We start from the raw sequence: 57,671 nt of genomic DNA, 5'->3' as shown, positions 1-57,671 counted from the left end.
TAAAACAAGCCATGCAATACAAAAGAGTACTACTAAAATTATCTGGAGAAGCATTAATGGGAAATCGCCAATATGGTATAGATCCAGAGCGATTAGCCGAATATGCTGAAGAAGTGAAATCGGTAATAGATCAGGGAATAGAAGTAGCGATTGTTATTGGCGGCGGAAATATTTTTAGAGGTGTTGCAGGTGCAAGTAAAGGAATGGATCGTGTACAGGGAGACCACATGGGGATGCTTGCTACGGTTATTAATGGATTAGCTTTGCAAAGTGCACTTGAAGATGCAGAGATCGAAACAAGATTGCAATCTGCCATAAAAATTAACGAAGTAGCCGAGCCTTTTATTAGAAGAAAAGCAATTAGACATCTTGAAAAAGGTCGTGTGGTAATTTTTGGTGGTGGAACAGGAAATCCATATTTTACAACAGATTCTGCTGCAGTTCTTAGAGCAATAGAAATTAAAGCAGATGTAATTTTGAAGGGAACTCGTGTGGACGGAATTTACACCGCAGATCCTGAGAAAGATAAAAAAGCAACTAAATTTGACTTTATTTCTTTTGATGATGTTATTAGAAAAGGCCTAAAAGTAATGGATACCACAGCCTTCACTCTTAGCCAGGAAAACGAGTTACCAATTATTGTTTTCGACATGAATACCCCGGGTAATTTAATAAAAGTAGTTACAGGAGAAAATGTAGGAACAAAAGTGAATTTATAAAAGCATACAGTTAAAAATATAGACAATATACCATGGAAGAGGAAATTGAATTAATTATAGATTCTGCTGAAGAAGGGATGCAAAAAGCTATTGCCCATCTTAGAAAACAATTACTAAACATTAGAGCGGGTAAAGCCAGCCCAAGTATGCTAGGAAGTGTTATGGTAGAATACTACGGTTCTCAAACACCTTTAAATCAGGTTGCAAACGTAAACGCGCCTGATGCCCGAACAATTTCTATACAACCATTCGAGAAAGGAACAATTCCTAATATTGAAAAAGGAATTTTACTTGCAAATCTTGGTTTCAATCCAATGAATAATGGGGAAAGCGTAATTATTAGCGTTCCACCGCTTACAGAGGAAAGAAGAAAGCAACTGGTAAAACAGGCAAAAGCTGAAGCTGAAGACGCTAAAATTGGCGTTAGAAATGACAGAAAAACTGCAAATAACGATTTAAAAAAAGCTGAAGTTTCTGAAGATTTACAAAAGAATGCAGAAGCAGAAGTACAGGAACTTACAGATAAATACATTGCCAAGATTGAAGAAATATTAGAGGCAAAAGAAAAAGAAATTATGACCATATAATTCGGGAATTTATTTCTTTATTTACAGTCAAATTAAGTTTGCTTTTTACTGTTTGTAGCGAAACTTAATTTGACTTTTTTTTGATGTCATTTTATAATCCGGGGATACTATATGCGATTAGTTTATACCATTCTTTTTGTCTTTTCCGGTATTTTTGTTAGCGCACAACAAATCCCGGGCAAAGTAATCAATGCGATTACCGGGGAGCCATTAGCTTATGCAAAGATCATTTTACCAGATGGCAGTCAAAAACTTTCTAATCTAGACGGAAGCTTTCAAATAAATGCCCAAAATAAAGAAGACCTAAAAATCACCATTTCTTATCTTGGATTTTATACCAGAGATTTTGAAATTTCAACTAAAAAGAAATTTACGGTTTTTCAGCTTTATCCAGATTACGAGAAACTAAACACGGTTTACCTTTCTTCTTCAAAAAATCCTGCAAATCGCGTTATTCAAAAAGCAATAGCAAATAGAGCTATTAACGATCCAAAGAAAGCTTTAAATGGTTTTGAATATACTTCTTATTCTAAATTTATCATTGACAACGACGAAAACCCTATTGAGCTAACTACAGATACTACTAATACTGAAATTGCTACGATAGTAAATGTTGCCCGTGCTTATCTTTCAGAAAAAGTAACTAAATATTCTTATAACAAAAAACAGGGTGAAAAAGAAGAAGTTTTAGGACTAGAAACCGCTGGATTCGAAGAACCGATCTACGAGGTAATTAGCCTGGATATTTATCCTACTTCATTTTACGAAAATAAATACCCTATTTTTCAAACAGAATATGCTGGCCCACTAGCAGAAAATGCCTTTAAAAATTACGAATATCGTATTCTAGATACCATAAATAGTGATCGCCCGGCTTATCTAATCTATTTTAAACCGAAAAGAGAAAAGCGCATTGCCAGCCTTGAAGGTGTGATCTATTTAGATACCCTAAACTTCGGAATTCAAAAAACCGAAGCTCGCCTTATTGGTCAAATTGATCTTGAAATTAAAGAAGATTATCAATTTGAAAATTCAAAAAATGTGTGGCTACTAAAGAAAAGAGATATTAAAATAAAACCAGGTAGTGGTGGCAAAGATATCTCAGTTTTTGGAGGAAGTATCTCTTTAGGCACTATACAGCGCAGACTTTCAATATCAAGTATCTTCAATAAGGACACCATTCAGCAGAATCTATATTTAGATGCCACTACGGTTAATTATGATTATAATCTTGATAGCGTCCCAAAAGTAAAGAACACTTCAGCAAAAATTAAAGTTAACCCAAATGCGAACGATAGGGATAGTAACTTTTGGATTGACAACCGCAAAGAACCATTCACCAGCAAAGACGAAGCTACAGCGAATTATGTTGATAGCATCATCAACACGAAAAATATTGCACGAAAAATAGAGGTAAAAAAAACAATGGCTAATGGCTATTATCCTTTAGGAGTATGGGATCTACAACTCAATAAGCTATTCAAATTCAATAATTATGAAGGAATTCGATTAGGTTTTGGAGGAAAAACCAATGATCATTTTTCTAAGCGATTTAGTGTAGGCGGTTATTATGTCTATGGTTTTAAAGACAAGAAATCAAAATACAATATCGATGCAAACATTTACTTAAACCGCCCAACACAAACAAGTTTAATTCTTGGCTATACTAATGATATGGCAGAAGTTGCAAGTTTTAATTATTTAAAAGCTCCTCCAAAATTTTATTTGCTTGAGCCCAGGTTTGTAAATATTAATTTCTTCTATTATTATCGCGAATATTATGCAGGTTTAGAACATCGCATAAATCCGCAATTATCTTCTGAAATACGCTTTAGCAAAACCGAAGTTTTGGGAGCAAAAGATTATGTTTTTGCATACGAGGGCGAAAATTATCCTGAGTATAATATTAGTACAATTGGAGTTTCTCTAACCTGGGAACCTTTTAGTGAATATTTAAAAACACCGGAAAAATCTATATTGATAGAAGGGCACTCCCCAAGATTTACATTCCAGTTTGACAAAGGACTGTCTGGTGTTGCCGATGGCGATTTTGATTTTATAAGAACTGGTTTAAAATTCGAATATGAATTAAAACGTCTTAATCTTTCGAAAACTGAAGTAATCGTAGAAGGAAATTATGCCACAGGTGCGTTGCCACTTACGCATACATTCCATGCCTTTCCCAACTCTTCGCGACAGGAAGCTATTTTAAAAAGATTTTCGATAGCAGGAAAGACTAGCTTCGAAACCATGTATTACAACGAGTTCTATAGCGATCGGCTAGCAATGCTCCATCTAAGACATACCTTACCTCCTATTAAATTCTCCAATTTCTTTAAGCCCGAAATTGTTTTAATTAGCCGGCATGCCATTGGAGACATCGATAATATGGATCGCCACCAAAATATCACTTTCAATTCTTTGGAACATGGATACTCTGAGGCAGGACTAGAGGTTAATAATATCATTTCAGGTTTTGGTCTATCCACAGCGTATCGTTATGGCGCTTATAATCTCCCCGGATTTAATCGAAATTTTGCTTTTAAATTCACTTTAAACATCAAGTTTTAAATTATCTGAGTTTAATTCTCAAAATTCTGATTATTAGGTTCTCTTTTGTTAACTTTGCGCGCGCTTAAAAATTACGCATGTCTAAGATCTTCACTTTTGGCTTTTGGAACGCTGTAGCCCGGTTAATTTTACGTAACAGAATTATTATTATCCTGCTTATTGTTGGTATAACCGCTTTTTTTGCTTCGGAATGGAAGTATATGCGATTCTCGTTTACCGAAGCTAACCTATTACCCGACGATCATGAAGTAAACCAGGAATACAATGATTTCCTGGATAAATTTGGAGAAGAAGGGAATCTAATTGTTATGGGAATTAAGGATTCTACCTTATTTCAGGAAAAAAACTTTCAGGCCTGGAAAGATCTTAACGACAGTCTCCAAAAATTCCCGGAAGTAGATTACGCAATTTCTATCGGAAATCTTAAGAAACTTAAGAAATTCGAAGATCCCAAGCGTTTTGAAATGGTTCCTTTCATTGAAGAGGAATCACCAGACAGCTTAGAACTTGCAAACTACGAAAACGAGCTTTTCTCTAGAATGCCGTTTTATGAGAATCTTGTTTACAGTTCTCACTCTAACACCATCCAAAGTGCTCTTTATCTCAATAAAGAGATTGTAAATTCAAAAGCCAGAAAAGATTTTGTAGTCGACCAACTGGTTCCTATGATTAAACAGTTTAAAAAAGACACTGGGATGGATGTGCATGTCTCTGGCATGCCGTATATAAGAACACTTAATTCACAAAACATTGTAGACGAAATTGGGCTTTTTATCGGTGCTGCTTTAGGCGTTACCTCTTTAATTTTCTTTTTCTTTTTTCGATCACTGAGAGCAACATTTATATCTATGCTTACTGTATGTATAGGTGTAATGTGGGCTTTTGGAACGATTGGTTTAATGCGCTATGAAATCACAGTATTAACGGCGCTTATACCTCCACTTATTATTGTAATTGGTATACCCAACTGTATTTTCTTAATTAATAAATATCAGCAGGAAATCCAGAAACATGGTAATCAGGCCAAATCGCTACAGCGTGTAATTGCTAAAGTGGGGAATGCTACATTAATGACCAATATCACTACCGCTTCAGGTTTTGCAACGTTTATTCTAACCGAAAGTAAATTACTGAAGGAATTTGGTATCGTGGCCTCCATCAATATTATAGCCATTTTTATCCTTTCATTACTTATCATTCCGGTGGTTTACAGTTATATGAAAATTCCGAAGTCTAAACATCTAAAACATTTAAACAGACAATGGATTGGCGGTTTTGTAAACTGGATGGAAAAGATGGTAAGAAACCATAGAATTGCGGTTTATTTTACTTCCGTAGCGCTATTGGCAACCAGCATTATAGGCATTTACAATATCAAAATTTCCGGAAGTTTATTGGAAGACATGCCGCAGGAAGCTTCTTTCTTTAAAGATGTGAAGTTTTTTGAACAGGAATTCGACGGAATTATGCCTTTGGAAATTCTAATTGATACCAAGCGACCAAAAGGAGTTTTAAAATCTTCCAGTTTAAAAAGGATCGAAGAACTGGAAAATCTAATTGTTGAAGAACCACAGCTTTCCAAGCCACTTTCTATTACGCGATTGGTAAAATATAGCAAGCAGGCGTATTATAACGGAAATCCAAAATATTACCAACTTCCTACCTCACAAGAGCAAAACTTCATCATTCCTTACACCAAAGGAATGGAAGGTAACGATAATCTGGTAAATACTTACGTAGATAGCACCGGGCAATATGCAAGAATCACTACTTTTATGAAGGATATTGGCACCGACGAGATGGAAAGAATCGAAACCAGTCTTTGGCCAAAAATTCATAAAATATTTCCTGAAGAACGCTACGAAGTTAGCATGACCGGGAAAGCACTTGTTTTCCAAAAAGGAACAACCTATTTGGTCAAAAACCTTGTAGTTTCCTTATCTCTGGCCATTGTGTTAATCGCTTTGCTAATGGCCTGGATGTTTAGAAGTTTTAGGATGATTTTAATCTCGCTTGTCCCAAATTTACTTCCGCTTCTAATAACAGCGGGAATGATGGGATATTTAGGTGTTCCCATAAAGCCATCAACCATTTTAGTGTTTAGTATTGCTTTTGGTATTTCTGTAGATGATACCATTCACTTTTTGGCAAAATACCGGCAGGAACTTAAAGCTAATAATTGGAAGATTAAGCGTTCGGTTTATGCTGCCCTTAGAGAAACCGGTGTAAGTATGTTCTATACTTCAATTGTGTTATTCTTCGGCTTCTCGGTTTTTATGATTAGTAGTTTTGGCGGGACCGTAGCTTTAGGTGGATTAGTATCAGCAACATTACTTTTTGCGATGCTGTCTAATCTTTTACTACTACCCTCGCTATTGCTATCTTTAGAACGAAGTATCGCGAATAAAGAAACGCTTAAAGAGCCTGCAATGCGAATAATTGCGACCGAGGAAGATGAAGAAGAAATCTCTAAAGACGACGAAGAACACAATAGCAATAAAATCGAAAAATAAATTACCATAGCGGCGAATCAAAACCTGATTTTACGAAAAACACCAATTTTGAAGTTCGCCAGCAGTATTTAATCTCGATTATCGAGCAAAGCTTAGCGGCTTAAAGGGAAATTTTTATCTTTGTTTCTTTTCTAAATCTAAAATAAATGATACAGGCTAAAGTTGCTGAAATACTAGAAAGTAACCAGTTTTTACAGGAGTTTAAAATTAGCGGATGGGTGCGTTCGTTTAGAAGTAATCGTTTTGTTGCTTTAAACGATGGTTCTACCATTAATAATTTACAATGTGTTATAGATTTTGAAAAATTTGATCCTGAAATTTTAAAAAGAATTACCGTTGGCGCAGCAATTAGCGTCACAGGAATTTTAAAAGAAAGTGAAGGTAAACAACAACGCGTTGAAGTTGAAGCTAAAGAAGTAAAAATTTTAGGCGATGCCAACCCAGAGGAGGTAAAACTTACTATTCTTTCTCCTAAGCGCCATAGTTTAGAAAAGTTACGTGAACAAGCGCATTTAAGAGTCCGCACAAATACATTTGGCGCAATTATGCGTGTTCGATCAAAATTATCGTTTGCTGTGCACAGTTATTTTCAGCAAAATAATTTTTATTATGTAAACACCCCAATTATTACCGGTAGTGATGCCGAGGGTGCTGGCGAGATGTTTAAAGTAACAAACTTCGACCTTAAAAATCCCCCGAAAAACGAAGATGGCAGTATAGATTATAAAAAAGATTTCTTCGGAAAAGAGACTAATCTTACGGTTTCTGGGCAGTTAGAAGGAGAAACTTTCGCATTAGGTTTAGGTCAAATTTATACTTTCGGCCCTACTTTTAGAGCTGAAAACTCTAATACTTCAAGGCATCTGGCTGAATTCTGGATGATTGAACCTGAAATTGCTTTCTGTGATCTTGATCAAAACATGGATCTTGCTGAAGATTTCATCAAATACGTGGTAAAATATGTTCTTGAAAATTGTAAAGATGATCTTGCATTTTTAGAAGAGCGTTTAGCGAATGAAGATAAATCTAAACCAGCTGCAGAACGTAGCGATATGGGCTTAATCGAAAAACTAAATTTTGTTTTAGAAAACAATTTTAAGCGCGTTAGTTATACGGAAGCGATCGAAATTCTTAAAAATTCGAAACCAAATAAAAAGAAAAAATTCAAATATATTATCGAAGAATGGGGTGCAGATCTACAAAGTGAACACGAACGTTTTCTTGTAGAAAAACACTTTAAATGCCCTGTAATTTTATTTGATTATCCCGCCAAAATTAAAGCATTCTACATGCGCTTAAATGAAGATGGGAAAACTGTGCGTGCAATGGATATTCTATTCCCAGGCATTGGAGAAATCGTAGGCGGGTCTCAAAGAGAAGAGCGTTTAGATGTTCTTCAGGAGAAAATGGAAGAATTAGGAATCGAGGAAGAAGAACTTTGGTGGTATTTAGACACTCGTAGATTTGGTACTTGTGTACATAGTGGGTTTGGACTTGGTTTTGAACGTTTAGTACAATTTGTAACAGGAATGGGTAATATTAGAGATGTAATCCCTTTCCCAAGAACTCCGCAGAATGCAGAATTTTAGATTATAGATCCTTATAAAATTTCAAACCTCACAGCATGATTCAACTGTGAGGTTTTTTATTTAAATTGCATTTCAATCCTTCTTCAGTATGACACTTTATCTAGAAACTATTACTGAAAAAATTAAAGCTCTCAATATTCTCGAAATTGCAGGAATCTTAGCCTCTTTTTATGTGATCATAAAATTCTTTATTTTCACTTTCAATGCAGCACTTGCTGGTTGGAATAATCCTATTTAATTTATTTTTTTTGAAAATTAAAGAAACGCATATTGTTCCTAAATTATCTGAAACTATTAGATTACAAGAATACGCTGCTACTATTTTTGCATCTTTAACCACTCGTAGCGCAATAAAAAAAGCCATTAAAAAACAACTAATTTTAGTCGACAGCAAAATTGGCCAAACGGGAGATTGGGTTTTAGAAGGGCAAAAAATTGAACTACTCCAAGCCGAAATTCAACAAAAATCGTTCAATTTAAAACTGGAAGTACTTTTTGAAGATGAATATATAGCGGTAATTAACAAACCTACTGGCTATCCTACTAGCGGAAATTACTTCAAAACTATTCAAAATGCACTTACATATAATTTATCGCCTTCTAAAGTTATCGATCGGTTAGACGTTCCGCAGCCAGCACATCGTTTGGATAATCCCACCAGCGGAATCTTGCTTTGCGCCAAAACCAATAAAGCACTTATCGAGTTAAACAGGCAATTTCAGAAAAAAGAAATTCAGAAAACGTACACTGCGATCGTAGAAGGTGCTTTTCCAGATGATCAGCAGATTTTTGAAGATAAAATTGAAGAAAGACAGGCGAAAACTTCAGTAAAGCTTTTAAAAAAATTAAGCTATAAAAACAGCAATCTCAGCCTTGTTGCAGCAACACCTATTACAGGCAGGACGCATCAAATAAGAATTCATCTTGCTAAAAATGGATTCCCGATTTTAGGTGAAAAACAGTATGGTTTTCCTGAAATTTCTACTTCTAAAGGTCTTTTTTTAGCGTCTACTGCCGTAGTATTCAAACATCCGATCCATTCAGAAATCCAGGAGTTTAAGATCAAATTCCCGAAGAAATTCTATAGATTTATAGAAAAGCGCTAGCATCCTTAACAAAAATTTACCACAATCATCTACTGTGCCAAAGTACAATCAGCGAACATTTCCGTATTTTTGTGTAGAAGGTATTCTGGAATGTTCAGAATAGCGAATCAAAAATTTAGATTAGAAGTTATCTTTTGGTAAGATGCATTCTTAATCTCGATTATCGAATAAAGCAAACAACTTTATATGCTAAAACAGCAATTAAATTTTAAGTTATCACAAAAGCTATCGCCGCAACAAATCCAGTTGATGAAGCTTATCCAACTGCCTACACAGGCTTTTGAACAGCGCATTAAACAAGAGATTGAAGAAAATCCTGCGCTAGAAACGGGAAAAGACGAGCAGCGCGAAGAATACGAGTATGGTGATGAGTATGAAAACAGAGATTCTGAAGCTGAGTTTGATGATAAAAATGAGATTAATGCTGAAGATATTAATGTAGATGAATATCTAAGTGATGATGAAATCCCAAATTATCGCTTACAAGCCAATAATTATAGCGCAGACGATGAGGATAAACAAGTTCCTTATGCAGCAGGAATTTCTTTTACCCAACATTTAAGAAATCAGCTAAACACCTTAAGGTTTAACGACAACGAATACGAGATTGCCGAATTTCTAGTTGGAAGTATTGATGAGAGTGGTTATATAAGAAGAAACATCCAGGATACTGTAGATGATCTTGCATTTACTCAAAATGTGTATACTGACGAGGAGACCGTTGAAAAAGTGCTTAAAAAAGTACAGGATTTAGATCCCGCGGGCGTTGGTGCACGTTCCCTTCAGGAATGTTTGCTTATCCAGTTAAAAAGGAAAGAAGCAACCCGAGCAGTTAAAACGGCAACTGAAATTATCGATTTATCTTTCGATCACTTCAGCAAAAGACATTACACAAAATTGCTTTCTAAGCATGATATTTCTGAAGACGATTTAAGAGATGCTATTGAAGTAATAAGTCACCTTAACCCTAAACCTGGTGGAGCTTATTCTGGTAACACCAGAATGGTAGAACATGTGATACCTGATTTCACAATTAAAATTGCAGATGGCGAATTAGAGCTTAGCCTAAACGGAAGAAACGCTCCAGAAATGCACGTTTCTCGTGATTACAGTAATATGCTGAAAGGCTACAAAGAGAGCAAAAAGAAAACCAAAGAGCAGAAAGATGCGGTAATGTTTATAAAACAAAAACTGGACGCTGCTAAATGGTTTATTGAAGCCATTAAACAAAGGCAACAAACTTTGATGGTAACTATGAGCGCTATTATGCATTACCAAAAAGAATATTTTTTGAGCGGCGATGAGCGTAATCTTAGACCGATGATTCTAAAAGATATTGCAGATGAAATCGAAATGGATGTCTCTACCGTTTCTCGTGTGGCAAACAGCAAATATGTTGATACCCCGTATGGTACAAAATTGATCAAAGAATTCTTTTCTGAATCAATGAAAAACGATCAGGGGGAAGATGTGTCTACAAGAGAAATTAAAAAGATCCTAGAAATGTCTATTGAAGAGGAAGATAAGAAAAAACCACTGACAGATGAAAAGCTTGCGAAAGTGCTTAAAGATAAAGGCTACCCGATAGCCAGAAGAACTGTGGCAAAATATAGAGAACAATTGGATATTCCTGTAGCACGTTTACGTAAAGAAATTTAATGAAAGTACTTTTAAAGCTTGCTTCCTATTTGTTTCATCCCATTTGGATGCCATTTGCGGGCAGTTTACTATATTTCTCATTAACTCCCCGATTTTTTCCTGAAGAGGTAATTAGAGCTAAATTATTAGCCATAGCGATTATAACAGTCTTTATCCCGATAGTATTTTTTTTTCTTCTGAAAAACCTAGGTAAGGTAACGAATATGGCTTTGAGTGAAGTTGAAGAACGCAAATGGCCGCTTTTCTTTTTTAGCATTCTCTGCTTAATGGTGCTTAACCAAATTTTAGATCGCTATAATTATCCAGAGGTTTACTTCTATTTTGTAGGAATTTTAGGAGCAACTGCTATCGCTTATGTATGTACGTTATTCAGAATAAAAATTAGCCTACACATGATGGGATTAGCCGGTTTTACAGGCTTTTTAATAGCGTTTAGCCGTTACTTTCACATCAATTTAATTTTGGCCACATCTGGACTTTTAATAGCTCTTGGCTTAACGGCTAGTTCTAGACTCTATTTAAAAGCTCATACTAATACAGAACTGGTCTTGGGATGTTTAGCAGGTATTTTACCGCAAATGTTGCTCTTTTATTACTGGCTATAGAATATAAAACATTAAACCTACTCGTAAAGTAGAAATACTCACATCTTCCCCCTCTACTGTAGCGCCATCAAAAAACGGATTTAAACCGTAATAGATCTGAAAATTAAACGTACTATAACCAAAGGTAAAACTTGCACCTAGCCTAAATCTTTCCAATTCTGGCACATCGCTTTGTTTCACAGTATTTCCTGTTTGCTTTAAAATAGACCGAAAATGATATATATATCCTAATTTAAGACCAGTATAAATACGCCAAAATTTGTAGGAATCGAAAGTAGATGTTCGCCACCTAAACTGAATTGGCGCTTCAATTAAAAAAGTATTAAAACGATTGGAATCATAATCAATCCCATCTTGATTTAAATTTCGAAAAACACTATTACCATCTTGATCTTCACCAATAAATAGATTTTGACCAAAACTATCAAAGGCCAAACCAAGGCCAATTCCAATACCAATATTTCGATTTTCATTTAAAGGGATATCACGTATAAAACCGCCACTCAAGCCTGCCGAGAATCCGTTTTGATCCAAAAATTCTGGCTGATCTGTGATAAAATTAAAACTTAGACCGAAATAAAATTGATCTTCCCTATAGCTACTATCAATAACTGTAGGAATACTATCGGCAAAAGCAGGATTAGTTTGCTGTGCACGCGCAGCTAAACCCCAAAAAAGGAAAATTAAAAATTTATATTTCATGAAATCGATATACCTACAATCCAAAGTAAATATAAAAAAACATCCCATCCTGAAATAAGGATGGGATGTTTTTAATACTATTTAAAACTAGACAGCCAGATTAATTCTGAGCTTGGGTTGCATCACCCTGTATAGTTGTATAGTTAATTTTAAGCGCTTCAGCTTTTCTAAGTTCTTGTTTAATATCAGACACGAGTCCCATATTAGTCTCTTTATCAACTTTTAAAGCTGTAGTTAAATATGGTATTAATTCTTCTCTTTTCTGATCTCTTTCAGAATAAATAAAAGATTGTACTTCACTAACATCTGCAAACTTATCGTTTAACTGAATCCTAGCTTCTGTACCATATTTTTGCTGATATCTCTGGCTTGGCTTACCGGCATAGATATACATTACCAAATCTTTTTTATCAAGCTTTTCAACTTGATCTGCAGTAGGCAATGAATTCTTAACCATTAGCGTAGTCTCACGCATCGTTGTCGCTACCATAAAGAAAAACAGTAACATAAATACAATATCGGGTAACGACGCTGTACTGATCGCAGGTAAATCACCAGACTTTTTCTTTTTAAATTTAGACATAATAAATGGTCAAATTAAATTTAGTTTTAAAAAGGCTGTTAACCTTTAGGCTCTGCTTCAGAAAGCTTTTGAGGAATCAAATCTTTAATAGATTCGATCTTCTCCTTTAAAGACTCCTTTCTACCTTCACCTGTCTTTGGATCATTATACTCTGCCTCCAAATTAACAAATGTAGTTCCGTACAAACGTTTAGCTTCTCTATCTCTTAATTCATTATAAGCAGCCACCAATTCGTTCTGAACGGCGATATAAGTACCATATTCTGTACCCCTGTTATTTTGTAAAGAGATAATAGCTTTTTGTGGGTTTACAGAGGATTCTGCACTTCCTGCACCCTGGCAAAAACTACAAGCTTCACTTCCTGATCCTCCTCCGTTATCTAAGAAATTAAAAGCAGCTTGACGCAGATCTTTCAATTCCATCTCTTCGTCTTCCACCAAAAGATCATTATTACTGTTCAATACAACAGTAAAAATATTTCTTTGTTTAATCTTTGGTGGCTCCGGTTGATTTTCGTCCTGCCATGGCGGTAACTTCCTACTAATACCCTTATCGGTCTCGATGGTTGTAGTTACCAAGAAGAAGATAAGAAGTAAGAAAGCAATATCTGCCATAGATCCCGCATTTACTTCGGGTGATGATCTTCTAGCCATAGGTTCTTAACTTATTAGTTTTTTCACTCCTGAAAATACCATAGATAAAATTGCTAATGCAGCCAAAATGTAAAAAGCTACTAAACCAGCTCCTGCCCAATGATCTGTGGACGCACTTACATACTCACCTGTACTTGTAGTATGCTCGTAACCGCTAGTAGAGAAATATGCAATTAAAATAACTACTGCAAATGCTACAATTCCTATAATGGTATTTTTAATATTGCCTTTAAATAAACCGGCAATCACAAATATCACAACTAATGCTATAACAACTCCTAGAACAAGATATGAAATCCACATCATTGGCTCTAAAACGCTATTTTGAACATCAACTGATGCCTCTATTGCTTCGTCACCGGCTGCAATAACCCTACCTAAAAAGATAAGCCCAAGCACGCCAATAACTAACGCAACATATTTTAAAATTTTATGTAATGTCATAACTTTTATAGTCAGATCTAATTAAACTCTCTTTTTGTTTTTGTAATCTACAAGCATATCGATTAACAAGATAGAAGCATCTTCCATATCGTTTACGATACTATCGATCTTAGCGATGATATAGTTATAGAAAATCTGAAGGATAATCGCAACAATAAGTCCAAATACCGTAGTAAGAAGTGCTACTTTAATACCTCCAGCAACAAGAGATGGTTGCATATCACCAGCAGCCTCAATTCTATCGAATGCCTGGATCATACCAATTACCGTACCCATAAACCCAAGCATAGGAGCAAGAGCGATAAATAAAGATACCCAAGATACGTTTTTCTCTAATTGACCCATTTGAACACCACCGTAAGCTACTACTGCTTTCTCTGCAGATTCGATGCTTTCATTAGCGCGATCAAGCCCTTGATAGTAAATAGAAGCAACAGGTCCTCTTGTGTTTCTACATACTTCTTTAGCAGCTTCAATACCTCCGCTGTTTAATGCTTCTTCTACATTACGAGCTAATTTTTTAGTATTAGTACTGGCAAGGTTTAAATAGATAATTCTCTCAATGGCAATTGCCAGACCAAGAATAAGACAAAGAAGAACGATACCCATAAATCCAGCACCACCTTCAATAAAACGTTTTTTTAATTCCTGATGAAAACCTAGAGATTCTTCTTCGTCTGCATCAGCCGTTGCCGCAGCTTCATCGTCCTGTTGAACGAAAGTCGCTAACGTACCTGGCAATGTGTTCACCATGTTTGCCGCCTTAAGATTACCGGCACCTAACACCATAATCGCAGCGATTACCAAAATAGAAAATAATCTTTTCATTACTGTTTGTCTTAATTTAATTAGTTAAAGGGTTAAAGATATAAAAATAATTTTTCAATAAAAACACCAGCAGAGAGGAAGGGATTCGAACCCTCGATACGCTTTTGGCGTATACACACTTTCCAGGCGTGCGCCTTCGACCACTCGGCCACCTCTCTATATTCATGTTTTAAATGGTGCGCCAAATAACAAAAAAATTTGTTCACCATCAAGTATGATTCGTTAATTTTACGACATTTCACCTCTCAATGAGGTTTCGTATATAGTTTTAAAGACTTTCTGTGTTAAATTTTTATCTAGTAAGTACATTAATTTAGCAATTGCAGCTTCGGTAGTGATGTCTTTACCCGAAACCACACCTATTTTCTTCATTGCGACACTAGTTTCGTAATTTCCCATCGCAACACTCCCTCCAGCACACTGTGTAACGTTAACTACTTTAAGACCATTGCTTATTTTTTCTTCAAGCAAATCTAAAAACCAGGTTTGTGTTGGCGCATTGCCACTGCCGTAAGTTTCTAAAACGACACCTTTCAGATTTGGATAACTAAAAATATGATTTACTATTTCCTTAGTAATACCGGGAAACATTTTTAAAACAAGTACATCGGTATTAAAATTAACATGCAATTTTAGCTGTTGCTTTCTGCTTTGTTTCCAAAGTATTTTAGAGTTTACTGCTAAATGTACTCCAGATTCAGCTAATGGCGGATAATTTAACGAAGCAAATGCCTGAAAATGCTCTGCATTAATTTTTGTTGTTCTATTGGCTCTGTACAATTTATATTCAAAATAGAGCCCAACCTCTGTCACAACAGGACATCCATTTTTTTGCAAACCTGCAATCTGTATACTGGTAATCAAATTCTCTTTAGCATCTGTTCTTAAATCACCTATTGGTAATTGAGACCCTGTAAAAATCACCGGCTTATTTAAATTCTCAAGCATAAAACTTATCGCGGAAGCCGTATAAGACATCGTATCACTACCATGTAATATTACAAAACCGTCATAACTTTCGTAGCTATCATAGATAATTTTTGCAATTTTTCTCCATTCCTCAGGATTCATATCTGAAGAATCTATAGGATGCTCAAAACTTAAAGTATCTATTTCATTTTCAAGAATATTCAATTCAGGAATATTCTGCAAAAGATCATTAAAATTAAAAGGTTTAAGAGCACCGGTACTATAATCCTTGATCATACCAATGGTCCCACCAGTATATACTAAAAGAATTCTAGCCCTTGTTGCCATCCACCGCTTCTTTGTTAATTACAGGATTGGCATACATCAAAAGATAACTGTTAAGTTCCAGAGAATTTTTAAAATCTACTCTACGTTTTAAACGTCTCTCGAATCTTCTTTTATCCTTCTCTGAATATTTTGAGGTATAAAGTTCTGTATTATTTAATAAATCCTGAGCAATGTAATTTGACGGCCATAGCGCATAATTTTTATGGATTTGATTGTCCACTCTATTCGCTATTTCTCCTAACTGCTCATTAACAGAGTCAAAATCATTTTCTATTTGATCAAACAAGGCCGGTTCCATTATATCTCCGGCGTTAATATGAATTCTACCTTTAATTCCTAAAATACCCTGAATGATCGATTTAAAATCTTCATCTGGCGCTTTTACATATTTTTCTTTCATTCTTTTAGAAAGAATCTCGGGCATTTTCAAAACATCAGTAGGATCAAACTCATACGATATAGAGATTGGTACAATTTTAATTTTCCCAAAATATTCAGTTAAACTTAAATCGCCTTTTGCCATTCCTAGCATCTTAAGCACACCCTGCTGCGTATAATCGCTCCCGTCTTTAGTCCTACCTTCACGCTGTGCCATCCAGACCGATCTTTGATCTTCAAGCAGCATCTTTCTTATGAAAGTAGATAATTCCAGAGAACTTTTAAACATTTCACGAGGACTCAATTTTCGGCGTACCAAAAAGTTTCTGTTCAATTTGGATAAAGCCATCAAAAAGGTTTTCTGCACCAAGTTATCGCCAATAGCAGAAGCCGTCATTACCAAATCATGATTATAAAGAGTATAATTTAGTAAAGAAGTATCTAAAATTATATCGCGATGCGTAGAAAGAAAAAGATAAGACTCTCCAGGCTTCAATTTTTCAAACCCGCTATCGGTAACTCCATCCGTACTTTTTTCAATGATTTTTCCTACCGAATGATAGATAATTTTAGTTTGAAAATCCCGGATACTTTTACAGCTAAACACAATATCCTTAATTTCCTCGGAAGATTTCTCCGGAAATGTAAAATGAAGAAGCGCCTTCATCATTGGATGTTTAATGTAATACTGAAGGGCCTCCTGGACCTCCTTTTCATTATAAAATCTTATATCTTCAAAGTCTCGCACGTGTCTGGCTTATTAAGCAAATGAACAAAAAATTAACTAATTTCAGTTTAAATACCGAATATATCTTTTGAATTCTCTGTGGTGATTTTAGCAATTTCTTCTAAAGGCTTCTCATAAATTTCCGCTAATTTTTCAGCAACATTCAAAATGTAAGCAGATTCATTTCTTTTTCCGCGGAAAGGAGTTGGAGCAAGATATGGCGCATCGGTTTCTAAAACTATATTACTTAAAGGTATAGCGTTCAAAAATTTATCAATCTTACCATTCTTAAAGGTTACAACCCCTCCAATTCCTAATTTCAGATTATATGAAATTGCCCTTTTTGCCTGTTGTTCGGTTCCCGTAAAACAATGAAAAATACCAAAAAGATCTTCTCCTTTTTCTTCTTCCAAAATTTCAAAAACCTCATCAAAAGCTTCTCTACAATGAATAACGATTGGTAATTTATACTTCTTCGCTAATCTAATTTGAAATCTAAAAGCTTCCTGCTGAATGGCAAGCGTGCTTTTATCCCAATACAAATCGATACCAATCTCACCCACTGCTATAAAATCTCTTTGCTGAAATTGATCTTCGATAAATTGAAGCTCTTCTTTAAAATTCTCTTGAACATGAGTGGGATGCAACCCCATCATTAAATGAACATGCTCGGGGAAAGACTTTTCCAAATCATACATTCTATCTGCGTAAGTAGAATCGATTGCTGGGATAAAAAAACGCTCAACTTTAGCATCTATTGCTCGCTGTATCATTGCCTCACGATCTTCATCAAAAGATTCGCTATATAAATGTGTATGTGTATCTGTAATAATCATGTTTGCAAAAATAATTTATTTTGAAAACCTATCTTTGTTCAAAACTAAAAAGAATGGCGAGTATTAAGAAAATCCTGAAAGAAAAAGGATATGAAAGCATAAAATTTAAGTTCACCAAAACCAATCATCTAGAAATCGTTGCTAAAATTAATAAGATTGAAGGAAATTTTATTTTAGACACAGGAGCATCGAGTACCTGTGTTGGCATAGACAGTATAGAGCATTTTGATCTTTTACCAGAAGACAGTGATGTTAAAGCGGCGGGTGCGGGCGCATCAAATATGCTTACTCAGATTTCGCAAAAAAACAAAATTGAAATTAAAGGTTGGAAGAAGAAAAAAATAGATCTTGTTCTTTTCGATCTTCGCCATGTAAACGAGGCTTTATTACAACATGATGCTGAAAAAGTACACGGGATTATTGGCGCTGACATTCTAAAAAAAGGCAAAGCGATTATAGATTATAAATCTAAAACGCTGTTTTTAAAATAGGGGTTTTCTCCCCTTTTAGGGTTCCTTAATTAAATATAAATTTGAGCAACCAATGTTAGATTTATGTTTTACGCTAAGAAAAAATATTTAAAACCTCATCCAGCATCATACATTCTTGTCGTTGCAGTAATAGGTATTTTAATTATGAATATTCTTAGCCTGGTTTATTATCATTAAAAAGATTTACCTAACCAACTAAAACTTAAAAAGGGAAGCTTTCGCTTCCCTTTTTTATTTGAACATGGATCGTAATTCTTAAAGCTCTAAAGCTCTTTTTACATCATTATCCATTAATAGTTCTTCTGGATTTTCAATTGCCTCTTTAACTGCTACTAAGAAACCAACAGATTCTTTACCATCTACAATACGATGATCATATGATAGCGCCACGTACATCATAGGTCTAATTTCCACATGGCCATCGATAGCGACAGGACGATCTACAATATTATGCATTCCTAAGATACCACTTTGTGGTGGGTTGATAATTGGTGTAGACATCATCGAACCAAAAACACCACCGTTAGTAATAGTAAAAGTACCTCCAGTCATTTCATCAACTGTAATTTTACCATCACGAGCTTTTAGTGCAAGTCTCTTAACTTCTTCCTCAACTCCTCTAAAGCTTAAATTTTCTGCGTTTCTCACTACCGGAACCATCAATCCTTTTGGACCTGAAACGGCAATACTAACGTCTTTATAATCATATTTTACCTGAAAATCTCCGTCTATCATAGAGTTTACATCAGGATACATATCTAAAGCACGAACAACAGCAAGAGTAAAGAAAGACATAAATCCTAAACTTACACCGTGCTTATCTTTAAATTCTTCTTTATACTTTTTTCTTAGCGCATAGATTGAAGACATATCTACTTCGTTAAAAGTAGTAAGCATAGCAGTTTCACTTTTAGCAGCTACTAAACGCTCTGCAACCTTACGTCTAAGCATAGACATTTTCTTACGAGATTCTCCACGTTTTCCTGTACCGGGAGTTCCCATAGAAGCTTTTGCCTGTACAGCATCGTCTTTTGTAATTCTACCATCTCTACCGCTACCATCTACAGATTTAGGGTCTATTCCTTTTTCATCTAAGATCTTTTTAGCTGCCGGTGATGGACTACCAGAAGCATGGCTATCTTGCTTCTGAGAAGGCGTTGAAGATTTTGATGGCTTTTCAGTTTTTGCTGGAGCCTTATCGCTATCTTCTTTAGATTCTTTTTCTTCCTGCTCTTCTTTTACCTCTTCTTCTGCACTTTCATCTTTGCTGTCATCATCTCCTCCACCTGGTTTATCAGCTTCAGTATCAATTAAGCAAACTACTTCACCAACACCAACGGTATCGCCTTCTTCTGCTTTTAGCGTTATAATCCCGCTAGCTTCAGCAGGTAATTCCAGGGTAGCTTTGTCACTATCGACTTCAGCTATTGCCTGATCTTTTTCAACGTAGTCCCCATCTTCTACCAACCATTCTGCGATTTCTACTTCGGTTATAGATTCACCGGGGGATGGAACTTTCATTTCTAAGGCCATGTTCTTCTTTTTTATTTTGCTTTCTGGATAAGCCAGAAAATTTATTCTAATTTAATTAATCTTCAGTTAGTGATTTATCAAACACACAATCAATAACGCGTTGATGTCTTTTCTTAAAGCGAACTGCACTACCAGCTGCCGGAGAACCGTAAAATTTACGGCTGCAACATCTAAATTTTTTCGCTTCGTCTATATGCATTAACATATGACCGTACGCTCCCATGTTTTTTGGCTCTTCTTGTGCCCAAACAACATCATCTGCGTTTTTATATTTGCTCATGACTTCTCTCATCTTCTCTACCGGAAGTGGAAATAACTGCTCTATTCTTACTAAAGCAACATCATCACGCTCGTTTTCTTCTTTATACTCTAAAAGATCGTAATAAAATTTACCGGTACAAAATACTAAAGTTTTCACTTTGTCTGCCTTAGCTTCTGGATCGTCAATAAGCATTTTAAAGGATCCTTCAGCAAACTCTTCTTTAGTTGAATTTACTCTGGAATGTCTCAACAAACTCTTTGGAGTGAAAATGATTAATGGTTTTCTAAAACCAAATTTCATTTGTCGTCTTAACAAGTGAAACATATTCGCCGGAGTTGTAACATCGGCAACAAACATATTATCCTTTGCACATAGCTGAAGAAAACGTTCCATTCTTGCTGAAGAGTGTTCTGCTCCTTGGCCTTCATAACCATGAGGAAGAAACATTACCAATCCGTTTTGCAATTTCCATTTGTCTTCTGCAGCAGAGATATACTGATCGATCATGATCTGAGCTCCATTCACAAAATCTCCAAACTGAGCTTCCCAAATCGTTAGCGTCTTTGGACTGGCCATGGCATATCCATAATCAAATCCTACAACACCATATTCAGATAAAGGCGAATTATAAATAAAGAAGTCTCCTTCTCTACCTTCTATATTATTATGAAGAATAATTTCTTCTTCGCTATCTTCAACTTTTAATACAGCATGACGATGCGAGAATGTACCACGCTCGCTATCCTGACCACTAATTCTTACATTAAATCCTTCAGCCATTAAGGTTCCATACGCCAGATGCTCTCCCATAGACCAATCTAACTTATTATCCTCAAAGTACATTTTCTCCCTTAAATTGATAATTTTATTAACCTTTTTAAGGAATTTCTTACCTTCAGGAAGCTTAGATATAGCCTTTGCCACTCTATCCAGTTCATCCATTTTTACAGTCGTATCGATATCCTCAATCATCCGATCTTCCTGTACATTTTCATAGCCATCCCACTCATCTTCCATAAATGGAGTAATTCTGGTGGTATCTTCTTTTCGTGAATCTTCTAAATCTTCTTCAAGCTTCGTTTTGTAATCGTTCTCTAGCTTTTCTATATAAGATTCGTCAATTACACCGTCTTTTATAAGTTTTTCAGCATAAATATCTCTTGCGTTTTTATGCTTCGCTATTGCTTTATAAAGTTTAGGTTGTGTAAATCTTGGCTCGTCCCCTTCGTTATGTCCATATTTTCTATATCCTAATAAATCTATGAACACATCTCGTTTGAACTGCATTCTAAAATCGAGTGCAAAAAGTACAGCATGTACTACAGCTTCAGCATCGTCTGCATTTACGTGAAGTACCGGAGACAAGGTAACTTTAGCTACATCTGTACAATAAGTAGAAGATCTAGCATCTAAATAATTGGTTGTAAAACCTATCTGGTTATTCACAACTATATGGATAGTACCGGCATTCTCGTAACCTTCCAGCTTTGCCATTTGCACCACCTCGTAAACAACGCCTTGAGCAGCTACAGCTGCATCACCATGCACTAGGATTGGCAAGACTTTAGAAGGATCCCCGCTATAACGGCGATCTCTTTTTGACCTTGCTATACCCTCTACTACAGGACCAACAGTCTCTAAGTGAGAAGGGTTTGGAGCAATATTAATATTAATTTCTTTACCGCTACTTGTACTTCGGCAAGATGTCCAACCTAAATGATATTTTACGTCTCCGTCGAATATATCCTGTTCGTAATCTTTACCGTCAAATTCGCTAAAAATATCTTTAGCCGATTTACCAAAAATATTGGTAAGGGTATTTAATCGACCTCGGTGAGCCATTCCCATTACAAAATCTTTGACTCCTTTCTCTGCAGCGCCTTCGATTAATGCATCTAAAGCCGGAATCAAAGTTTCTCCACCTTCAAGAGAGAATCGCTTTTGACCAACATATTTTCTATGTAGAAAACCTTCAAAAGCGACAGCTTCATTCAGCTTTCTTAAAATCTGCTTTTTCCTGCCTGTTTCAAACTGAGGATGGTTTTCATTAACATTCAGTTTTTTCTGAATCCAATCGATTTCCTCAGGTTTTCTAATAAACATATACTCCACTCCAATGGAGTCGCAGTAAATATTTTCAAGATGCTTGATTATATCTTTCAATTTTTTAGGACCAATACCTAAAATATCACCTGCGTTAAAAGTAGTATCTAAATCACCTTTACTTAACCCAAAAGTTTCGATATCAAGTGTAGGCTCATATTTTCTTCTTTCCCTAACGGGATTTGTTTTTGTAAATAAATGCCCGCGTGTACGATAGCCGTCGATTAGTCGAATAACCTGAAATTCTTTTAAAACGTGATCTGGCATTTGGCCTTCCTCAAACGTTACCGGAGCCTCATCTAAAACATCTGATGAGACACCGTTTTGCTCCATTCCAAAATCAAAACCCTGAAAGAATGCCCTCCAACTGGGCTCTACACTATCTGGGTATTGTAAATATTGATCGTATAATTCGGCAAAATATGCGGTATGTGCGGCATTAAGAAATGAAAATCTATCCATAAGTGGAAACTAATGTTTCTATAAAGTGTAAAACATAGCAAAAGTACAATTTTTAAAAAAAACTGGTTATAGCATTTAATAGTTTTATTCTATTCATTAAAGGAATTTTAACAATGCCACTAATCAACCTGAACAGTATTTCGCTAATTCTATTACGAATATGATAATTTAAAATGAAAAAGAAATTAGAAAGGGATTAAAATTAAGGAAATTTCTGCCAAACTGGCTACAAAAATAACCTTTCAGCTTAAAAAGATGAAACAGAAACAATTCAGGAAAAAAAGAGCTGAATAGTATTTACTGCTTCAGTTTAAACTGTTCTACTCATTAGCATTTTCCCGAAATCACGTAAAGGCGTTTTCTTTTCTTCAGGAATAGCAATACCATCTAGAACATCGAAAGCCAAATTGGTGAATTTTTCGATCTCTTTTTTAGTAGATGCCGCTGCTCCACTACTTTTAAATATAGCTTTTACAGTTTCAATTTTACCAGAATTATCTTCCGGATTTATAGAATATAAGTATTCTAGTTGTTTTGCTTCATCTTTAGTGGATGCTTCTAAAGACTTCAGAAACAAAAATGTCTTCTTATTTTCTATAATATCGCCTCCCACTTGTTTACCAAAAGTTTTTGGATCACCAAATGCGTCTAAATAATCATCCTGAAGCTGGAAAGCAATACCTAATAATCTTCCAAATTGATATATGGCTTTTTTACAATCTTCATGAACGCCAGCTACGATAGCTCCCATTTGTAAAGAAGCGCCAACTAATACGGCTGTTTTGTATTCGATCATTTTTAGGTAATCATCGATACTCACGTCGTCTCTGGTTTCAAAATCGATATCATATTGCTGTCCTTCACATACTTCGATAGCGGTTTTTGTAAAAAGCTTTGCTAATTCTTTAAAAGTATCGCCTTCATAATTTTCGAAAAGTTGATAAGCATTAATCAACATGGCATCTCCAGAAAGTATCCCCGTGTTGATATCCCACTTTTCGTGGACGGTTTGCTTTCCTCTTCTTAAAGGAGCATCGTCCATAATGTCATCATGCACTAAAGAAAAATTATGAAAAATCTCGATCGCCAATGCAGCATCTAAAGCTTCTTTGTGATCTTTCTCAAAAATATCGGTGGCCATTAATACTAATACCGGGCGTAATCTTTTACCTCCTAAACCTAGGATATAAACCATTGGTTCATAAAGATTAGCAGGTTCTTTAATTTTCAATTTATTATTTAAATAGTCTAAAAAAACCTCGCGATACTCTGTAATAGCCAGCATTAAAATAAATTTTGCGCTAAAATACCATAATTGCAATAATTTCAAATTTAAAGGAAGAATTAAATATTTATAAAAACTCTGGAAACTTTATTTGTTTTAAAAGTTTCCGCAGACTACATTTGTCACAAATTTTTAAAATTGAAAGAATCCATTTTAAATATGGCGACAGAGATGTTTCTAGAATACGGCTTTAAAAGCGTCACTATGGACGATATTGCCGCTAAACTTGGCATTTCTAAAAAAACCATATACGCCAACTATTCCACCAAGACAAAACTGGTACATGATGTTGCCTTCAATATTTTATATAAAATTCAGGATAGAATAGCTGAAATAAAGAAAAAAGATATTAATGCTATAGAGGAACTTTTTGAAGTGAAAAAACAGGTTAGTATTTTTTTAAAAGATGAGAAATCATCGCCTCAGTTTCAATTACAAAAATATTATCCTGAAATTTTCGAAAATGTAGAAAACACTAAATGTGAGACTATAGAATGCAGTATTACAGAAAATGTTACCCGAGGAATAGATGAGGGACTTTTTAGAGAAGACGTGGATAAAAACTTTGTATGCAAAATATATCACTACGGACTCAAAAGTGTAAGAGACACTGCCATTTTCCCTCAAGAACAGTATAACAAAAGCGAAATATTTCAACTTTTTATAGAATACCACGTAAGAGGAATTGCCACCAAAAAAGGATTACAAATATTAGAAGATCTATTAAATAATAATGAGACAGAAACTAACTAAGAATTTATTTGCAATGTTTTTATTTATCAGCTTGGGGTTATTCGCCCAGACTGATAATGCACCACAATCCTATTCTTTTTCCTTAGAGGAAGCCATTCGATATGGATTAGATCACAATGTAGAAGCCGTTAATGCACAAAAAGATATTGCAATTTCCCTAAAGCAAAAATGGGAAATTATTGCCCAGGGGTTACCACAGATAAGTGCTGGTGCAGATTATCAAAATAATCTAAAACAACCTGTTTCTTTACTACCTGCCGAGATTGCAGGAGGAGAACCGGGGACGTTCTTACCTGTAGTTTTTGGGACTAAACAAAGTATGAATGCCACAGCAACCTGGAATCAGATAATCTTTGATGGCTCGTACATCGTAGGAATCCAATCTGCAAAAACATTGCTTCAGATTACCGAGAATGCCAAAACAAAAACCGATCAAGAGGTTAAAAAAGGAATTATAAATGCCTACGGCAACGTTCTTTTAGCTGAAGAAAATGTGGAAATTCTTAAAATGAATGTAGAAAGTGTACAAAGTACTTATGATGAAACCAAAGCAACTTTTGAAAATGGACTGGCAGAAGAGGAAGATGTAGAGCAACTTGAAATCACGCTGCTAACTTTAAAAAACAACCTGAATAGAAGTAAGCGAATGAAACAAATTGCTTACGAAATGCTCAATATCACCTTGGGACTTCCAGTTGAAGCTGATATCACACTTACCGAAGAGTTAGAAGCTTTAGCCATGCAGTATTTCGACTTGGCCATTTTAGAAAAAGAGATCCCGGTAGAAGAGAATATTGATTACAGAATTGCAAAAAACACCGCAGAATCTGCAGAAATTGAAGTGAAGCTGGAGCAAGCAAAAGCACTTCCTTCGTTAACAGGCTACGTTAACTACGGATATCAGGGATTTAGCCAAAAATTTACATTCTTAACTGATAATCAGGATTATTTCAGTCAGTCTGTTTTAGGAATAAGTTTAAATATTCCCATTTTTAGCAGCGGTATGCGATCTGCCCGAACGCAGCAACAAAAAATTGCTTTAGAGCAAGCTCTTATGGATTTAGAATACACTGAAAACGAGGTGAAGCAGCAAATAAATTCTGCTAAAACAGAATACGAATACAGTTTAGATAATTACCAGGTGCAAAAGAAGAATCTTGCCTTAGCTGAACGTATAGAAAATAAGAACAAAATTAAATTTGAAGAAGGAGTTGCCAGTAGTTTCGAGTTAAACGAAGCACAAAGACAACTTTACACCGCACAACAGGATTACTTACAATCTATGCTTAACGTAATTACAACTAAGGTTGAGTTAGAAAATTTATTAGATACAACTAAATATGAAGATCAAGAATAATTATCCCCGCCATATGAAAAAATTAGCAGCAATTTTTAGTGTTTCTCTTTTACTAGCCGCTTGCGGAAACGAAAATAAAAAATCTGTGGATCAACTAATTGAAGAAGGGAATCTCTCTGAAATTAGAGCTCGTAAATCTGAGCTTAGTAAAGAACAAAGCGCAATAACTTCAGATATTAATAAATTAGATGAAGAAATTAACAAACTCGATAAAAACAAAAGCCTTAATCTGGTTACGACGCAAAAAATAGTAGATAGTACTTTTGCGCATTATGCCGAGGTACAAGGTGATGTGGCTACAGATGAGAATATCATTATCTACCCAGAATACTCTGGAATTTTAGATAGAATCTATGTAGAGGAGGGTGATAAAGTAAATAAAGGACAGGTTTTAGCTAAAATCGACGATGGTGGATTATCCAGCCAGGTTGCTCAATCTGAAGCTCAGGCTACCCTTGCAAAGACAACTTACGAACGCCAAAAAAGACTTTGGGATCAAAATATCGGGTCTGAAATTCAGTATTTAGAAGCAAAAACAAATTATGAAGCATCTCAAAAAGCCGCAGAACAACTAAAATCTCAGCTGGCAAAAACTTCTGTAATAGCTCCATTTAGTGGTGTAGTAGACGAGATCATTAGCAATCAGGGCGAAGTTGTAAGCCCAGGGCAAAGCCAGCTTCTAAGAATCATTAACCTCAACAATATGTATGTCGAGGCAGCAGTTCCAGAAAATTATTTATCTAAAATTCAGAAAGGAACTTCAGTAAAAGTAATGATTAGCTCTGTAAACCAAAATTATGAAGGAAAAGTTACTGAAGTTGGAAATAACATAAATCCAAACAACAGAACATTCCGAGTTAAAATTGCCATTCCTAATCCTGATCGATTAATTAAACCGAACCAAATTGCTACAATTTTGCTTAATGATTATACCGCTGAAGACGCCATTACTATCCCAGAGAATACTGTTCAGAAAAATTCTTTAGGAGAAAGCGTTGTTTATACGCTTGAAAGCAAAACAGACAGCACCGGTGTTGCAAAGAAGAACATCATTAAAACAGGTTATGTCTACAACAACATGATTGAAGTTACAGAAGGCCTAGAAGCAGGTGCAACTTTAATTGTAGAAGGCAGCAAGAGTTTAAGAGACGGACAGGAAGTAAAAATTAGCAAAAACTAAAAAATGAACAATTTAGATAAAGAATTTAAGCTCTCCTCCTGGGCGATCGATAACAAAATGACGGTTTACGTTATTATTGCGATCATCATGCTAGGTGGTTTGCTTTCTTATTACGGAATGCCTCGTGAAGCTTTTCCCGAAATTATAGAAACTAAAATTTATGTAAGCTCAGTTAACCCGGGGAACTCTGCCGAAGATGTAGAAAAGTTTATAACCGAGCCGCTAGAAGAAGAGTTTAATGATGTTGCAGGAATAAAAGAAATCACCTCTACTACCCTTCAGGATTACTCGATTGTAATAGTTGAATTTGAAGAAGATATTAGTGTAGATGTTGCGAAAACTAAAGTTAAAGATAAAGTTGATTTGGTGAAAGCTGAAACTACCTGGCCAACCTTAGATAACGGCGCCAAGGTAGAGCCAAATGTTTTTGATCTTAACCTTTCTGAAGAGCAACCCATATTAAACATTAACCTAACGGGAGATTATCCAGTTCAGCAATTAAAAACTTACGCTGAATACCTTCAGGATAAAATAGAATTGCTTCCTCAAATTAAAGAGGCAAGCATTCGTGGTGCTGATGAAATGGAGGTTGAAATTGCCGTAGATATTTATAAAATGTCTGCTTCGCAAGTAAGTTTTGATGATATCATCAATGCTGTTAGCCTTGAAAATAAAACAATTTCTGCAGGAAATGTAATTACCAGCGGTATTCAGAAAAACATTAGAGTAGTTGGTGAAATTCAGGATCCAGCAGAACTTGAAAATGTAATCGTGAAACGTGAAGGCGGAAATATCTTTCTAAAAGATATCGCAGATATTAATTTCAAAGAAAAAGACGCAACTACGTACGCCAGAGAAAAAGGCACTCCTGTTGTGATGCTAGACATCAAAAAACGTGGAGGAAAAAACATGATTGAGGCGGTAGAAAGCATTAAAGAAATCATTAGTAAAGAACAAGAAGATTACTTACCAGAAAACCTTCACATTTCTTACTCTAACGACCAGTCTACAAAAACACAAACTCAGGTAGACGATTTGGTAAACAATATCATCTTTGGGGTAATATTGGTGGTTTTAGTACTCATGTTTTTCTTAGGATTTAGAAATGCCCTATTTGTAGGTTTAGCGATACCGCTTTCTATGTTCTTATCTTACATCGTATTATCTAGTTTAGGATATACATTAAATACCATGGTTCTTTTTGCTTTGGTAATGGGACTGGGTATGTTAGTAGATAATGGTATCGTAGTTGTCGAAAATGTGTATACATTGATGGATGAAGGTATGTCGCGCACCAAAGCAGCAAAACAAGGACTTGGTGAAATTGCGTGGCCTATTATTGCATCTACCGCAACTACTCTTGCCGCATTTTTCCCTCTAGGTTTATGGCCGGGTACTATTGGTAAATTTATGATGATCTTTCCTATAACATTATCTATAGTATTAGGATCCTCTTTATTTGTTGCCCTTATTATAAACTCGATGTTAACTTCTCAGTTTATGAAAACTGAAGAAGAAGAAATGACTAAAAAGAAACTAATTCGATTATCGGTAATCTTTGGAGCTTTAGGAATTCTTTTCTTATTAGGCGGGTTTTTATTAGATGCAGGAGCTTTCAGAGGAATAGGAAATATCCTACTGCTACTTGTAATTTTACTGTGGGTTTACAAATATCTACTTACCAGAGCTATTGCCTATTTTCAATTTACAGCCTTAAAGAAATTAGAGAATTCTTACGAGGCTACACTTAAATATGCTTTAAAAGGAAAGAGAGCTTATGCATTTTTCTTCGGAACTGTAATTATGCTTATCGCCTCGTTTATTTTGATTGGAGCAGTACAACCCAACGTATTATTTTTCCCGGAAAATGAGCCAAAGCAAATTATCACCTATATCGAATATCCAGAGGGAACCGATATTGAAAAAACAAACGAGCTAACCAAACAAGTTGAACAACGAATCTACGATGCCATCGAGAAGTACAATGATGATGGTTATAATTATATGGTAGAATCTGCGGTTTCGCAGGTGGGTGAAGGTGCTGGAAATCCGCAAACCGATGGAGGCCAACAAAACGAAATGCCTCATAAAGGAAAAATAACTTTATCGATGCGCGAATTTAATGAGCGTCGAGGTGTAAAAAGTAGTGATGTAATGGAAGAAATTCGCCAAGCCGTTCAGGGCTTCCCGGGCGCTTCTATTATTGTCGAAAAAGATGCTGCCGGACCTCCTGCGGGCTACCCAATTAATATAGAGCTTCGTGGCGAAGATTATGAAGAAATGCTTGCTGAAGCCGAGAATATGCGTTCTTACATACAAAATTTAAGTATTGAAGGAATTGAAGAACTTAAAATTGATGTAAATAAATCTAAAGCTGAATTACAGGTTAAGGTCGATCGAAGAAAAGCAGGACAACTTGGAGTTTCAACTGTAGCTGTAGGACAAACCTTGCGTCGTGCAATTTATGGTGAAGAGATTTCGACTTATAAAGAAGGTGATGATGATTACGAAGTAAATGTTCGTTTTGGAGATGAGTTTAGATACGATGAGAATGCATTGTTCAATCAACCCATAACATTCAAAAATCAAAACAACGGGGAAACCGTGCAGGTGCCAATTTCATCTTTAGTTGAAACCGATGCCACTTCTTCTTTTAGTGCCATAAAGAGAAAAGATTTAAAAAGAGTAATTACCGTTTACTCGAATGTTCTTGGAGATTACAATGCCAATGAAATTGTAGGACAGTTAAAAACTGAACTTCAGAATTATGAATTACCTGAAGAAATGAATTTTGCGTTTACAGGTGAACAAGAAGAACAGGACGATAATATGGCCTTCCTTTTGAAAGCACTTCTTATCGCTATTGGCGGAATTTTATTAATTCTCGTAGCTCAGTTTAACTCTTTATCCAAACCAATAATTATCGTAAGTGCCGTAATCCTAAGTTTAGTTGGAGTTTTCTTCGGATTAATCATTTTCCAAATGGACTTTGTAATTATTATGACCATGATGGGAATTATTTCCCTTGCGGGTATTGTAGTGAATAATGCTATTGTACTAATTGATTATACTCAGATTTTAATTGATAGAAAGAAAAACGAATTAGGACTTGAAGATAGTGATTTGCTTACCAGAGCGCAATATTTTGAAGTTATTGTTAGAGGTGGTCGATCAAGATTAAGACCAGTGCTTTTAACTGCAATCACCACTGTACTTGGTTTAATTCCGTTAGCTATCGGTTTTAATATAGACTTCTTTGGATTGATGATTGACTATGCGCCGGGAATCTACATTGGTGGAGATAACGTGATCTTTTGGGGACCATTAGCATGGACAGTTATATTCGGACTAGTGTTCGCAACATTCTTAACGCTAATTGTAGTACCAGTGATGTTTTATCTGGTTAATCGTGCTAAGGTTAAAACTAAAGATAAGAGAAATGAAAGAAAACAGAGAAAGCTAGCAAATAGCTAAATAAAAAAGCCCCGACAATGTCGGGGCTTTTTATTACATTAAGATTAAATTTAATCTTCGTTAATCGCTAATTTAGATTCAGAAGATATATCATCAACCGATACTATTCGGTTAGATTTATATTCTACCTGCTTAATCTTATCACCTTCCCAAAAAAGCCATGTACCAACTTTTTCACCGCTGTCATACTTTGCTGAGGCTGTCTTTTCACCGTTCTGGTCGTAAGAAATCCATTTCCCGTGGAGCTCTCCATTCTTGTACGTACCTTCCTGCCTAATATTTCCGTCTTCATAATAATAAGTTCCTTTAATTAAATCTCCCTGTTTTTCAAAAACAGGCTTTTTAATTCCACTCTGCGCAATCGCTGCTCCACCAATCATCATCAGGGCAGCAATCATTGTATTTTTTATCATCTTCATATCTTTAGGTATTAATCTTAGCTTTACAAATATAGAACAAAGTTTACATTAAAACAATAATTACGTAACATTAACTTAACATTAAAACTTTAATAAGCTATAAAACAACCACTTAAGAAAACTAAACTCATAACATTAGCATAACATCGTGATTAATTTTAGATAGTTTATTTACTCAAACCACTTTTACTTATTACTTTTGCCCCACTAAAAATTTATGAAATCAACTATGTACAGAAGTCATACTTGCGGTGAGCTTAATTCCTCTGCAATCGGGAATCAGATCACGCTTTCAGGATGGGTGCAAAAAATAAGAAATAAGGGCTTTATGATCTGGGTAGATCTTCGTGATCGCTACGGAATTACTCAGCTTATCTTTGATGAAGAAAGGTCTTCTGAAGAATTAATGCAAAAAGCTGCAACCTTGGGCCGTGAGTTTGTAATTCAGGTAAAAGGTGAAGTGATAGAACGAGAGTCTAAGAATCCTAATATTCCTACCGGGGAGATTGAAGTTTTAGTTAATGAGTTAAGCATTTTAAACACGTCATTAACTCCTCCATTCACTATAGATAATAAAACAGACGGAGGCGAAGATTTACGAATGAGGTATCGCTACTTAGACATTCGTAGAAATCCTGTAAAAGATAAATTAGTATTTCGTCACAAAGTAGGAATGCAAGTGAGAAATTATTTATCTAACCAGGGCTTTATCGAGGTAGAAACGCCTTACCTTATTAAATCTACACCAGAAGGGGCAAGAGATTTCGTGGTACCTAGTAGAATGAACGAAGGACAATTTTACGCCTTACCACAATCTCCACAAACCTTTAAGCAGTTGCTAATGGTTGGTGGCATGGATAAGTACTTCCAGATTGTAAAATGTTTTAGGGATGAAGATTTAAGAGCCGACAGACAACCAGAGTTTACTCAGATTGATTGTGAAATGGCTTTCGTCGAGCAAGAAGATATTTTATCGATTTTCGAAGGTTTAACTAAACATTTATTAAAAGAAGTAAATGGAGTAGAAGTAGATAAATTCCCACGAATGACTTATGAAGATGCCATGAAAAAGTATGGTAACGATAAGCCAGACATTCGCTTCGGAATGGAATTTGGGGAACTAAATGAGGTGACCAAACATAAAGATTTTAAAATCTTTAATGATGCTGAACTAGTAGTTGGCATCGCAGTACCGGGAGGCGCTAATTATAGCCGTAAAGAAATAGATAAATTAATAGATTGGGTAAAACGTCCGCAGGTTGGTGCTTTAGGAATGGTTTACGCAAAATATAACGAAGACGGTAGCTTTAAATCTTCAGTAGATAAATTTTACGATGAAGAAGATTTAGCAAAATGGGCAGAAAAGACCAATGCAAAACCAGGTGATTTAATTTGTGTTCTTTCCGGAGCAACTAATAAAGTAAGAGCCCAATTGAGTACTTTACGTATGGAAATGGCAGAGCGTTTAGGTTTAAGAAAAGCTGATGATTTTGCACCACTTTGGGTTATAGATTTTCCATTATTAGAATGGGATGAAGAAACGGAGCGTTACCACGCAATGCACCACCCGTTTACCTCACCAAAAATTGAGGACATTCCTTTATTGGAAACAGATCCAGGAAAAGTAAGAGCTAATGCTTACGATTTAGTATTAAATGGTAATGAAATTGGTGGTGGATCTATAAGAATCCATGATAAAGAAACACAATCTAAAATGTTTACACATTTAGGATTTACAAAGGAAGAAGCTAAAGAACAATTTGGCTTCCTTATGAATGCCTTTGAATACGGAGCACCACCGCACGGCGGAATCGCTTTTGGTTTTGATAGACTAACCGCCATACTTGGTGGCCAAGAAACTATTCGAGATTTTATTGCATTCCCTAAAAACAATGCAGGGCGCGATGTAATGATCGATGCACCATCCAAATTGGATGAAGAGCAATTAAAAGAATTAAGCTTAAAACTGAATATTGAATAAAAAAAATCCTGCTTTAAAGCAGGATTTTTTAGTCTTAAATTAAAATTGAGGTTTACGCGATGTTTTTAAAATCAGTGCCGGGATTACAGAAGTTTTTGCTGTGGAAGACCAAACATCTTTCCCAACAGCAGTTTATTTTAATCCTTAGTGCTATAATTGGTTTTGCGGCAGGTTTGGGTGCTGTTCTTATCAAAAACCTTACTCATTTTATTCAAAATTTACTCGAAGGTAATTTTATTGCTAATTATCATCACGCCTTCTATTTTATATTTCCGATTATAGGATTGGCCTTAACGGTCTTTATCATTAAAAAAATTCTGAGGAAGCCGGTAGGTCATGGTATACCATCAACACTATATGCTATCTCAAAAAGAAAGGGTTTAATGCGCTCTTTCCAAATGTACGGATCTATACTTACCGCTCCGCTTACCGTAGGCTTTGGTGGATCTGTAGGTTTAGAAGGACCAACAGTTGCTACGGGCGCCTCACTTGGATCTAATATTTCGCGCTTATTCAGAATGAACCAGAGTGCGAGAACATTATTAGTGGGATGTGCTGCTGCTGGTGCGATGTCATCAATATTTAAAGCCCCAATTGCTGCAATTATTTTTGCTATTGAAGTTTTTAGTTTGGATCTTACCTTAGTAAGTATGCTACCGCTTTTAACAGCCTCTGTTTCGGCAATTCTTACCTCGTACTTCTTTTTTGGATCAGACACCATATTACCTTTTGAGCTTCATGACAATTTCCATATTTCAGAAGTTCCTTTTTATATGATCTTGGGTTGTATTTGTGCGCTAGGATCAATGTATTTTACAATTATTTACTTCAGAATTCATTCTCTTTTTGGCAAAATTGAGAATAAATTTACCCGTCTTTTATTAGCAGGAGCGGGTTTAGGGATTATTATCTATTTTATACCCCCACTCTATGGCGAAGGTTACGGGGTGATCAATAATTTACTAGCAGAAAATTACATTCAGGCATTAGGCACCAACTTTTTAAATGATTTTCTGGATAATATCTGGGTTGTTATTTTGTTATTGGCCGGCCTGGTAATTTTTAAAATATTTGCAACATCACTTACTTTTGCGGCTGGTGGTGTTGGTGGTATTTTCGCACCTGTTCTTTTTATGGGAAGCGCCCTGGGACATTGTTTTGCCTTAGTTGTAAATCATCTAGGAATCATCGACAAACCAATTTCTACCAGTAGTTTTACGATGGTTGGAATGGCAGGATTAATGGCAGGTGTGCTGCATGCACCCCTAACAGCTATTTTCCTTATTGCTGAATTGACAGGAGGTTACGAGCTTTTTGTTCCTTTAATGATTACCGCATTGATCTCTTATATGATCACTAATACCGTTCAACCTCATTCGGTTTATACAATGGAATTAGCACAACGCGGCGAACTTTTAACTCATGATAAAGATCAAACGGTATTAACTTTGTTAGATATTAATCAGATTATCGAAAGAGATTTTGTTCCGTTAAATGTGACTATGACGTTGGGTGATGTTATCCATGAAGGTGTAATTAAATCTCCCCGAAATATCTTTCCTGTCTTAGATCAAGAAGAGAATTTTATGGGAATAATACTTTTGGACGACATAAGACCTATAATGTTTAAACAGCATTTGTATGATGAAATTACGGTAAATGATATTATGCAAAGAGCACCAGATACCATAGATCTGCAAAATGATAGCATGAAAACTATTATGAAAAAATTTCAGAATAGTGCCGCATGGAATTTACCTGTAGTTAAAGAAAATAAATATGTTGGCTTTATTTCTAAATCTAAAATGCTTACGGCATATCGCCAAAAGTTGATTGAAGTCACCGTGTAATAAAAAGAAAATAAATTATGAAAATCGTGATGAGAATATTAGGCATAGCCATCTTAATTGCTATTGGAATTGGCTTTTATTTCCGAATAGCTGAAGATGACATTGTAACCGGCGATAGAATAATAGGAATTGCCGTATTAGCAGCATCGTTTGTACTTATGCCGATATTTTTAGTGGTGAGATGGCGAGGAAAGAAGTTAGAAGACTATACACTTAGCCCTAAAAACATGAAAAAAATGCGAGAAAAAGGTATTGATTAAAACAAATATTTTAGTGATTTTTTTTAGAATCTTTGCATTTTATTAAACCAATCTCAATTTTAATATATTATGTTTGTACTTTACTAATTATTATTTTATTACAATGGAAGGTACAGTTAAATTTTTCAATGAGTCCAAAGGTTATGGATTCATTACCAACGACGACACAGGAAGAGACATCTTCGTTCACGTAACAGGGATCGACGGTGAAACTCTAAATGAAGGAGATAAAGTGGAGTACGTTGAGAAAGAAGGACGAAAAGGTCTGAACGCAGACGAAGTTCGTGTTATTGGATAGTGCATATAGATTAGATTATATATAGTATTCAAATGCCAAAGCCGCTCGATGAGCGGCTTTTTTTATTCCTATAAATCTCTCCACTATCTCTGAAATTCTCTTAAATAAACCCAAGAAAAATTATTGTTCTTGAAAGAACGACAGCGCATTTATTTCTTTTCCCAAGGTTACTCTAACAAGAGAAAAACCTTAAAATTTTAGATTGATAAAAAAACTTGTTTTTATTTGTACTTAATCTAAATAAGTATAAATTTGTCGGCAATTATTTTTGCTGATGAAACTAAAATTACTCCTCCTAATTCTTCTTTTACCAATTACTGCTCTTGCGCAATATCACGTAAGTGGTGTTGTCCAGGATTCAGACGGTAACCCAATCGCTGATACCGAAATTCTACTTAGTCGTGGCGCTTTTTCAAAATCAACTACATCTGATGCTTCAGGATTTTACAAAATTGAAGGTCTTAAAACAGGGACTTATGTTCTGGAAATTACTACCGGAGATTTTATTGATTTTGATCAAATAATGATTCAACGTTCCAATCTAAAACATAACATTAAACTCAAAAATGCCAAAGATTATGAATTGGGAGAGGTAGCGCTTAGAGGAGAGACCGTTAAATCCAAAATTGAGAATAAAGGATTTGCGGTTAATGTTATAGAAACTAAAGAAGCCAGCTTACGAAATATCCAAACTAACGAATTACTTAATCAAACAGTTGGTGTAAAACTTAGACAGAATGGCGGATTAGGTTCTCGTGTTGAATATACTTTAAACGGACTTTCAGGAAATTCTGTTCGAATTTTCATAGATGGAATACCTATCTCTATGTACGGTTCTTCTTTCAACTTAAATAGCATCCCCCCTTCTATGATAAAAAGAATAGAAGTTTACAAAGGTGTTGTTCCAGGCCACCTGGCTAATGATGCCATGGGTGGTGCTATTAATGTAATATTACACAAAGGAGCCAGCTCTAATCTTAATGCTTCTGTATCCTACGGTTCATTTAATACTTTTCAGTCTAACTTAAATGGTCTTTACCGCTTCGATAAAACAGGTTTAACCGTTAAAGCATCGGCTTTTCATAATTATTCTGATAATGACTATAAAATTTGGGGGAGACAGGTAAAGGATATCGGAATAAATGGCAAACAAACTCCGATAACTGCACGACGCTTTAATGATGCCTATGAATCTACAGGCGGAATTGCCCAGATTGGATTCACAAATGTTAAATGGGCCGATCAGTTTTTAATAGGTTTTACCGGCTCCAAAGATTACAAAGAAATCCAGCACGGAGCATTTATTACTGTTCACCCATACAACGGGAGATTTAAGGAATCTGAAGCTCAACTTGCTACTTTAACATACCAAAAAGAAAATTTATTCTTCTCTGGACTTGACGTAAGTATAAACGGTCTAATGGGTAAAAGAAACAGAACAGTAAATGATACCGTTGCACATGCCTATACCTGGAGTGGCGATAGATTACGGCGGAAGAATAACGAAGGTGAAATTATTGATCATATCTATCCTTGGAAATCACAGCAAGAGAAACAAGATGGAGGCCCCACATTATATAAAATTAACAGCAACGTAGCCTCTATTAGAACTGGATTATCTTATGCGATTAACACAAATCATAAACTTTTATTTAATCATGTTTTTAGTGGGATCGATAGGGAAGATGAGGACGAATTAAAACCACTTTTAGAAAATACCTTTAGGCAAACAAATGATCTTTATAAGAACATTTATTCTTTTAGCTACGAATTAAAAGCTTTAGATCAAAAATTGAAATTAAATATATTTAACAAGTATTATCACCAAAAGATAGCTAATACTCATCCAGAAATTCAGAAGAATACGGATGGAACCAATACAGTTGCAGATGTTATTTACGAAAATGATAAAACATATAACGGATTTGGAGCTGCAATTTCTTACGAGTTATTTCCTAAGGTAAATTTATTGACATCTGCGGAAAAAGCAATTCGCTTACCTAACGAAACAGAAGTATTTGGTAACGAAGGCGACAACGTTATTTCCAATCTCAGTATAGAACCAGAAATAAGTAATAATTACAATATTGGATTTCGATTTGGCTCCTTCCGGTTAAAGAAGAATAAATTAAGTATAGCTACAAATTTTTTTTCAAGAAATATTAAGGATTTAATTGGCTTTCCGGTAAATAGCGATACCGATGATAAAAATGAGGTAGTTCAATATTTAAATTTCAATGAAAAAAGCAATTCTCAGGGTATAGAAGTCGAAATTAATTACAGTTACAATAATAATCTAAGGTTTGATTTCAATTTAACTCATTTAAGGTTTAAAACAAAAAATAGACGGGGACAAACGGTAGATGTTCCTAACATCCCGCTATTTACTATGAACACAGCCTTACGCTACAACATTAAAAATGTGATACAAAAAAATAGTAATCTCAACTTATTTTACAACGCATATTTCACAGATGAATTTTCATACAGAGTCCCTCAAGGAAGAAACAATCTAGGCAAAGAAGACTTTATGGTCCCTACTCAATTTGCTCAGGACCTGGGCTTAACCTACAGTTTTCCCGGTAATAACTTTATAGTAAGTTTTGATATTAAAAATATTCTTAACGAAGCTGTTTATGACAATTTATCTGTACAGAAACCGGGTCGCGCGTTTTATCTAAAACTAAATTATTATATAAATAAATTCTAATATCTAATGATTATGAAACTTAACTTTTTGAGAAAAAGAAACTTATTTTTCTTAGTGGTAACACTAGGATTAACGGTATCTTGTAGCGATGATGATTCGACAGAATTAACTCCGGAGCCAACTCCCGAAGGAGATTCAAGATGGATTACTGTAGCAGCTGCCAGAATGGGAGAAAATCCCGGTGATGGTAACGGAGGTACTTTAATTTATTCTGTAAATAGCGAGAATGCAAAAGACCCTAGTGTTTCTATAGAACCTTTTGATAATGGATTTATAGTTCCATCAAATAGGACAGCTAGATTACAATCTTCTGAGGACGGTAACACCATTTTCAATATTAGCTATGCTGGAGAAACTGGCGGAAATTATACAAGATATAATGTAGAGGGAGGTCAGAACTTTGATCCGGCCGGCTCTGAGATTAGTATTGCTCCTTACGTTGGTACTGCTCCAAGATGGACCAAATTATCTGATGAAAAAACAGGAGCTGCAGTATATATCGCTACAGAAAATATTGTGGATGATAATGATACTGAAGATGATGTAACCGATGATGTTTATGTTCGTACCAATTCAAAGCTTTCTATTGTAACCATAGATTTAGAACAGTCAGAGGTTAAAATATTTAAAGAACATGATTTACCATTAAGCGAAGAATTAGAAGCTCAAGGTTATTACATTGGTAGAGTTGATATGCCTGTTTTAAATGCTGCCGGCAACAAACTATATATTGGTGTTAACATGCGAAAGTTAAATCCTGAAACCCTGGAAAGAGAGAATGATTTCGAAGCTTTAGGTTCAAAAACTATCGTTTTAGATTACCCTTCTTTAGAAAACCCAACAATGATTACATCTGAGGTAGGGCATGGAAGTACCAACGGATATCGTAGTATTAATGCATTTGAATACCAAGGAAGCATATATCAGGCTAACCAAGGAGATCCTGACGGTTCTCATATTTTAAAGATTGGTGCTGATAACAAATATGATGACTCTTATGTATTCAACTTAGACGAAGCATTAGGGATAAATGAAGCTTACATTCTTGCATGGAGACCAGCTGCTAATGGAAAAGCAATAGTAGCATACCGCCATGCAGGTTCAGTTGAGGGCGTTGCCGGTCAACAAGGATTTTTCGCTCTTGCAGATTTAAATACAGGAACAGCAGAAAAAATTACTGATATTCCTTACGATCCAGACTTCTATTTATTCCAATATCAGGGATTTGTTGTTGATGGAACTGAAATATACCTTACAGAAGCTCCTGTAGGACAAAACGGTAATATCTATGTTGTAGATACTGAAACTGGAGAAGTAACTAAGGGTGCTGAACTAGTAAATGTTGAAGGAAGTCATTTTATAGGAGTATTCTAAGACCTAATATCCATAAAAAAGCCGCTCATTGAGCGGCTTTTTTGTTTTTTATATTTACCTGAAACTATTACTTGCTAACTAATTGCGACTTGATTCCTCTAAACATCGCATTGGTCAACTCAGCGATATCAAAATTAGGACTCCAGTTCCAATCCTTTCTTGCTTCAGTATCATCTATACTTGAGGGCCAACTATCTGCTATATCTTGTCTAAAATCTGGCTCATAACTAATTTCAAATTCCGGAATATGCTTTTTGATTTCTTCCGCTAAAATTGCAGGAGTAAAACTCATAGCCGATAGATTATAAGAAGAACGCACCCTAATTGCTTTAGAAGGTGCATCCATAATATCAATTGTTGACTTTATCGCATCATCCATGTACATCATAGGCAAGGAGGTTTCCTTAGATAAGAAAGATGTATATTTTCCATTTTGTAGGGCTTCGTGAAAAATTTCTACCGCATAATCTGTGGTACCGCCACCGGGTAAGGTTTTATAACTAATTATTCCCGGATATCGAATACTGCGCACATCTACACCATACTTTTTATGATAATAACTACACCAGCGCTCCCCTGTTTGTTTACTTATTCCATAAACGGTAGTGGGTTCCATAATCGTTGTTTGTGGTGTCTGCTCTTTGGGAGTAGAATGTCCAAATACGGCGATACTGGAAGGCCAGAAAACTCTTTTAATCTTTTTATCTCTTGCCAGATTCAATACATGAAATAAAGAATCCATATTTAATTCCCATGCTTTCATAGGTACTTTTTCACCCGTAGCGCTAAGCATTGCCGCCATAAGATAAACGACCTCTATATTGTAACGATCAACTAACCCCTCAATTGCATCAAAATCCATTGCATTTGCAATTTCAAAAGGTCCGCTAGACATAAGCTCCTCACTTCCCTCGCGAATGTCGCTGGCAATTACTGCTGTATTTCCATGGAGTTCACGAAGTTTTAAAGTAAGCTCTGTTCCTATCTGGCCGCTAGCTCCAATAACTAAGATATTTGTGGGCATACACTTAATAATTTTCTGCAAATATACTTATTTATTGAGAATACATTTTACTAAAACGTTTTATCAAGCTAAAAAATTATGTTCTTTTTAAGAATAGAGAAAAATTATGGCTATAGCATTTTAATCATTTACATTTGTACTATTAAAAATTAATAATGAAGCCACTGATTTTCGGTATAATATTAATCTTTTTAGTCTCTTGCGCCCAAAATTCGGAAAAGCAAAAGCCTGAAGAAAATGTTCGGGAAAGCGCAGCTTTTACAGAAGAGTTCAATATTCCTGTTCAAAATACGGTACTAGACGCTAAAGCGAAAGAGGAAACTACGAAGTGGGTAGCTTACGTGGCCGCTTTAAGCGAAATTGAAAATCTGAAAAACACATCGGTAAACAAACTCATCGATAAATCTTCGGCAATAGCGCAGCTAATGGAAGAACTTCAACGCACTATTCCTAGTTCTTTAGAATCAAAACCTGTATTAGCCAGATTGCGCGTACTCTCGACAAAAGCCAACGTCTTGGAACAAAAATCACATTTACAAGAATTAAATCCTGAAGAGATTAAAGAAGTTGGCATAGAAATTCCTATGGAATTCCACAATCTTAATATTCAGTTGAACGAATTATTCATTGAAAATATTGAGGATTTTGAAGCCGAATTAGATCGATTGGTTGAAGAAAACAGAAAAAGACAAGCTGAAAAACGCGATAGCCTAAGAGCCATTCAGAATTAAAACTTGAGATTTATTGTATCTTCAGCAAAAATAAATTTCATGAAACACACATTACTTTTCTTCAGCTTTTGCTTTATATCACTATTAGCATCATCACAAACGATGCCCTATCAATCTAATAAAGAACAAGCTAAAAACGAAATTAGCCAGACTATCGACACTTGGCACGAAGCCGCTGCTGAAGCTAATTTTCAAAATTATTTTAACTTGCTTACAGAGGATGCCATTTTTATTGGTACCGATGCAACCGAGAATTGGAATAAAAACGAGTTCAAGGCATACTCAAAACCACATTTTGATAAAGGACGGGCATGGAGTTTTAAATCTGTAGAAAGGAATATTTATCTTGAAGATAAAAAAGGAATTGCGTGGTTCGATGAGCTTCTTGATACACACATGGGTATTTGCCGTGGATCTGGAGTGATGCGGTATGAAAATGGCAGCTGGAAAATTGCCCATTATGTGCTTTCTATAGAAATACCTAACGAAAATGTGCCCGAAATAGTGGATATAAAAAAGGATATTGATTCTAAGCTATTAGAAACCTTAAAAAAACAACAGTAAACTTCTTATTTCGAGGCAAGACTCATAGCATTTAATCTCGATTATCGAGTAAATATTTCTTTCGGTTTGTAACATTACCTACAAAAACGCGTCTGTTTTATTACATTAGCCACAATTTTGTAAACAATCAACATGAAAATGAAAAAAATAACAAATGCGGTTTGTTTATCTTTAATTGGTGCTGCCATGATCGGCTGCCAAAATGAAGATAAATCTACCGAGCCTGAAAAAGTTGAGATCCACGGGATTAACGTTGCCTACATGGATACTACAACGAGTCCTAAAAAAGACTTCTTTAGATACGTAAATGGAACATGGTTAGATTCTACCGAAATTCCAGGAGATCGTACTTCTTGGGGTAGCTTTATGGAATTAAGGGAAACTACAGATAACGACGCTCTTGCGCTATTAGATGAAGCTTCTAAAGATGCAAATCTTAAGGCGAATAGCGACCAGGCAAAAGCAGTAAATCTTTATAAAACTATTATGGATACCGTTGCTCGTAATGAGCAGGGCGTAAAACCAGTTTTGCCTTATCTAGAAAAAGTAGATAAAATTGAAAATAAAGAAGATTTACAAGCTTATTTAACTGAAATGTCTAAATACGGCGGTGCCGGTTTTTTCTCATTCGGTGTACGTGCAGATGCTAAAAACAGTAATGAAAACGCGGCTTATCTTTATCCTGGAAACCTCGGTTTACCAGATCGCGATTATTACGTTGCTGAAGATTCAGATTCTAAAGAAAAGAAAGCAAAATATGAAGAGCATATCGCTCGCATGATGCAATTCTTAGACTACTCTGAAGATGACGCTAAAAAGCTTGCAAAATCTGTTGTAGCATTTGAAACTAAACTTGCTGAGCCAAGATTGGATAAAGTAGAACGTCGTGATGCACGTAAAACTTATAATCCGATGACTGTTTCTGAACTTCAAAAAATGGTTCCGGCAATCGATTGGAACACCTATTTTGAAGAAATTGGAGCAGGAAAACTAGATACTATTATTGTATCCCAGCCAAAATACATGAAATCTATGCAAAGCCTTTTAGCTAAAAAGGATGTTGAAGCATGGAAAGATTATCTTACATGGACTGCTTTTGATGCCGCCGCCGGAATGCTTACCACTGAAATCGAGACTGCAAACTGGGAATTTTACTATAAAACTTTACGTGGAGCAAAAGAACAACGTCCTCGCAACGAGAGAGCGCTAGGAACTGTAAATTCTATGGTTGGCGAAGCGCTTGGCAAATTATATGTTGAAAAACATTTCCCGCCTGAAGCTAAAGAAAAAGCACAAGAAATGATCGCTAACGTGATTAAAGCTTATGAAAAGCGAATCAATAATCTTAGTTGGATGAGCGAAGACACTAAAAAGAAAGCGATCGAAAAGCTAGGAACTACTACCATAAAAGTAGGCTATCCAGATGAATGGAAAGATTACAGTGATTTAGAAATTACAGGTTCTGAAGATGGATCATATTTTCAAAATGTGATGAATGCTCGCAAATGGAGAGTTGCTGAAAATATTGACAAACTAGATGAACCGGTAGATAAATCTGAATGGTTCATGGCACCACAAACTGTGAACGCTTACTATAATCCTAGCTACAACGAGATTGTATTCCCAGCAGCTATTTTACAGCCACCTTTCTATGACTACAAAGCCGATGCTGCTGTAAATTACGGCGGAATTGGAGCGGTAATTGGTCATGAAATTTCTCACGGTTTTGATGATAGTGGTGCTCGTTTTGATGCTGAAGGAAACCTTAACAACTGGTGGACAGATGAAGATCTTACTCAATTTGAAGGTTTAGGGAAAGATTTGGCAGATCAGTATAGCGCAATTGAAGTTTTAGACAGTACTTTTATTAATGGTGAATTTACTTTAGGCGAAAATATTGGTGATCTTGGTGGCGTAAATGCTGCTTACGATGGTTTACAAATGCATTTAGAAGAACACGGTAATCCAGGAAAAATAGATGGATATACCCCAGAGCAGCGTTTTTTCCTTTCTTGGGCGACTGTATGGCGTACTAAAATGCGTGATGAAGCTTTAAAGAATAAAATTAAAACCGATCCTCACTCTCCAGGAATGTATAGAGCGTATGTACCGCTACAAAATATTGATGCTTTTTATGAAGCCTTCAGTATTACAGAAGGAGACTCAATGTATGTGAAGCCAGAAAATCGTGTGAAAATCTGGTAAAATTTATAATCTACACAAAAAGCCTGAAAATATCTTCAGGCTTTTTTTATTTAAAATTTGTAATTTACCAACTTAATTTCTTTTCTATGAAACGCTTCTTTCTGGGTTTTTGCTGCTCGCTCTTTTTATTCTCTTGCACTAACGAAAGTGAAAATTTTGATTGGCTGGTTGGCGATTGGGAGAGAGTTAATGGAGAAGAAGGTTTTGAGACCTTTGAAATTTGGAAAAAAAAGGATCAGTATTATTCCGGGCTTGGTTATACTTTACTAAAAGAAGATACCATATTCAAAGAAGAGTTACAGCTTTTTGAAGAAAACGGACAATGGATCCTAAAGGTAAAAGGACAAAACGAAGCCCCTACACCATTTATCTTGACAGAATTAAATCCAGAGTTTTTTGTAGCTGAAAATGATACAAATGAATTCCCAAAAAAGATAATTTATAAAATTGAAAACGATTCTTTAAAAGCCAACGTTTCGACCTCAGAGTTTGATGTCAATTTTGAATTTGTAAAAATTCAGAAGTAAACTACCTTTGGGTAAACCCATGAGGCATTGGTTTTAAAATCCTCTTTATTTCGAGCAAAGCCTCAAAGCATTTAATCTCGATTATCGGCTAAAATTATTTAAAATCTGTTTCTAAAATTGCATATTCAAAATTATCAGACCAACCACTTTTAAGCGGTAGCACTTTTCGCTTTCTACCCTCTCGAAGCATTCCCACTTTTTCCAAAACACGAATACTTCCAATATTTTCTACTGCGCAGCCCGCTTCGATTCTATGTAATTTCAATTTATTAAAACCAAAGTCTAAAACACTTTTTAAAGCTTCTGTAGCGTATCCATTTTTCCAGAATTTTGCATCTAATTTATACCAAACTTCTGCTTTTTTATATTTTGCATGACCTAATTTTAATGCGACAAGGCCGATAAACGATTTTTCTTCCTTCAACTCGATTTTAAATATCAAATCGTCTTGAGCTAACCATTTTTGCACGATCTGCTCAGTTTCTTTGAGATATTTTGGTATTCCTAATGTATTATATTCATCTGTTTCTGGCAGAGAATGTAACTCATGAATTTTCTTGATATCCGCAACTGATATTGGCTTTAAGCATAAACGTCTAGTAATTAAATTCATCATTAATTGCTATAAAAAGATAATTTCAGAAGTAAAAAAAAGCATCTTCAATATGCTCAATTCGGGTTCCAGAAGCATTTTTGATAATAGCAACAATATCAAATCTAATCTCTGCATCGATGCTTTTCACTTCAGCATAATGATTCATCGCCATCACCAATCGCTGAATTTGACCGGTTTTCACAAACTCCTGAGGATCTCCAAAATGTGCCGTGCTTCTAGTTTTCACCTCAACGCCTACTAAAATTTTTTCTTTAAAAGCGATAATATCAACTTCAGCTTTCTGAAATCTATAATTTTTTTCCAAAATCTTATAGCCGTTCTCCTCTAAAAAAGCAATGGCCAGCCCTTCTCCCTTTTTACCAAGTTCGTTGTGACCAGCCATATTTTTAATTTTTATTTGAGGATTTTATTCAAATTTATATAATAAGTCGTCATTCCGGACAGCGATCCGGAATCTCATGCAGGTTTGTATGAAATTTCAAACATGAGATCCTGAATGCAAACCCGTCTGCTTAGAAGGCAGATTCAGGGTAACGATAACATCTTAATGTCAATTTTCAAAAATCATGTATAATAATTGAAGTGTCTGTACACTTAATCGCGATACATAATTGCAGAAACCTTTAGATTTAAGGCTTCGATCTCTTCAGGTGTCGCCTCTATCATTCGGTCGCCATAAAATTTATCGGCAATTTCTCCTTCAGGATTTAAAAACACACGGATATTCGAATCTTCTAATTTTCCGCCGTTCCAATCTACAGCGCCACTATAATCCCAGCCAAATCCGTAGAATTTCACCTCTTTTCCGTTAATCTTTGTTAGCTCGTCGTAGGTTGTTCCTATTTTGATTCCTTTTGCCGAACTCCATCTACCATCTTCAGAATAATTAATATCAAAAATCGAAGTTCTGGACTCGTCTTTCCAGGTAATCAAAATTTCATCTTTGGTTTCTGGATATAAAATGGTGTAAGGGCGCTCTACTGTTTCTTCTTCCATCATTTCGCTACCATTTTTAGGATTGGCATCACTGTACATTCCCAAAACCTGTTCGTAGCTCTTATTTTGCAGAGATTCTAAGGTATACCGTTCGTTTTTGGCAGCGTTTTTACTTCCGCCGCAAGCCACAAGACTTAATCCCACGAATAATAGAAGTAGTTTTTTCATTTTTGATTAGTTTTTACTGAAATTTGCAGTCCGGATAAAGGGACAATTTATATTCAAATGATTAGTTTCTGAAATTTGTAAAAAATTCAATAGAATTTCTTACAATATCGAGGTACTAAATTAGAAACAAATTGAAAGGCGGCACGGTGTTTTGCAAGAATTTAACGCGTATTATAACGCAGTTGCTTACCTTTACGCCCTAAAATTTGTCCTTAAAAAAGAAGGTTGAATTTTATAGCATAAATATCCCAAGAAAATGGGGTCAAATAATCAAATCTCGGCTAACCGAGTAAACTACCTCAAGGCAGGCTCATGAGGTATTCATTAAAAAAGTATTTTTTATTTCGAGCTAAGCCTTGTAGCAGTTAATCTCGATTATCGAGTAAAAGTAAAAACAGAAAATGAGTAACACGCCAAAAAGATATACAATTACGGCAGCTTTGCCATACACTAATGGGCCAATACATATTGGACATCTATCGGGAGTTTATGTCCCGGCAGATATCTATTCCCGATTTCTAAGAATGCAGGGGCACGATGTAGCTTTTGTTTGCGGTAGCGACGAACATGGTGTACCTATTACCATTAAGGCGAAAAAAGAAGGAGTTACTCCGCAGGATATTGTAGATAAATATGACGGAATCATTAAAGATTCTTTTAATAACTTCGGAATTTCTTTTGACAATTATTCAAGAACTTCTGCCCCGATTCATCACGATACCGCTTCAGAATTCTTTAAAAAGCTATATGATAACGGAAAGTTTATTGAAGAAACTACCGAGCAACTTTATGATGCTGAAGCAAAACAATTTCTTGCCGATCGTTTTGTAACCGGTACCTGCCCAAAATGTGGTAACGAAGAAGCTTATGGCGACCAGTGCGAAAGCTGCGGAACTTCGCTAAACGCTACAGACCTTATTAACCCAAAATCGGCTATTACCGGGGCTACACCAACTTTAAAGGAAACAAAACACTGGTTTTTACCTTTAGATCAATATGAAAGTTGGTTAAAAGAATGGATTCTTGAAGGCCACAAATCTGATTGGAAACCAAATGTATACGGACAAGTAAAATCCTGGATCGATGATGGTTTACGAGCCAGAGCGGTAACTCGAGATCTTGATTGGGGAATTCCTGTACCAGTTGAAGGTGGGGAAGGTAAAGTGCTTTACGTTTGGTTTGATGCGCCAATTGGTTACATCTCTTCAACTAAAGAATGGGCAGAGCGCGAAGGCAAAGACTGGGAACCATACTGGAAAGATAAAGACACCAAATTGGTGCATTTTATTGGGAAAGATAATATCGTTTTTCACTGTATAATTTTCCCGGTGATGCTAAAAGCACACGGAGATTATATTTTGCCAGAAAACGTACCCGCCAACGAGTTTCTAAATTTAGAAGGTAAAAAACTATCAACTTCTAAAAACTGGGCGGTTTGGTTGCATGAATATCTACAAGACTTCCCGGGACAACAAGACGTTTTACGTTACGCCTTAACAGCAAATGCGCCAGAGGCTAAAGATAACGACTTTACCTGGAAAGATTTTCAGGCTAGAAATAATAATGAGCTAGTAGCTATCTTTGGAAACTTTATTAATCGTGTAGTGGTTTTAACCAATAAATACTATAATGGAGAAGTTCCTACTCCGGGAGAATATTCTATGGTAGACGAAGAAACTATTGCAGCTTTAAAAGCATACCCGGCAGTAATTGCCAGTTCTATTGAAAAATATAGATTTAGAGAAGCACAGGGCGAATTAATTAATCTTGCTCGTTTAGGAAATAAATATTTAGCTGATGAAGAGCCCTGGAAACTGGTGAAAACCGATGAAGAGCGTACCAAAACAATTATGTATGTCGCGCTACAAATTGCATCGGCACTGGCCACTCTTAGTGAACCATTTTTGCCTTTTACTTCAAATAAACTGAAAGAGATTTTAAAGTTTAGCGCAGAAGAAAGAAACCTGAACGACGGTGAACTTTCACAGTGGGATAAGATCACTACTCGCGAAGCACTTTTACCTGCAGGACATGTAATTGGCAAAGCCGAATTACTTTTCGCTAAAATTGAAGATGAAAAGATCGAATTACAACTTCAGAAATTAGAAGCTTCTAAAGCAGCTAATGCGAAGGCCAATGAAAGTGTAGAACCACAAAAAGACACTGCAACTTTTGAAGATTTCACCAAAATGGATCTTCGTGTAGGAACTATCATTGAAGCCAACAAAATGCCTAAAACCAAAAAGCTAATGGTTTTAAAAGTTGACACAGGATTGGATAAACGAACTATCGTTTCTGGTATCGCAGAGCATTTTAAAGCCGAAGAATTGATCGGAAAAAAAGTAACGGTTCTAGCGAATCTTGCCCCAAGAAAATTACGAGGTGTAGAAAGTGAGGGAATGATCTTACTTACTGAAAATGCTGAAGGCAAACTGGTTTTTGTTAACCCAGATGAAGATGACGTAACCAATGGTGCTACGATAAATTAAAAAACTACGGCTGAAGATTTTCTTCAGCCGTTTTTTAAATACGCTATGCTCAAAATTGCCTTCCACCCTATTTATAAACATCCATTACCGGAAAACCATCGTTTCCCAATGGAAAAATATGAGTTGTTACCAAAACAGCTTTTACATGAAGGAACGTGTGGCGAACAGCATTTTTTTGAACCAAAATCGGCGAGCATTGAAGATATTTTGGCGGTACATACCAAAGAATATGTTGAGAATTTAACCAATCTTACCTTAGATAAAAGAGCGATTAGAAAAACGGGATTTCCGCTATCTCAGGAGCTTGTGGATCGTGAAATTATTATTGCTGGTGGAACAATTGAAGGTTGCCATTATGCGCTAGAAAACGGAATTGCCATGAATATTGCAGGTGGCACACACCATGCCTATAGCGATCATGGTGAAGCATTTTGTCTATTACACGACCAGGCCATTGCTGCGAGATATCTTCAGAAGAAAAAATTGGCTGAAAAAATACTGATTATTGATCTTGATGTGCATCAGGGAAACGGTACAGCTGAAATTTTTCAGAATGATGATTCAGTCTTTACATTTTCGATGCACGGGAAAGGAAATTATCCCTTCAGAAAAGAAATTTCAGATTTAGATATTGAAGTTCCCGATGGTTCACAAGACGAATATTATCTAAAAACTTTAAAGGACACGCTGCCCGGTCTTATTGAAAAAGTACAACCCGACTTTATCTTTTATCTATGCGGAGTGGACATATTGGAAACCGATAAATTAGGCCGACTATCTTGTTCTATCGCTGGCTGTAAAGAACGTGACCAATTTGTATTGCAAACCTGTCACGATCTAAAAATTCCCGTACAATGCAGTATGGGCGGTGGCTATTCTCCAGAAATAAAAATTATTATCGAGGCACACGCCAATACCTATCGCTTAGCGCAAAATATCTATTTTTAGCTTGCTTTCAATTTCTTCATGAATTTTGCGAATTCTGGTTTAAGCTCTTCAAATAAAGGATGATTTTTATTTTTAAGCATTACTTCGCTAAACAATTTTAATCCTAGTGCAAATTCGGTCGCTTCAGCTTCAGTTTCAAAAAGGTTTTTAGATTTTACAGCGTCTATAATTCCGAAGATCTCATCGTGATTTCCAAATTCAAATTCTATATTTTGATGCTTAACATCTTCTTTGAGAGTAGATACTGTCTCTAACTGAAGACGATATCTGTTGGCTTTCTTTTCCATTTTATTTTTATTGCAAAATTACCAAAATATGAATAGAGAAAGGTATAGCCATTACATAAAAGAAATAAACCCTTACAGCATAGGATACATAAATATTAATTAAAAGGTATTTTTCAAAAAATATATCATTTTTTTTATTAAATTTTAATAAAATTTATAATCACATCCATTTTGAAAAATAACGCAAAAAAATACTGGCGCGAAAACCTCAAATATCTGTTTATACTTTTAAGCGTATGGTTTATTGTTTCTTTCGGAGCAGGAATTTTGTTCAAAGATTTTCTAAATCAATTTAAACTTGGAGGCTTTAAGCTGGGATTTTGGTTTGCGCAGCAAGGATCTATTTATGTTTTCGTGATCCTCATTTTCGTATATATACGCTTAATGAATAAACTGGATAAAAAATATGGTTATGCTGAATGATCAAAAAATGTAACAATTCAACTCACTTTCTCTTAACATCTTAATTTATGGACGTTCAATTATGGACCTGGATTTTAGTCGGCATTAGTTTTACGCTATATTTTGGTATAGCAATTTGGGCCCGGGCTTCTTCAACTAAAGATTTTTATATCGCCGGTGGAGGCGTTTCTCCTTTAGCAAACGGAATGGCGACGGCAGCCGATTGGATGAGTGCCGCTTCATTTATCTCGATGGCCGGTCTTATTTCTTTTAGTGGTTACGATGGCTCGGTTTATCTTATGGGTTGGACGGGTGGTTATGTGCTTCTCGCACTTTTACTTGCACCCTATCTAAGAAAGTTTGGAAAATTTACAGTTCCAGATTTTATCGGGGACCGTTACTATTCTAACTCGGCTCGAACGATTGCCATTATTTGCGCTTTAATTGTTTCATTTACCTATGTGGCGGGGCAAATGCGGGGCGTAGGAATTGTGTTCTCTCAGTTTTTGCAGGTCGATATTACCAAAGGTGTTTTAATTGGTATGGCGGTTGTTCTTGTTTTTGCTTTTTTAGGCGGAATGAAGGGAATCACTTATACGCAGGTAGCGCAATATTGTGTGCTGATTTTTGCATTTATGGTTCCTGCCATTTTTATTTCGATACAAATGACGGGGAATCCTTTTCCGCAAATAGGTATGGGTGGACGCGTTGAAGATGGTACATTTCTTTTAGATAAATTAGATCAGTTACATACACAATTAGGTTTTAAAGAATATACTAGCGGTACAAAATCTACCTGGGATATTTTTGCCATTACTTTTGCGTTAATGGCAGGAACATCGGGGTTACCTCATGTTATAGTTCGGTTTTTTACGGTGCCAAAGGTGAAAGATGCACGAAAATCTGCCGGTTATGCTTTATTGCTAATCGCAATTTTGTACACCACGGCTCCGGCTGTTTCGGTTTTTGCCAGAACAAATTTAATTACCACAGTAAATGAAACTGCCTATACCGATTTGCCCGATTGGTTTAAAAACTGGGAAAATACGGGATTAATTTCATGGAGCGATAAAAATAATGATGGAAAGATCCAATATCGAAATTCAGATGCTGTAAACGGGAAACCTGTTTTTACTGAAGAAAGAGGTGAAAGTGGCGAACGAATTATTAGTAATCCCAGTACTGCTGAGAATGAATTATATGTAGATAAAGACATTATGGTATTGGCAAATCCAGAGATTGCTCAATTACCAAATTGGGTAATAGGCTTGGTTGCTGCCGGCGGATTGGCTGCTGCGCTATCTACCGCTGCAGGTTTGCTTTTAGTGATTTCGACATCGGTTTCTCATGATCTGGTTAAAAAGCAATTAAAACCAAACATCTCTGATAAGGGGGAACTTATGATCGCGAGAATTAGCATTTTAGTAGCTATTATAGTTGCAGGTTTCTTCGGAATTTATCCGCCTGGTTTTGTTGCAGCTGTCGTCGCATTAGCATTTGGCCTGGCTGCAGCTTCTTTCTTCCCGGCTATAGTATTAGGAATCTTTGATAAACGAATGAATCGCCAGGGAGCTGTAACCGGAATGATCGCCGGAATTAGTTTAATGCTTTTTTATATGATCAGGTTTAAAACAGGATTGATAGGGATTATGGACCCGCTTCCTGAAAGTGAATGGTGGTTTGGCACATCTCCAGAAGGTTTTGGTGTTGTTGCCATGCTGGTGAATTTTATCTTGGCTATCGTTATTTCACGACTTACTCCTGCTCCTCCAGAAAGTGTGCAGCAAATTGTTGAAGATATTAGAATCCCAAGTGGTGCCGGTGAAGCTCAAATGCATTAAGAATTTAAAATTTTGATGCATTATTTCAAAGTTTCGGTAGCCCTATAAATGAAAAATCTCCGTTTCCCTTTAACAAAAGAAACGGAGGTTTTTGATATTCTCGACCTCTAAACAAAGTTACTTTCCTAATAGAAGAATTTCATTGCAAATAACCTCAGTAATATATCTTTTATTGCCAGTTTTATCCTCGTAACTTCTACTAGTAAGTTTACCGTCCACAGCAATCTCTTTTCCCTTGGGCACATAATTTTCTACAATATCTGCTGTCTTTCCCCAGGCTACCAAATTATGCCATTGGGTTTCAGAAACTTTTTCTCCTTTGGCATTTTTGTAAAATTCGTTGGTTGCGATAGAGAATTTTGCCAGTTTTTTACCAGATTCTAAATTTACAATTTCGGGCTGTGTGCCTACGTGGCCAATCAATTTAACGCTGTTTCGTAAAGTACTCATAACAATAGAATTTAATTGTAATTGAAAATCATTAGTTCATTTCAACCCTGCAAACATAGATCAGTGCAAAAGCGTTATTCGTCTGGAAACTAATTGTTTTCGTATAAATTCGTTTGTAAACGATTGTAACCGTTTGAACGCAATAAAAATTCTCGAAAAATCTATAATATCAATCTGAATAATAGTCGCCAAAATATTCTGATTTTAAATATCGAATTTGAGATATACTTTGCGCTTTCTCATATCATCTTAGATTTTGTCTTAAGCATTATATTGCTTCTAGAATACAGGAAGGATATTTACCAATTTTTTATTCTGAATGGTGGTAGGTTTCATCAATCACAACCGACCTGAAAAACTACTTCAAATAATCTCAAATTAAAGTTTACTTCATTTAGTTTATGAAAAAGAGCAGGACATTTCTTCAAAAAATTATTTAAGCCGGGGTAAATTTTGATATCAGCCTCTTTAACAAAAAACAGAATTAAACAAAATCTATTAGAAATCGCATATTTTCAAACAAAAACACTAACTTTTAGATATAAAATAAATCTAAAAATGTCTTTCAAAAATTATCATTACCTCATCGTTTTAATCATAGTTTTTAGTACTTCCTGTAAAAATTCAGATAAAAATTTAACTGAAAGTGCTACCGTAGAAGAAGAGACAATTCCTACACTGCAATACAAACCAATCGATACAACTAACGCTAAAGCCATTTTAATTGGTAAAACAGATGCTCCCTATAACTTCAACTATTTTAATCTTTTAGTTCATACCGGTCTATTTAATGAAGTATCAAACATTAAAAAAGAAAATCTTGGCGATTCACTATATGTAGAATTTCAGAAGCTGAATAAACCTCAAATAATCGACCTTATAGCTTTTGAAGAAGGAGATTTACCTCCACTTTTTACGCGATTTCACATTACTCCCGGAGACAGTATTTTTATGGAAATTAAAAATCATAAAATCAGCTTTTCTGGTAAAAATGCGGCTCATTATAATTTCTTTCAGCAATTGAAAGAAACGGCAACCGGAAATTGGGGCGTTTTTAAGGGCAATTTTGATCAATATAAAACTGATAACAGTAAGTTTTATAATGAGAAAAAGAAAATACTCGAGGAGTATATAAAAGCGCATCCAGAAGTAAGCGAAGGTTTTAAAGAGCAAACGTATGCGACTTTAAAATATGAATATTTATTCCATTTAATTTACCCTAGAGATCATCAAGACAAAGCCGGGAATTATCAGGGATCTGATTTGGATGAAGTTATAAATAAAATGCAGTTTGGTGGAGAAATTTCTATGTTTGATGCGCAAAAATATTTTGACACCATAAATTTTGAAGATAATTTTAACAGGCCAGAATTATTGTATAATGATTACTTTAAGAGAAGTCTCCCAAAATATATCCATAGTGTATTTGCAAACGCTGAAGTTTCTGGATATTCCATCGATAATTTTATAAATGAACGTGATTTTATAAAAAATAAGCTTGATGACGATCTTGAACGTTTTGCTATTGCCAAACTTATTTACAATTATCACGAAGCCGGACTAGCCTTTGGACAAAAAGGAAAAACTTTAATTGAAGATTAATTAACGATTATCGAGACGACTTTTCTAAAAACGAAGATTACGTAAGCAAAATCAATGAAATTATCTTCGATCTAAACAGCATGGATAACAAATTAAGCGAAGAACTTCTCGATGAGAAATTGATCAACTTAAAAGGAGATTCCATAAAACTGAAGGATATTTTTAAAAATGATCCTTCAAAATTTAAATTAATAGATCATTGGGCAAGTTGGTGTGCCCCTTGTATTGCAGAAATACAAAAGTCTGATGAATACAATCCGATGCTAAAAGAAAATAATATTTCAAAAGTGTATATATCTGTCGACGAGGATCTGGAAAAATGGAAACACATGGTAAACCAGCTTGAAAATTACACCGATAAAGACCAACATTATCGTTTTGCTAACTTCAGAAAATCCGATTTGGCCCGTATTTTTCTTCAATTAGGTAAAACTAAAAACAGCTATTCTATCCCTAAGTACACTCTTATTAAAAACGATAGTATTATTCTTTCTACCAACTCCCCAAGACCTTCTAAACAGGAAGAATTTTTAAGCATATTAGATTAGCATATTCTATAAAACAAGCTAACCAACTCATTATTTACGGAATTATATTTTGGATAGGCCTGGTTTTGATTATTGCTTATCTTACAGCTAAATTTTTGTGATGCAGCTGTATTCCTATCTTGCCATACTTGGTATTGCGCTCTATTTAGTTTTTAGACTTTTAAAGAAAAGATCTGCAAGAAAACATTTTAAAGAACTTAAAAATAATTGGGCTAAAGCTAAAACCGAAAAATTTAATTTCGACCAGATTAAAAGCTTTTATGATTCCCAGCTTCTCGTAGGCGATTTTCATAAAATAAACGATCAAACAGCAAAAGACCTGGATTTCGAGGAGCTTTTTACCATTTTAGATCGAACCACATCTAAACCCGGACAACAATATTTTTACAATCATCTACGGAATATTAATTCTGAAAATCAATTAAGGCAATTTTCTACATTTTCAGATACCTTTTTAGAAAAAGAAAACGACCGACTAAAAATCCAGTCGCAATTATCCCAACTGAATCATTACAATGCCTACGATTTTGTTCGGTTAATTATAGACGAGCCTATGGAGCGCCCAAAATGGATTGTTTGGGTATTTATTCTTAGCTTCTTATCGATTTTTAGCCTTATTGGCGGTTTCTTTTATCCGGTTTTATTCCTAATCATGATTCCGGTTTTTATGACCAATATGGTTTTGCACTATCGCAATAAAAATAAGCTCAACTATTATCTAAATGCGGTTCATCAACTTAGTATCGCAATAAAAGTTGGTGATAAAATATCGAATTTCAGCAATATTAGCGCCTATTTTAAGGACTTATCTTTTCTAGGATCTGTCAAGAAAATTCAGTTTAAAACTTCGCTTATTGGCTTTGAGAATAAGATGAATGACGAATTTGCCTTTTTTGGATGGTTTTTCTTCGAGTTGCTCAAAATCACTTTCAATATTGAAATTCTATTATTTTTCAGTTTTCTCGAAGATATTCAGCATAAACGAAATGATATCGAAACGCTTTTTCGGTTTTTAGGCGAGATCGATTCGGCCATTGCTGTGGCTTCAATTAAAACCGAATTTCAAGATCGCGTTTGCCAGCCATTTTTCAGTAATAAAAAAGAGATTAGATTTAGCGAAATTCAGCATCCATTAATCAAAGACTGTGTTCCCAACGATTTAGAGCTTTTAGAAAAAAGCATGTTACTTACCGGAAGCAATATGTCTGGGAAAAGTACATTTATTAGAACGGTAGCCATTAATACGCTGCTGGCACAAACTATAAATATTTGTTTTGCTGAACATTTTACTGCCCCTTTTCTAAAACTATATTCTTCGATTAGAATTACCGATAATCTAAGTGAAAATACCAGTTATTATTTAGAAGAAGTTTTACAGATCAAAAAGCTTTTGGATAAATCGGAAGAAGAGGCGCCCAAATTGTTTGTTTTAGATGAAATTTTTAAAGGCACAAATACTGAAGAACGTATCGCTGCCGGGAAGTCTATTTTATCTTATCTTAATTGTGCGCAAAATATTGTGATGGTTTCTACCCACGATATCGAACTTACCGAAATGCTAACACAAAATGATTTTGAACTTTATCATTTTAGTGAAAACATTCATAATCAGACTTTAAATTTTGATCACAAATTAAAAGAAGGACCACTTAAAACCAAAAACGCGATAAAAATATTAGCGCTTTACGACTTCCCAAAACAGATAATTACTGAAGCTGAAATGTTAAAAAATAAATCGAATTAAACCTTTTAGCAAAAGCTTAGTCTAAGCTTAAGATTAACGACCCTGGCATTTCACTTTTTTGTCCTGAGATAAAAATTTAAAATCTACCCCTAACTATAGCCAGGGTTTTTAATCGCTTTTCAAACAACCACTTTCTTCAAATGATAATCCTAAAAATAGCTTCCTAGGAATCATTGAAAAATTCTTACTAAATTGAGCTCAAAAGCAAAACATACAATGAAAAAAACTTTCTTTCTACTGTATATCCTAGTGATTTCCTTTTCGGGTTTCGCACAACAACCCCAAAAGACATTAACCACTGAAGATTACCAACAGGCCGCAAAATTTCTTGGCTTCAATACGTATTCTTTAGTAGACAAAGATTATGTAAGCCCAAACTGGCTGGATAATGGCAGTTTTTGGTACGAAATTTCGGTTAATGGTGAGCAACAATTCGTTCTTGTAGATCCAAATAAAAAATCTAAAAAAACTTCAAATTCGCTTGAAGAATTACTTGGTAAAAAACCGGAAGAGAGACAAAGAAGGTCCTGGACAGAAGTAGCCTCTCCCGATGGTTCTAAAACAGTTTATCTAAAAGACTGGAATCTTTGGATGCGAGATAATGAATCTGGCGAGGAAACTCAACTTACAAAGGACGGAGAAAAAAACTATGGTTATGCGACCGATAATGCGGGTTGGAAACATAGTGACAAGCCAATCGTACTATGGAGTCCAGATTCTAAAAAGATCGCCACATTTAAACAAGATCAGCGACATGTAAGTGATATGTATTTGGTAGAAACCAAAGTTGGCGAGCCCGAACTTCAGGAATGGAAATATCCAATTCCGCAAGATTCAGCCATCATTAAAATCGAGCGGGTTATTATCGATACTGAAGATAACGAGATCACCAAACTTAACATTCCGGCAGATGCAAGACGTGGCACTCTTTGTGACGACATTGCCTGCGACGGCAGCTTTGGCGATAACGAATGGGCACC

At 35.5% G+C, this 57,671-nt stretch carries 50 protein-coding genes and 1 tRNA gene (1 of these 51 running past the window's edge); 32 read left to right on the top strand and 19 right to left on the bottom strand.

Features of this window, described 5'->3' with window-relative positions:
• The first annotated feature begins 11 nt into the window (after nucleotides 1-11).
• From pyrH to PBT89_RS01285, 9 genes are all read left to right on the top strand, one after another.
• Nucleotides 12-719, top strand: a complete 708-nt coding sequence (gene pyrH / locus PBT89_RS01325) for a UMP kinase (protein WP_270059514.1) — start codon at nucleotides 12-14, stop codon at nucleotides 717-719.
• A gap of 32 nt (nucleotides 720-751) precedes the next feature.
• Nucleotides 752-1,306, top strand: coding sequence for a ribosome recycling factor (frr, locus tag PBT89_RS01320; RefSeq protein ID WP_270059515.1), 555 nt, complete (start codon nucleotides 752-754; stop codon nucleotides 1,304-1,306).
• 111 nt (nucleotides 1,307-1,417) lie between these two features.
• Nucleotides 1,418-3,877: a DUF5686 family protein gene (locus tag PBT89_RS01315; protein WP_270063054.1), complete on the top strand. Its 2,460-nt coding sequence runs from the start codon at nucleotides 1,418-1,420 to the stop codon at nucleotides 3,875-3,877.
• A gap of 77 nt (nucleotides 3,878-3,954) precedes the next feature.
• On the top strand, nucleotides 3,955-6,390 hold the full coding sequence (locus PBT89_RS01310; RefSeq protein ID WP_270063053.1) for an efflux RND transporter permease subunit: 2,436 nt from the start codon (nucleotides 3,955-3,957) through the stop codon (nucleotides 6,388-6,390).
• A 146-nt stretch (nucleotides 6,391-6,536) separates the two neighbouring features.
• Nucleotides 6,537-7,979, top strand: a complete 1,443-nt coding sequence (gene asnS, locus PBT89_RS01305) for an asparagine--tRNA ligase (RefSeq protein WP_270063052.1) — start codon at nucleotides 6,537-6,539, stop codon at nucleotides 7,977-7,979.
• An 88-nt stretch (nucleotides 7,980-8,067) separates the two neighbouring features.
• A complete protein-coding gene (locus PBT89_RS01300) occupies nucleotides 8,068-8,217 on the top strand; it encodes a hypothetical protein (RefSeq protein WP_270063051.1) in 150 nt (49 codons plus the stop codon).
• Nucleotides 8,218-8,227: 10 nt separating this feature from the next.
• Nucleotides 8,228-9,085, top strand: coding sequence for an RluA family pseudouridine synthase (locus PBT89_RS01295; protein ID WP_270063050.1), 858 nt, complete (start codon nucleotides 8,228-8,230; stop codon nucleotides 9,083-9,085).
• Nucleotides 9,086-9,271: 186 nt separating this feature from the next.
• A complete protein-coding gene (gene rpoN, locus PBT89_RS01290) occupies nucleotides 9,272-10,744 on the top strand; it encodes an RNA polymerase factor sigma-54 (RefSeq protein ID WP_270063049.1) in 1,473 nt (490 codons plus the stop codon).
• Nucleotides 10,744-11,349: a hypothetical protein gene (locus PBT89_RS01285; RefSeq protein WP_270063048.1), complete on the top strand. Its 606-nt coding sequence runs from the start codon at nucleotides 10,744-10,746 to the stop codon at nucleotides 11,347-11,349. The genes rpoN and PBT89_RS01285 overlap by 1 nt, the downstream gene beginning before the upstream one ends.
• Here the strand turns inward: PBT89_RS01285 and PBT89_RS01280 are convergent.
• The 9 genes from PBT89_RS01280 to PBT89_RS01240 all read right to left on the bottom strand — a co-directional run bounded on the left by PBT89_RS01280 (nucleotide 11,344) and on the right by PBT89_RS01240 (nucleotide 17,757).
• Nucleotides 11,344-12,051 carry a porin family protein gene (locus tag PBT89_RS01280; protein ID WP_270063047.1) on the bottom strand — a complete coding sequence of 236 codons (708 nt, stop codon included), beginning with the start codon at nucleotides 12,049-12,051 and terminating at the stop codon, nucleotides 11,344-11,346. The two genes, PBT89_RS01285 and PBT89_RS01280, sit on opposite strands and share 6 nt — an antisense overlap.
• 100 nt (nucleotides 12,052-12,151) lie before the next feature.
• A complete protein-coding gene (locus tag PBT89_RS01275) occupies nucleotides 12,152-12,634 on the bottom strand; it encodes an ExbD/TolR family protein (RefSeq protein ID WP_270059523.1) in 483 nt (160 codons plus the stop codon).
• A 38-nt stretch (nucleotides 12,635-12,672) separates the two neighbouring features.
• Complete coding sequence (locus PBT89_RS01270) at nucleotides 12,673-13,287, bottom strand: ExbD/TolR family protein (protein WP_270059524.1); 615 nt, start codon at nucleotides 13,285-13,287, stop codon at nucleotides 12,673-12,675.
• A 6-nt stretch (nucleotides 13,288-13,293) separates the two neighbouring features.
• Nucleotides 13,294-13,731 (bottom strand): hypothetical protein, encoded by a 438-nt coding sequence (locus PBT89_RS01265; RefSeq protein WP_270059525.1) that lies wholly within the window; start codon nucleotides 13,729-13,731, stop codon nucleotides 13,294-13,296.
• A gap of 21 nt (nucleotides 13,732-13,752) precedes the next feature.
• A complete protein-coding gene (locus tag PBT89_RS01260) occupies nucleotides 13,753-14,559 on the bottom strand; it encodes a MotA/TolQ/ExbB proton channel family protein (protein WP_270059526.1) in 807 nt (268 codons plus the stop codon).
• Between the two features lie 70 nt (nucleotides 14,560-14,629).
• Nucleotides 14,630-14,717, bottom strand: a tRNA-Ser gene (locus PBT89_RS01255).
• 70 nt (nucleotides 14,718-14,787) lie between these two features.
• Nucleotides 14,788-15,816: an asparaginase gene (locus PBT89_RS01250; RefSeq protein ID WP_270063046.1), complete on the bottom strand. Its 1,029-nt coding sequence runs from the start codon at nucleotides 15,814-15,816 to the stop codon at nucleotides 14,788-14,790.
• Complete coding sequence (locus PBT89_RS01245; protein WP_270059528.1) at nucleotides 15,800-16,942, bottom strand: 1-acyl-sn-glycerol-3-phosphate acyltransferase; 1,143 nt, start codon at nucleotides 16,940-16,942, stop codon at nucleotides 15,800-15,802. Before PBT89_RS01245 ends, PBT89_RS01250 begins: the two co-directional genes overlap by 17 nt.
• A 47-nt stretch (nucleotides 16,943-16,989) precedes the next feature.
• Entirely contained in the window at nucleotides 16,990-17,757 is a 768-nt protein-coding gene (locus PBT89_RS01240) for a TatD family hydrolase (protein ID WP_270063045.1), read from the bottom strand.
• A gap of 53 nt (nucleotides 17,758-17,810) precedes the next feature.
• Here PBT89_RS01240 and PBT89_RS01235 point away from each other — a divergent pair, with 53 nt between their 5' ends.
• Nucleotides 17,811-18,248 (top strand): retropepsin-like aspartic protease, encoded by a 438-nt coding sequence (locus PBT89_RS01235; RefSeq protein WP_270063044.1) that lies wholly within the window; start codon nucleotides 17,811-17,813, stop codon nucleotides 18,246-18,248.
• 255 nt (nucleotides 18,249-18,503) lie between these two features.
• On the opposite strand, the gene odhB is transcribed toward PBT89_RS01235, so the two are convergent.
• From odhB to PBT89_RS01220, 3 genes are all read right to left on the bottom strand, one after another.
• Nucleotides 18,504-19,781: a 2-oxoglutarate dehydrogenase complex dihydrolipoyllysine-residue succinyltransferase gene (odhB, locus tag PBT89_RS01230; protein WP_270059531.1), complete on the bottom strand. Its 1,278-nt coding sequence runs from the start codon at nucleotides 19,779-19,781 to the stop codon at nucleotides 18,504-18,506.
• Between the two features lie 55 nt (nucleotides 19,782-19,836).
• Nucleotides 19,837-22,608, bottom strand: coding sequence for a 2-oxoglutarate dehydrogenase E1 component (locus PBT89_RS01225; protein WP_270063043.1), 2,772 nt, complete (start codon nucleotides 22,606-22,608; stop codon nucleotides 19,837-19,839).
• Between the two features lie 310 nt (nucleotides 22,609-22,918).
• Nucleotides 22,919-23,893, bottom strand: a complete 975-nt coding sequence (locus tag PBT89_RS01220) for a polyprenyl synthetase family protein (protein WP_270063042.1) — start codon at nucleotides 23,891-23,893, stop codon at nucleotides 22,919-22,921.
• 138 nt (nucleotides 23,894-24,031) lie between these two features.
• On the opposite strand from PBT89_RS01220, the gene PBT89_RS01215 reads away from it, so the two are divergent.
• The 4 genes from PBT89_RS01215 to PBT89_RS01200 are packed head-to-tail and all read left to right on the top strand — an operon-like array spanning nucleotide 24,032 to nucleotide 30,657.
• Complete coding sequence (locus PBT89_RS01215; RefSeq protein ID WP_270063041.1) at nucleotides 24,032-24,646, top strand: TetR/AcrR family transcriptional regulator; 615 nt, start codon at nucleotides 24,032-24,034, stop codon at nucleotides 24,644-24,646.
• The gene (locus tag PBT89_RS01210) at nucleotides 24,627-26,003 is read left to right on the top strand and encodes a TolC family protein (RefSeq protein WP_270063040.1); all 1,377 of its coding nucleotides are present in this window, start codon (nucleotides 24,627-24,629) and stop codon (nucleotides 26,001-26,003) included. The genes PBT89_RS01215 and PBT89_RS01210 overlap by 20 nt, the downstream gene beginning before the upstream one ends.
• A 13-nt stretch (nucleotides 26,004-26,016) precedes the next feature.
• Entirely contained in the window at nucleotides 26,017-27,183 is a 1,167-nt protein-coding gene (locus PBT89_RS01205; protein WP_270063039.1) for an efflux RND transporter periplasmic adaptor subunit, read from the top strand.
• A 3-nt stretch (nucleotides 27,184-27,186) separates the two neighbouring features.
• Nucleotides 27,187-30,657: an efflux RND transporter permease subunit gene (locus PBT89_RS01200; RefSeq protein ID WP_270063038.1), complete on the top strand. Its 3,471-nt coding sequence runs from the start codon at nucleotides 27,187-27,189 to the stop codon at nucleotides 30,655-30,657.
• 50 nt (nucleotides 30,658-30,707) lie between these two features.
• On the opposite strand, the gene PBT89_RS01195 is transcribed toward PBT89_RS01200, so the two are convergent.
• Nucleotides 30,708-31,070: a toxin-antitoxin system YwqK family antitoxin gene (locus PBT89_RS01195; protein ID WP_270063037.1), complete on the bottom strand. Its 363-nt coding sequence runs from the start codon at nucleotides 31,068-31,070 to the stop codon at nucleotides 30,708-30,710.
• Nucleotides 31,071-31,305: 235 nt separating this feature from the next.
• Between PBT89_RS01195 and aspS the strand changes: the two genes are divergently transcribed.
• The 6 genes from aspS (at nucleotide 31,306) to PBT89_RS01165 (ending at nucleotide 39,549) form a co-directional block, all read left to right on the top strand.
• Nucleotides 31,306-33,057, top strand: a complete 1,752-nt coding sequence (gene aspS, locus PBT89_RS01190) for an aspartate--tRNA ligase (protein ID WP_270064288.1) — start codon at nucleotides 31,306-31,308, stop codon at nucleotides 33,055-33,057.
• 59 nt (nucleotides 33,058-33,116) lie between these two features.
• Nucleotides 33,117-34,907, top strand: a complete 1,791-nt coding sequence (locus PBT89_RS01185; protein ID WP_270063036.1) for a chloride channel protein — start codon at nucleotides 33,117-33,119, stop codon at nucleotides 34,905-34,907.
• Nucleotides 34,908-34,924: 17 nt separating this feature from the next.
• The gene (locus tag PBT89_RS01180; protein ID WP_270063035.1) at nucleotides 34,925-35,167 is read left to right on the top strand and encodes a hypothetical protein; all 243 of its coding nucleotides are present in this window, start codon (nucleotides 34,925-34,927) and stop codon (nucleotides 35,165-35,167) included.
• Nucleotides 35,168-35,270: 103 nt separating this feature from the next.
• Complete coding sequence (locus PBT89_RS01175; RefSeq protein WP_270059541.1) at nucleotides 35,271-35,465, top strand: cold-shock protein; 195 nt, start codon at nucleotides 35,271-35,273, stop codon at nucleotides 35,463-35,465.
• Between the two features lie 274 nt (nucleotides 35,466-35,739).
• A complete protein-coding gene (locus PBT89_RS01170) occupies nucleotides 35,740-38,175 on the top strand; it encodes a TonB-dependent receptor (protein WP_270063034.1) in 2,436 nt (811 codons plus the stop codon).
• 12 nt (nucleotides 38,176-38,187) lie between these two features.
• On the top strand, nucleotides 38,188-39,549 hold the full coding sequence (locus PBT89_RS01165; protein ID WP_270063033.1) for a hypothetical protein: 1,362 nt from the start codon (nucleotides 38,188-38,190) through the stop codon (nucleotides 39,547-39,549).
• 67 nt (nucleotides 39,550-39,616) lie between these two features.
• Here PBT89_RS01165 and PBT89_RS01160 read toward each other — a convergent pair whose 3' ends face one another.
• Nucleotides 39,617-40,573 (bottom strand): NAD-dependent epimerase/dehydratase family protein, encoded by a 957-nt coding sequence (locus tag PBT89_RS01160; RefSeq protein ID WP_270063032.1) that lies wholly within the window; start codon nucleotides 40,571-40,573, stop codon nucleotides 39,617-39,619.
• 155 nt (nucleotides 40,574-40,728) lie between these two features.
• Here PBT89_RS01160 and PBT89_RS01155 point away from each other — a divergent pair, with 155 nt between their 5' ends.
• The 4 genes from PBT89_RS01155 to PBT89_RS01140 all read left to right on the top strand — a co-directional run bounded on the left by PBT89_RS01155 (nucleotide 40,729) and on the right by PBT89_RS01140 (nucleotide 44,600).
• Nucleotides 40,729-41,304 carry a hypothetical protein gene (locus PBT89_RS01155; protein ID WP_270063031.1) on the top strand — a complete coding sequence of 192 codons (576 nt, stop codon included), beginning with the start codon at nucleotides 40,729-40,731 and terminating at the stop codon, nucleotides 41,302-41,304.
• A 39-nt stretch (nucleotides 41,305-41,343) separates the two neighbouring features.
• Nucleotides 41,344-41,868 carry a nuclear transport factor 2 family protein gene (locus tag PBT89_RS01150; RefSeq protein ID WP_270063030.1) on the top strand — a complete coding sequence of 175 codons (525 nt, stop codon included), beginning with the start codon at nucleotides 41,344-41,346 and terminating at the stop codon, nucleotides 41,866-41,868.
• Between the two features lie 138 nt (nucleotides 41,869-42,006).
• Nucleotides 42,007-44,073 carry a M13 family metallopeptidase gene (locus tag PBT89_RS01145; RefSeq protein ID WP_270063029.1) on the top strand — a complete coding sequence of 689 codons (2,067 nt, stop codon included), beginning with the start codon at nucleotides 42,007-42,009 and terminating at the stop codon, nucleotides 44,071-44,073.
• Between the two features lie 86 nt (nucleotides 44,074-44,159).
• Nucleotides 44,160-44,600: a DUF6265 family protein gene (locus PBT89_RS01140; RefSeq protein ID WP_270063028.1), complete on the top strand. Its 441-nt coding sequence runs from the start codon at nucleotides 44,160-44,162 to the stop codon at nucleotides 44,598-44,600.
• Nucleotides 44,601-44,694: 94 nt separating this feature from the next.
• Here PBT89_RS01140 and PBT89_RS01135 read toward each other — a convergent pair whose 3' ends face one another.
• From PBT89_RS01135 to PBT89_RS01125, 3 genes are all read right to left on the bottom strand, one after another.
• On the bottom strand, nucleotides 44,695-45,216 hold the full coding sequence (locus PBT89_RS01135) for a GNAT family N-acetyltransferase (RefSeq protein WP_333474143.1): 522 nt from the start codon (nucleotides 45,214-45,216) through the stop codon (nucleotides 44,695-44,697).
• Between the two features lie 22 nt (nucleotides 45,217-45,238).
• Nucleotides 45,239-45,598, bottom strand: a complete 360-nt coding sequence (locus PBT89_RS01130; RefSeq protein WP_270063027.1) for a YraN family protein — start codon at nucleotides 45,596-45,598, stop codon at nucleotides 45,239-45,241.
• A 212-nt stretch (nucleotides 45,599-45,810) separates the two neighbouring features.
• On the bottom strand, nucleotides 45,811-46,380 hold the full coding sequence (locus tag PBT89_RS01125) for a hypothetical protein (protein WP_270063026.1): 570 nt from the start codon (nucleotides 46,378-46,380) through the stop codon (nucleotides 45,811-45,813).
• Nucleotides 46,381-46,781: 401 nt separating this feature from the next.
• On the opposite strand from PBT89_RS01125, the gene metG reads away from it, so the two are divergent.
• Nucleotides 46,782-48,869, top strand: a complete 2,088-nt coding sequence (metG, locus tag PBT89_RS01120) for a methionine--tRNA ligase (protein ID WP_270063025.1) — start codon at nucleotides 46,782-46,784, stop codon at nucleotides 48,867-48,869.
• 45 nt (nucleotides 48,870-48,914) lie between these two features.
• Entirely contained in the window at nucleotides 48,915-49,817 is a 903-nt protein-coding gene (locus PBT89_RS01115; protein WP_270063024.1) for a histone deacetylase family protein, read from the top strand.
• On the opposite strand, the gene PBT89_RS01110 is transcribed toward PBT89_RS01115, so the two are convergent.
• Nucleotides 49,814-50,104 carry a DUF3861 domain-containing protein gene (locus PBT89_RS01110; RefSeq protein ID WP_270063023.1) on the bottom strand — a complete coding sequence of 97 codons (291 nt, stop codon included), beginning with the start codon at nucleotides 50,102-50,104 and terminating at the stop codon, nucleotides 49,814-49,816. The genes PBT89_RS01115 and PBT89_RS01110 overlap by 4 nt on opposite strands.
• Before the next feature lie 168 nt (nucleotides 50,105-50,272).
• Between PBT89_RS01110 and PBT89_RS01105 the strand changes: the two genes are divergently transcribed.
• Entirely contained in the window at nucleotides 50,273-50,527 is a 255-nt protein-coding gene (locus PBT89_RS01105) for a DUF4212 domain-containing protein (protein WP_270064286.1), read from the top strand.
• Between the two features lie 47 nt (nucleotides 50,528-50,574).
• Nucleotides 50,575-52,347 carry a sodium:solute symporter family protein gene (locus PBT89_RS01100; RefSeq protein ID WP_270063022.1) on the top strand — a complete coding sequence of 591 codons (1,773 nt, stop codon included), beginning with the start codon at nucleotides 50,575-50,577 and terminating at the stop codon, nucleotides 52,345-52,347.
• Nucleotides 52,348-52,464: 117 nt separating this feature from the next.
• On the opposite strand, the gene PBT89_RS01095 is transcribed toward PBT89_RS01100, so the two are convergent.
• Entirely contained in the window at nucleotides 52,465-52,797 is a 333-nt protein-coding gene (locus PBT89_RS01095) for a single-stranded DNA-binding protein (protein ID WP_270063021.1), read from the bottom strand.
• 558 nt (nucleotides 52,798-53,355) lie between these two features.
• Between PBT89_RS01095 and PBT89_RS01090 the strand changes: the two genes are divergently transcribed.
• The 4 genes from PBT89_RS01090 to PBT89_RS01075 all read left to right on the top strand — a co-directional run.
• Nucleotides 53,356-54,399, top strand: a complete 1,044-nt coding sequence (locus tag PBT89_RS01090; protein WP_270063020.1) for a hypothetical protein — start codon at nucleotides 53,356-53,358, stop codon at nucleotides 54,397-54,399.
• A gap of 80 nt (nucleotides 54,400-54,479) precedes the next feature.
• Nucleotides 54,480-54,947 carry a TlpA family protein disulfide reductase gene (locus PBT89_RS01085; RefSeq protein ID WP_270063019.1) on the top strand — a complete coding sequence of 156 codons (468 nt, stop codon included), beginning with the start codon at nucleotides 54,480-54,482 and terminating at the stop codon, nucleotides 54,945-54,947.
• Between the two features lie 100 nt (nucleotides 54,948-55,047).
• Nucleotides 55,048-56,691, top strand: coding sequence for a MutS-related protein (locus PBT89_RS01080; protein ID WP_270063018.1), 1,644 nt, complete (start codon nucleotides 55,048-55,050; stop codon nucleotides 56,689-56,691).
• Nucleotides 56,692-56,907: 216 nt separating this feature from the next.
• A protein-coding gene (locus tag PBT89_RS01075; protein ID WP_270063017.1) for a S9 family peptidase crosses the window boundary here: on the top strand, nucleotides 56,908-57,671 show its 5' portion. The gene runs 1,405 nt beyond the window's last position; only the first 764 of its 2,169 coding nucleotides appear in the window; its start codon is at nucleotides 56,908-56,910; its stop codon lies beyond the right edge, outside the window.

It is taken from the genome of Zunongwangia sp. HRR-M8 (assembly GCF_027594405.1).
Classification (GTDB): Bacteria; Bacteroidota; Bacteroidia; order Flavobacteriales; family Flavobacteriaceae; genus Zunongwangia.
Note: the sequence above shows the minus strand (reverse complement) of the source record. Positions and strands in the feature narration are given on the sequence as shown.

Excerpts from the sequence above, each read along its gene's own strand:
- pyrH (WP_270059514.1), top strand. The coding sequence starts at position 12 with ATGCAATACAAAAGAGTACTACTAAAATTATCTGGAGAAGCATTAATG.
- frr (WP_270059515.1), top strand. The coding sequence starts at position 752 with ATGGAAGAGGAAATTGAATTAATTATAGATTCTGCTGAAGAAGGGATG.
- PBT89_RS01315 (WP_270063054.1), top strand. The coding sequence starts at position 1,418 with ATGCGATTAGTTTATACCATTCTTTTTGTCTTTTCCGGTATTTTTGTT.
- PBT89_RS01310 (WP_270063053.1), top strand. The coding sequence starts at position 3,955 with ATGTCTAAGATCTTCACTTTTGGCTTTTGGAACGCTGTAGCCCGGTTA.
- asnS (WP_270063052.1), top strand. The coding sequence starts at position 6,537 with ATGATACAGGCTAAAGTTGCTGAAATACTAGAAAGTAACCAGTTTTTA.
- PBT89_RS01300 (WP_270063051.1), top strand. The coding sequence starts at position 8,068 with ATGACACTTTATCTAGAAACTATTACTGAAAAAATTAAAGCTCTCAAT.
- rpoN (WP_270063049.1), top strand. The coding sequence starts at position 9,272 with ATGCTAAAACAGCAATTAAATTTTAAGTTATCACAAAAGCTATCGCCG.
- PBT89_RS01285 (WP_270063048.1), top strand. The coding sequence starts at position 10,744 with ATGAAAGTACTTTTAAAGCTTGCTTCCTATTTGTTTCATCCCATTTGG.
- PBT89_RS01280 (WP_270063047.1), bottom strand. The coding sequence starts at position 12,051 with ATGAAATATAAATTTTTAATTTTCCTTTTTTGGGGTTTAGCTGCGCGT.
- PBT89_RS01275 (WP_270059523.1), bottom strand. The coding sequence starts at position 12,634 with ATGTCTAAATTTAAAAAGAAAAAGTCTGGTGATTTACCTGCGATCAGT.
- PBT89_RS01270 (WP_270059524.1), bottom strand. The coding sequence starts at position 13,287 with ATGGCTAGAAGATCATCACCCGAAGTAAATGCGGGATCTATGGCAGAT.
- PBT89_RS01265 (WP_270059525.1), bottom strand. The coding sequence starts at position 13,731 with ATGACATTACATAAAATTTTAAAATATGTTGCGTTAGTTATTGGCGTG.
- PBT89_RS01260 (WP_270059526.1), bottom strand. The coding sequence starts at position 14,559 with ATGAAAAGATTATTTTCTATTTTGGTAATCGCTGCGATTATGGTGTTA.
- PBT89_RS01250 (WP_270063046.1), bottom strand. The coding sequence starts at position 15,816 with ATGGCAACAAGGGCTAGAATTCTTTTAGTATATACTGGTGGGACCATT.
- PBT89_RS01240 (WP_270063045.1), bottom strand. The coding sequence starts at position 17,757 with ATGATTATTACAGATACACATACACATTTATATAGCGAATCTTTTGAT.
- PBT89_RS01235 (WP_270063044.1), top strand. The coding sequence starts at position 17,811 with ATGGCGAGTATTAAGAAAATCCTGAAAGAAAAAGGATATGAAAGCATA.
- odhB (WP_270059531.1), bottom strand. The coding sequence starts at position 19,781 with ATGGCCTTAGAAATGAAAGTTCCATCCCCCGGTGAATCTATAACCGAA.
- PBT89_RS01225 (WP_270063043.1), bottom strand. The coding sequence starts at position 22,608 with ATGGATAGATTTTCATTTCTTAATGCCGCACATACCGCATATTTTGCC.
- PBT89_RS01220 (WP_270063042.1), bottom strand. The coding sequence starts at position 23,893 with ATGCTGGCTATTACAGAGTATCGCGAGGTTTTTTTAGACTATTTAAAT.
- PBT89_RS01210 (WP_270063040.1), top strand. The coding sequence starts at position 24,627 with ATGAGACAGAAACTAACTAAGAATTTATTTGCAATGTTTTTATTTATC.
- PBT89_RS01205 (WP_270063039.1), top strand. The coding sequence starts at position 26,017 with ATGAAAAAATTAGCAGCAATTTTTAGTGTTTCTCTTTTACTAGCCGCT.
- PBT89_RS01200 (WP_270063038.1), top strand. The coding sequence starts at position 27,187 with ATGAACAATTTAGATAAAGAATTTAAGCTCTCCTCCTGGGCGATCGAT.
- PBT89_RS01195 (WP_270063037.1), bottom strand. The coding sequence starts at position 31,070 with ATGATAAAAAATACAATGATTGCTGCCCTGATGATGATTGGTGGAGCA.
- aspS (WP_270064288.1), top strand. The coding sequence starts at position 31,306 with ATGTACAGAAGTCATACTTGCGGTGAGCTTAATTCCTCTGCAATCGGG.
- PBT89_RS01185 (WP_270063036.1), top strand. The coding sequence starts at position 33,117 with ATGTTTTTAAAATCAGTGCCGGGATTACAGAAGTTTTTGCTGTGGAAG.
- PBT89_RS01180 (WP_270063035.1), top strand. The coding sequence starts at position 34,925 with ATGAAAATCGTGATGAGAATATTAGGCATAGCCATCTTAATTGCTATT.
- PBT89_RS01175 (WP_270059541.1), top strand. The coding sequence starts at position 35,271 with ATGGAAGGTACAGTTAAATTTTTCAATGAGTCCAAAGGTTATGGATTC.
- PBT89_RS01170 (WP_270063034.1), top strand. The coding sequence starts at position 35,740 with ATGAAACTAAAATTACTCCTCCTAATTCTTCTTTTACCAATTACTGCT.
- PBT89_RS01165 (WP_270063033.1), top strand. The coding sequence starts at position 38,188 with ATGAAACTTAACTTTTTGAGAAAAAGAAACTTATTTTTCTTAGTGGTA.
- PBT89_RS01160 (WP_270063032.1), bottom strand. The coding sequence starts at position 40,573 with ATGCCCACAAATATCTTAGTTATTGGAGCTAGCGGCCAGATAGGAACA.
- PBT89_RS01155 (WP_270063031.1), top strand. The coding sequence starts at position 40,729 with ATGAAGCCACTGATTTTCGGTATAATATTAATCTTTTTAGTCTCTTGC.
- PBT89_RS01150 (WP_270063030.1), top strand. The coding sequence starts at position 41,344 with ATGAAACACACATTACTTTTCTTCAGCTTTTGCTTTATATCACTATTA.
- PBT89_RS01145 (WP_270063029.1), top strand. The coding sequence starts at position 42,007 with ATGAAAAAAATAACAAATGCGGTTTGTTTATCTTTAATTGGTGCTGCC.
- PBT89_RS01140 (WP_270063028.1), top strand. The coding sequence starts at position 44,160 with ATGAAACGCTTCTTTCTGGGTTTTTGCTGCTCGCTCTTTTTATTCTCT.
- PBT89_RS01135 (WP_333474143.1), bottom strand. The coding sequence starts at position 45,216 with ATGATGAATTTAATTACTAGACGTTTATGCTTAAAGCCAATATCAGTT.
- PBT89_RS01130 (WP_270063027.1), bottom strand. The coding sequence starts at position 45,598 with ATGGCTGGTCACAACGAACTTGGTAAAAAGGGAGAAGGGCTGGCCATT.
- PBT89_RS01125 (WP_270063026.1), bottom strand. The coding sequence starts at position 46,380 with ATGAAAAAACTACTTCTATTATTCGTGGGATTAAGTCTTGTGGCTTGC.
- metG (WP_270063025.1), top strand. The coding sequence starts at position 46,782 with ATGAGTAACACGCCAAAAAGATATACAATTACGGCAGCTTTGCCATAC.
- PBT89_RS01115 (WP_270063024.1), top strand. The coding sequence starts at position 48,915 with ATGCTCAAAATTGCCTTCCACCCTATTTATAAACATCCATTACCGGAA.
- PBT89_RS01110 (WP_270063023.1), bottom strand. The coding sequence starts at position 50,104 with ATGGAAAAGAAAGCCAACAGATATCGTCTTCAGTTAGAGACAGTATCT.
- PBT89_RS01100 (WP_270063022.1), top strand. The coding sequence starts at position 50,575 with ATGGACGTTCAATTATGGACCTGGATTTTAGTCGGCATTAGTTTTACG.
- PBT89_RS01095 (WP_270063021.1), bottom strand. The coding sequence starts at position 52,797 with ATGAGTACTTTACGAAACAGCGTTAAATTGATTGGCCACGTAGGCACA.
- PBT89_RS01090 (WP_270063020.1), top strand. The coding sequence starts at position 53,356 with ATGTCTTTCAAAAATTATCATTACCTCATCGTTTTAATCATAGTTTTT.
- PBT89_RS01085 (WP_270063019.1), top strand. The coding sequence starts at position 54,480 with ATGGATAACAAATTAAGCGAAGAACTTCTCGATGAGAAATTGATCAAC.
- PBT89_RS01080 (WP_270063018.1), top strand. The coding sequence starts at position 55,048 with ATGCAGCTGTATTCCTATCTTGCCATACTTGGTATTGCGCTCTATTTA.